We start from the raw sequence: 57,196 nt of genomic DNA, 5'->3' as shown, positions 1-57,196 counted from the left end.
CGGTTACCGGCGCTATGACGAGAGCACCGCGACACAGCTCGGGGACGGCGCCGAGCTGCTGAGGGACGAGTACAAGGGGGACCTGCGCCGGATGCGGGACGCCGCGGACGGAGACCTCGCCGAGCTGCGCCGACTGCTGCGCAAAGTGCCGGGGCTCGGCCCCGTGGGCGCGGACATCTTTCTGCGCGAGGCCCAGGGCGTCTGGCCCGAGGCCGCGCCCTATCTGGACGCCAAGGCCCTCCAGGGCGCGCGCCGCCTCGGGCTCCCGGACAGCTCGAAGGCCCTCGCCCGGCTGGTGGGCGAGGGCGACCCGGCGGTCTTCGCCGCCGCGCTGGTGCGCGTGGCCCTGGAGAAGTGACCTCGCGCGGGAGCCGCCCGGCACGAGGCAAGACGATGGTGCGCGTCCGCGCTGAATCTGGGTGCGTGACCGCGAGTTTCGTCCACGGCAGCGCTCTCTGCGCGGTGCGCTGCCGCTTCACGCGCAAAACTGAATAGGGGTCAGCCAGCTTGAATCTAGGGCTAGTTGATCGCTCCTGTGTAATCCACGGGCAGGAGATCCGAGTTGCCGGATCAGACTTGAGGCGTACGAGGAGACCGAGCGCCAGAGCGATGTCACGGGCTCGCGGGAGCCCGAGCATGAACAAGGTCAACGTGTGCCGAGCCCGTATCTCCCGTCAGCTCGGCTCGGACCGACAGGAGTACCGAGTGATGACCACTGCCACCGTGCCCAGCGCCCAGGGCGTGGGCGCTGTCGCTGTCTCCGCCACAGAGCTGACCAAGGTCTATGGCGAAGGTGAGACCCGCGTCACGGCCTTGGACAGGGTCTCTGTGGACTTCCGCCGAGGTGGGTTCACCGCGGTCATGGGGCCGTCAGGATCCGGCAAATCGACCCTCATGCATTGCATGGCAGGGCTGGACACCATCTCCGGCGGCTCGGGGCGTATCGGCGACACGGAGTTGAGCCGGTTCAAGGACACGGAGTGAGCTGGCTCAAGGACGAAGACCTCACGCGATTACGCCGCGATCAGATCGGCTTTGTCTTCCAGGCGTTCAACCTGTTGCCGACGCTCACTGCCCTGGAGAGCATCACCCTGACCATGGACATCGCCGGGCAGAAGCCCGCCCCGGCCTGGGTGAGTCAGGTGATCGAGATCGTCGGTCTCGGCAAGCGGCTCTCCCACCGGCCGGCCCGGCTCTCCGGCGGCCAACAGCAGCGGGTGGCCGGCGTCCGCGCCCTGGCCGGCCGACCCGAGATCATCTTTTGCCGACGAGCCGACGAGTCGCCGAGCCGCCGCGTACGCCGGCCGGCTGGTCTTCCTCGCTGACGGCAGGGTGGCTGACGAGACGGTTCCGGCCAGCCCTGATGCCGTGCTGGAGCGGATGAAGCTCTTTGACCCCAAGGTCCACACCGGCTGAGGGCGCGCGTCCAGGCCGCCCACTCCTCCTTGGGAACCCGCTCACCTCTTGGGAAATGGAATCGATGTTCCGCATTGCCTTACGCAACATGGTGGCGCACAAAGTCCGTCTGCTCATGACGATGCTGGCGGTGGTCCTCGGCGTCGCCTTCGTCGCGGGCACCCTGTTGTTCACGGAAACGCTCAGCAAAGGTCTGAAGGATTCATCGTCCAAGAGCTTCAAGGACGTGTCCGTCGCCGTGCGGCCCGCCGACCGCGATACCAGCGCCACCACCGTCTCCGGTCAGAGACGCACCGGGGTTCCCCAGAAGGTCTACGAACGGCTCGCCGGCCTGCCGACCGTCGATGCCGCCCGCGGCACGGTCACCGGATTCACCGGAGTGGCCGACCAGCACAATGATCTGATCGGCAACGGCTTCATCAATCAAGGGGGCAACTTCGCCCCGGGACGTAACGGCGCGGACAGCCGCCTGCACTTCACCACGGGGCGCGGGCCAGGCGGGCCGGACGAGGTCGCACTGGACGCCAAGACCGCGGAGAAGGGCGGCTACTCCCTCGGCGACATGGTGCGCGTGTCCGTCGACGGTCCCGTACTGACCAAGAAGCTCACCGGCGTCTTCACCACCGAAGACGGCATGGTCGCCGCGGGCGGAAGCCTCACCCTCTTCGACACCGCCACCGCGCAACAGCTCTTCCTGGGACGCGACCTCTACCAGCAGGTGGAACTCAAGGCCCGGCCAGGAACCACACAGGACCAGCTCCGCGCCCAGGTCGACAAGGCCCTCCCGACCGGGAGCGGCTTGCAGGCGGTCACTGGGAAGAAGCTGGTCGACGACCAGGCTGCGGCCGTCTCTTCCCAGACCAGCGAGATGAACAAGGTCCTGCTGGCCTTCGCCGGGATCTCGCTCTTCGTCGGCATCTTCCTGATCGCCAACACCTTCTCCATGCTCGTGGCACAGCGCACCCGCGAACTGGCCCTGCTCCGCGCCGTCGGCGCCACCCGCCGCCAGGTCACCCGCTCGGTGCTGATCGAGGCCGGTGCGGTGGGGGCGGTATCGGCGGTGGTAGGCATCGTGTTGGGGTTGGGCGTCGCCGCGGGGCTACGGCCGCTGCTCAACGGGGCAGGCGCCAGGCTGCCGGACAACCCGCTGGTCATCACCCCTGGTGCGATCGTCATCTCGCTGTTGGTCGGCCTCGGCATCACGGTGCTCGCCGCCTTCCTGCCCGCCCGCCGGGCGGCGAAGATTCCGCCGGTGGCCGCGATGAGAAGCGCGGACGCCCCGCAGACACCGCGTCGCCTGGTCGTCCGCAACATCATCGGCTCGGCATTCGCCGCGCTCGGTCTGCTGCTGATCGTCGTGACGGTAGCCGGCGGACCGGACAACAAAGGCGCTTTGCTCGTCGGCGTCGGTGCGGTGCTGACGGTGTGCGGTGTCATCGTTCTGACCCCGCTGCTCTCACGGCCGTTGATCGCCGCGATGGAGCCCGTACTCCGCACGTTCGGCGTCGCCGGGAAGCTGGCCCGGAAGAATTCGGTGCGCAATCCGCGGCGCACCGCCGCCACCGCGACCGCCCTGATGATCGGCCTCGCACTGACCAGCGCCCTCACCGTGGTCACCACCTCGCTGGAAGACAGCATGAAGAAGGCCGCGACCGACGGGCTGCAGGCGGACTACGCCATCCAGATGGCGAACTTCGAGCCGCTCGCACCCTCGGTGGTCAGCGAGGTCGGGCAAGTACCCGGAGTAAGCGCGGTCGGCGGGGACAGCAAGGTCAGTCTGCGTATCGATGGGACGGCCCGTACGGTCGAAGCGACGGATGGGGCGGCTTTCCGCGAACTGTTCGCCGTGAAGACCGTGCGGGGCGATCTCGGCAGCCTGGAGAAGGGCGAGATCGCGGTTTCCGAGGAATTCGCCGCGGACGAGAACCTGAAGCCCGGAGGCGTACTGAAGGTCGGCTACCCGGACGGGAAACAGGACCGCGTGCGGGTCGGCGCCGTCTATGCCAAGAACGGCCTGCTACCAAAGTTGATCATCAGTCAGGAGCTGGTGGGCCCGCATCTGTTCCGGGCCGGCTATCAGACGGTCTACGTCAAGGCCGGGCAGGGCGGAGCCGGCGACGCGGTACAGGACGGGATCAAAAAGGCCCTCGGAAACAGTCCGATGATCCGGGTGAACACTCAGGACCAGTTGTTCCGCGATGTGAACAAGCAGGTGAACCAACTGCTGTATATGGTCTACGGGCTCCTCGGCATGTCCGTGGTGATCGCGGTGATCGGCGTGGTGAACACCATGGCACTGTCGGTCTTCGAGCGTTCGAGGGAATTCGGAATGCTCCGCGCGATCGGTTTGGACCGTGCCGGAGTGAAGCGGATGATCCAGCTGGAAACGCTGGTGATCTCACTGCTCGGCGCGCTCCTCGGCCTGGCCATGGGGACGTTCCTGGCCTGGGCCGGTGGCAAGGTGGCTCAGGCCGCTTTCGAAAAGTACTCGATGCACATGCCGTGGGGCAGCTATGGGATCTTCCTCGTCCTGGCCCTGGCGACCGGTGTGCTGGCGGCTCTCTGGCCGGCCCGTCAGGTGGCCCGGCTGAACCCCTTGGAGGCCATCAAGGCCGAGTGATGCGGCGGAGCGGAGCGTGCAGGCCGTCGAGGGAGGGCCAGGAGGAACGGCGCAGGGCAGGCCCAGTGCCGCGCTGAAACGAGAAGCGCGTTCACGAAGATCGCCCCCGTCTTTCGGGCGGCAGGCGCCGCGAAGAGGCAGCGACGGTCGCGCCCCGACGATCTTGGGGAAGGGCCAGGGTGCATAGCCGGGCTGAAGGCGGGTACGCGGGGGGCTTGCCGTGCTGTGCGGCGGTCGCTCAGGGCCGCTGCCCGACCCCCTACGCGATGACAGGACTTTCCCATGAACACGCCCATGGACCTCCCCTCCGACAATGGCCTCTCCCCCGCCCAGCAGGCGCTCAACGCCCTCTCCGAGAACGCTCAGGACGTGGCGGCGCTGGACACGTTGGCCGGGAGCGACGTGCTGATTCCCGTTCCCGATGAGCTGAGCGACGCGCAGGAGCCCGATTCCGGGGACGTGGTGCTGCCGATCATGGAGCAGCCGGGCGGGGCGCAGTTGGTGCCCGTATTCACCTCGGAGTTGCGCATGGCCGAGTTGCTGCCGTCCATCTCCCGCTACCGGATGGTGCCGCTCGGCACCCTCGCCTCGCAGTGGCCCGCCGAGGAGCTGTCGCTGGCCATCGACGCGAGTTCGCCCGGGGGTCTGACCCTCGACGCCCAGGGCGTACGGACGTTGCTGGTCCGGCCGCACGGCTGAATCCGCGCGACCGCACTCGCACAGCCGCGCCACACAGCCGGGCGCGCACAAGTCCGTGCGGCTACGCACCTCCGCGCGTACGGCTATGCCCGTACGACCGGACGCGCGCGGCCGAGTTCCCGACGGGGCGGGGCCGGGTCTCATCCCGGCTCCGCCCCGTCTCGCGTCCCGTTACTGCTCGGGACCGGCGGCCGGTTCCGGGGCCGGGCGGGTGCGGCGCGAGGTGAGGAGCGCCAGGAGCCGGGCCATGGCGCTCGGGCGGCGCGCGGCCGGAATCGGTGCTTCCTTTACGGGACCGGGCTCGGGCTCCCCAGGCTCCCCCTCCCCCTCCGAAGCGGGGGCAGAGGCCGGAGCCGGGGCGGAAGCAGGCTCAGGAGGGGCAGGGGAAGCGGGGCGGTGGGCCAGATAGGACTGGGCGCGCAGATAGCCGTCCAGTCTGCGCCAAGGGTCGGTGGGCATGGTGCCTCTTCTGCTCTGTCGTACCTGTCGAAGCGAGGGGGCCGGCGGCTTCCCCGCCCGTACGGGCGGGACCGCGGTCCTCTCAGCAGCGCAGGACGACGCAGCGGGCGCGGGCGGCGGCGATGGCGGCCCGGTCGGGGCGGCGCGCCGCTCCGGCCCGCTGGGGAACGGACGCGCGGACGCGTCGGCGCCCCGGGCGCGGTTCGACCCGGCGGCCGGCGCGGCCGGGGCAGGCGGCGCGCCGCTGCCCGTCCGCGCACGTGGCGCTCTCGTCGGTGAACCGCTCGGCCTCCACCACCGCGGCGGCGGACTGCGCCGGGCCGGTGGCGGCGGCGCGCGCCACCAGGGGCTCCGCGCCGCACAGCGCGAGCAGTGCGGCGATCAGCACGGCGGCGGCAGCCCGCGCGGCGGACCGCCACACAGGTCCACCCCACCCAGTCATGCACCAAGAGTAGTCAGCCGACTACCCTAGGCGCGCTCCTTCGAATGGGGGAGAACACCCACGACGAGACCCGCCAGAGCCGCCACGACCCCCACGGCGGCCACGGCGGGCCAGCCGCCGCTTCCCCAGGCCAGCGAGCCCGCGAGCGAGCCGATGGCGATGCCGAGGAAGCGGAGGGTGAAGTAGAGGGTGTTGAGGCGGTTGTGGGCCGACTTGTCCAGCGTGAACAGGGAGGTCTGACAGACGACCTGGCTGCCCCAGACGCCGATGTCGAGGACGACGACTCCGGCGATGAGCCAGGTCAGATGCGTACCGCCGGGCAACAGCAGCAACCAGCCCGCGATCACGGTGACGATGAGGGCGCCCATTCCCAGGCGCGGGCCGAGGCGGTCGGCGAGCCGTCCGGCGGCCGGTGAGGCGAGCGCGCTGGCGGCGGCGACCAGGCCGAAGAGGCCGACCTCTGTGGAGCCGTAGTGGTAGTCCTGTTCGAGCAGGAAGGTCAGGGCGGTCCAGAACGCGCCGAACGCGATCCCCACCAGCCCGCCGGAGATGGTGACCCGCCGGATCAGCTGGTGGGACGCGAACAGCCGGGGCAGCGACGCCAGCATCGTGCGGTAGCGGACGGTGCCGACGGGCGGCGCGGACGGGAGTACGCGCCAGAGCACGCAGGTCATCAGCAGGGTCAGCCCACACGAGCACCAGTAGACGGCGCGCCATCCGGCCAGTTCGGCGAACGATCCGGAGTACGCGCGCGACGCCAGCACGCCGATCAGCAGCCCGCCCTGGATGGTGCCCACGACCCGGCCCCGGCGCTGGTCGCCGGCGAGCGCGACGGCCAGCGGCGCGACCAACTGCGGAATCGGGGAGAGCAGGCCGACCAGGAAGCTCGCGATGATCAGCCACCACGCCGTGGGCGCCACGGCGGACGCGGCCAGGGCGACGGTGGAGGCGGCGCCGAGGCGCAGGATCAGGCGGCGCCGGTCGTGGCTGTCGCCGGCCGGGACCATCAGCAGGATTCCGGCGGCATAGCCGAACTGGGTGGCCGTGGGGACGGCCCCGAGCGCCTCGGGGCTCACGTGCAGGTCCGCGGCGGCCGACCCCAGCAGCGGCTGGTTGAGGTAGACGTTGGCGGCGGTGACCGCGCTGGTGACGGCCAGCAGCACGGTGAGGGGGCGGGTGAGCCGGCCGGGTCCGCCCGCCGGATCGGTCAGGTCGGCCAGGTCGGCGGTGTCCGTCGAGTCAGCCATGCCGGGCCGCCCCTCGCCCGTACGCCGTGCATGCGTATGCCTCGGGTTCGGCTGCGGGGTGTGCGTACGTGGTCCTACGGGCCGGGCTGGTGCGAGCCGGGGCGGCGGCGGGCGCGCGTGGTGGTGCGGGGGGCGCCGAGGCCGGCCGGCTTTGGTTCAAGGTCTCCATCACGTGGGTCCACGCTATGGCGGCCCCCGCCTGACATGCTTTCGCTCCTACGCCATCACCTATCGAGAGTGCGCCAATGTACGGGAAGAGCGAGGACCGCGACGACTACCAGCAGGTCCCACGGCCGCTGGCGGCCATGGCGCGCGATCTCCCCGACGGCCACCACATCCCCGCGCACCGGCACCGGCGCGCGCAGTTGATCTACGGCACGACGGGCGCGATCACCGTCGTCACCGGCCATGGCACCTGGGTGGTGCCCGCCACGCGCGGGGTGTGGGTGCCGCCCGGCGTCACCCACACGATGACCTGTACGGGCGCGGTGCGGATGCGCACCCTCTACATCGAGCCATCCGCAGCCGCCGACCTGCCCACCGAGCCGACCGTCGTCTCCGTCTCGCCGCTGCTGCGCGAGCTCATCGACGAATCCACCCGGCTCCCGGTCGAGTACGCGCCGGACGGGCGCGACGGGCAGGTCATGGCGCTCCTGCTCACCGAACTCGCGCCGCGCCCCGTGCCGGCCCTGCATCTGCCCGCCCCCGACGACCCCGCGCTCGACGGGGTCTGCGCGGCGATCCAGCGCGATCCCGGCGGCCGCTGGACGACCGCCACCGCCGCCGCGTACGCGCATCTGAGCCCGCGCAGCCTCCAGCGCCGGTTCGCCGCCGCTACGGGCATGTCGCTGACCCACTGGGTGCAGCAGGCGCGGCTGATCCACGCCGTCATCCTGCTGGCCCGGGGTGCCCCGGTGACGGCCATCGCCACGGACCTCGGGTACGCCACGCCCAGCGCCTTCACGGCCATGTTCCGGCGGGCGCTCGGGACCTCGCCCAGCGCGTACTTCGCGGACCAGCGGGAGGCCCGGCCGTAAGCACGTACCGTCAGATCGGACTGACAGATCGGACTGACAGATCAGACCATCAGCGCATACCACCGCGTACGCCCCAACTCGTCCCCGTTTGGGGCCGATAGGCCCCCGTAAACGAAACTTGCACGATACACGCTGTGCGTAAGATGCACAGCGCCCGTGCCGTGACCGTGACCGCCTTGTGCGCTTGAACCTGTAGCCGGCACCCGAACCTTTTGGAGGCCGCGCCAGCATGCCCCGAATATCCCCGGCCCACGCCAGGGCCACCCACGCCAGGGCCGCCCACGCCCAGGACGCCGCCGGTGCCGCGCCGACCGGCGCGCCGCACAGCGAGCAGCCCGAGGTGGGCGGCGGCTTCGTGACGGTGCTCGCGTTCTGCGGCATCGTCGTCTCGGTCATGCAGACGCTCGTCGTCCCGCTCGTCGCCGACCTGCCGAAGCTGCTGCACACCACGACGTCCAACGCGTCCTGGGTCATCACCGCCACCCTCCTCGCCGGCGCCGTCGCCACCCCCGTGATGGGGCGGCTCGGCGACATGTTCGGCAAGCGCCGCATGCTCATCGTCGCCCTGGGCCTGCTCGTCGTCGGCTCGCTGATCTGCGCGCTCACCTCGGAACTGGTCCTCATGGTGATCGGCCGGGCCATCCAGGGCGGCGCGATGGGCGCGATCCCGCTGGGCATCAGCATCATGCGCGACGAACTGCCGCCGAAGCGGCTCGGCTCCGCGATGGCGCTGATGAGTTCCTCGCTCGGCATCGGCGGCGCGCTGGGGATGCCGGCCGCCGCGTTCGTCGCCCAGCACAGCGACTGGCACGTCCTGTTCTTCGGCTCGGCCGGGCTCGGGCTCATCGCGATCGTCCTGGTCCTGCTGGCCGTGCCCGAATCGGCGCTGCGCGCGCCCGGCCGCTTCGACGTCATCGGCGCCGTCGGCCTGTCGGTCGGGCTGGTCGCCCTGCTGCTGCCCATCACCAAGGGCAGTGACTGGGGCTGGGGAAGCCCCACCACGCTCGGGCTGCTCGGCGCGGCCGTCGTGATCCTGGTCGGCTGGGGCTTCCTCGAACTGCGCACGGCCAATCCGCTGGTGGACCTGCGCACCACCGCGCGCCGCCAGGTGCTGCTGACCAACCTCGCCTCGATCCTGGTCGGTTTCTCCTACTACGCGATGTCGCTGGTCCTCCCCCAGCTCCTCGAACTGCCCAAGGCCACCGGTTACGGCCTCGGCCAGTCGATGGTCGTCGCGGGGCTGTGCGTCGCCCCGATGGGCGCGGCGATGATGCTCGTGTCGCCGTTGTCCGCCCGTATCAACACGACCCGGGGGCCGAAGGTCTCGCTGATGGCGGGGCTCGTCGTGATCGGTGCGGGGTACGGCGGCGGCATGGCGATGCTGACCTCCGTCTGGCAGATCGCCATCATCTCGGCCGTCATCGGTACGGGCGTGGGGATCGCGTACTCGGCGATGCCGACGCTCATCATCAGCGCCGTGCCGGCCGGGGAGACCGGCGCGGCCAACGGGCTCAACACCCTGATGCGGTCGATCGGAACGTCCACGTCCAGTGCGGTGGTGGGCGTGATCCTGGCGCGTCAGACGACGCGGCTGGGTGCGGTCGAGCTGCCGAACATGACGGCGTTCCGGACGGCTTTCGCGGTCGCCTGCGCCGCCGCGATCCTGGGGCTGCTGATCGCCTTCTTCCTTCCGGCACGGCGGGCGGCGGCGGTGGCGGCCGCGACCGACCCCATCGAGGCGGCGGTCCCGGCGGAGGCGACGGTCCCGGCAGAGGCGGCGGAAGACGCGGGGGCCGTCGCGGAGACTGTGGCCGTCGCGAAGCCGGTGACCACTGTGGAGCCGGTGACCGCTGTGGACTCCGCGGCGGCTTTGGGCGCGAGGGCTGCTGTGGACACTGGGGCCGCTGTGGACGCTGGGGCCGACGCGGCTCCCCCGGCCGGCCGCGTGATCCACGGCAAGGTCCTCGGCCCCGACGCCGCCCCGGTGCCGGGCGCGGCGGTCACACTGATCGACACGGCGGGCCGCCAGCTCGGCCGTACGCTCAGCGACAGCGGCGGCCGGTACTCCGTACGGGCGCCCGAGGCCGGCTCCTTCGTGGTCATCGGCTCGGCCGCGGGCCACCGGCCGCGGGCCACGACCGTGCCGGTGGCCGACGCGCCCGTGGCCTGCGAGCTACTGCTGGACGGCGGGGACGGCGTGACCGGGACCGTACGGAGCGAGGGCGGGCCGGCGCTGGCCGGAGCGGTGGTCACCGCGACCGACGCCCGCGGCGAGGTGGCGGCCTCGGCGATGACGGGCGCCGACGGCGCCTTCAGCCTGCCGCAACTGTCCCCCGGCCCGTACGCGCTGACGGTCTCCGCCGCCGACCACCGCCCGTACGCCGTCCAGACCGAGATCACCGGCGGCCCGGCGCAGCGCGTCGACGTCGAGCTGCGCTCCGCGGTCACGGTGCGCGGCACCGTACGGGACCGGGGCGGGCGCCCCCTGGAGGACGCCCGGGTGTCCCTGCTCGACTCGGCGGGCGACGTCGTCGCGCGGTGCGTGACGGACGAGGGCGGCGGCTTCGCGTTCACCGACCTCGCCGACGGCCAGTACACGGTGCTGACCGCCGGCTACGCCCCCGCCACCACCCCGATCACCCTCGCCACCGATCCGGCCCCGGCCGCCGTCCGCCAGGTGGACTTCCTGCTGACCCACGGCTGAACGGGCGGGCGCGGAGCGCCCCTGTCTCCCCCGCCTCCCCCGTCCCGCCCCGACCAGCCCCATTCCCGGCGTCGCGGCGGGGCAGTAGCGTCAGGGCATGGCTGACGTACACCGGTCCGTTGCGGACACGCCCCCCGAGGAGCCCGACGCGGGTCGGGGAGCCGCGCCCCGCGCCTGGGGGTGGGTGTTCGGGGCGCGGGAGGTGGACGAACCGGAGCACGGGCCGGCTCTGTACACCGACTTCGAGAAGGACTGGGACGCGCAGCTCGCGCTGATCCACCGGTGGGCGGAGCGGAACGGATACGCCCGGCCGGGGTACGACATGTGGTCCGTGCTGCGCCCGTCCGGGCGGATCGCGACGTTCCTGCGGAGCGAGGGCATCCGTGTGCTGGTCATTCCGGGCGCGGGCATCCGCGACCGGATGCGCGACACGTGGGAGGACTGGCCGCACACCATGGCCGAGTTGGAGTCGGCGGGGGTCGTCGTGGAGATCGCCGACTAGTCGGATCGGCGTCGGATCGGCGTCGGATCGGCGCGTGAGGCCGGGAGCGCGACGGGGAACGCAGAGCCCGCCGGGAAGGGCGCCGGCTGCCCACGGCCGGCCCCGCCCTGCCCCCTCCCTCACCCCGGCGTCGGCAGGATCTGCCGCGCCACCTTCCCCGGATGGCGCGGGTTGTTCCGCCACTCGCGCGGGTAGCCGATCGAGACCTCCACGAAGCGGACCCCGTTGTAGTACGTGGTGCGCGGGATGTGCAGATGCCCGTATACGACGGCCGCGGCCCGGAAGCGGGTGTGCCAGTCGGCGGTGCGCTCCGTGCCGCACCACTGCGCGAACTCGGGGTAGCGCAGGACGTCGGTGGGCTGCCGTACCAGCGGGAAGTGGTTGACCAGGACGGTCGGCAGCTCCGGGTTCACGGCGGCGAGCCGCCGCTCGGTCTCGGCGACGCGGGCGCGGCACCAGGCGTCGCGGGTGGGGTACGGGTCCGGGTGCAGCAGCATCTCGTCGGTGCACACGACCCCGGCGTCGTACGCCTGCGCCAGGGACTGCTCCTTGGTGGCCGCCGTGGGGGTGCGGAACGTGTAGTCGTACAGCACGAAGAGCGGGGCGACGACGACCGGGCCGCCGGGGCCGGACCACACCGGGTAGGGGTCCTCCGGAGTGTGCACCCCGAGGCCGCGGCAGATCTCCACGAGACGGCGGTAACGGGCCTCGCCGCGCAGTTGGACCGGGTCCTTGGGCACGGTCCACAGTTCGTGGTTGCCGGGGGCCCAGACGACCTGGGCGTACCGCTCGCTCAGCGTCTTCAGCGACCATTCCACGTCCGCGAGCTGCTCGCCGACGTCGCCTGCGACGATCAGCCAGTCGGCGGGGTCGTCGGGGCGCAACTCCTCGACGATGCGCCGGTTGTCCTGGTGCGCGATGTGCAGATCGCTGATGCCCATGAGCTTTCCTTGACGCATCAGCCGAGGGTACGTCGGCGGCGCGCGCAGCAGTAGTCCCGATCTCTCCCCCTCTCGGCCTCTCTCGACCTCTCCAACGTCTCGGCCACACCCGTTCTCCGCACCACGCCCTGTCCCCTGGCCCCGCCCGTTCTCCGCACCACGCCCTGTACAGGTCCTGCGCCCGCCGCTACAACGGGTGAGGGCCCGGCAGCACCGACGACCCAACCCGCCAACGACCTCCGGGCCCGCGGAGGCAGCGATGCGCAGGATCGCGATCGTCGGCGCCGGGCAGGCCGGGCTGCAACTGGCCCTGGGGCTGCGGGCCGAGGGCTATGAGGTGACGGTGGTGTCGGCCCGTACGGCCGAGGAGATCCGCGCCGGCCGGGTCCTGTCCACCCAGGTGATGTTCGGGCCCGCGCTCGCCCTGGAGCGGGCGGCCGGGCTGCGACTGTGGGATGAACAGGCGCCCCGCATCGACGGGTTGGACCTCCGTTTCGCCGCCGGGCCCGGCACGCCGCCCCTCTCCTTCTCGGCGTCGTTCGACGGGGCCGCCCAGTCGGTGGACCAGCGGCTGAAGATGGCGGGCTGGTTGGAGCTCTTCGAGGAGCGCGGCGGGCGCGTCGAGCATCGCGCGGTCGCGGCCGACGGCCTCGGCCCCCTCGCGGCCGAGTACGACCTCACGCTCGTCGCCGCCGGCCGGGGCGCTCTCGCGGAGGTCTTCACGCGGGACGACCGGCACAGCCCGTTCGAGGCGCCGCAGCGCACGCTGGCCTGCGTCTATCTGCACGGTGTGACGGCCGCCGACGAGCAACCGGACGGCATGGGTCCGCGGATGCGGGTGCTCGCGACGCCGGAGGCGGGCGAGTGCATAGTGATGCCCGCGCTCACCCTGAGCGGCCCGTGCGACATCCTGCTCTGGGAGGCGGCCCCGGGCGGGCCGTACGACTGCTGGCAGGACCGCCCCGGCGCCGAGGCGGTCATGGAGCGGTCCCTGGAGCTCATGCGCACGTACGCGCCTTGGGAGTACGAGCGATTCGCGGCCGCGAAGCCGACCGACGCGCAGGCCACCCTGTTCGGCTCCGTCGTCCCGACCGTCCGCCACCCGGTCGCCGAGGTCGGGCCCGGTTCGTACGTGCTCGGCATGGCCGACACGGTCGTCGTCAACGACCCGGTCGCGGGGCAGGGCGCCAACAACGCGGCACACTGCGCGGCGAGTTATCTGCGGTCGGTCCTCGACCACGGGGAGCAGCCCTTCGACCGGCCCTGGATGCAGCACGCCTTCGCGGCGTTCTGGGAGCGGGCGCGGCACGCGTCGGCGTTCAGCAACCTGCTGCTCGCACCGCCCGAGCACGTGGGGCGGGCCCTGGACGCCGCGTCCCGGCATCCCGAGGTCGCCCACCGCCTCGCCAATGTCTACGTCGACCCTTCCGACGCCCCCGAGTGGATCATGGACGCGGACCGCACCGCGGCCTACCTGGCGGCGGTCGGGCAGCCCTGAGCGGCCACCGGACAACTCCAGGGACAGCCCCAGGTACAGCCCCACGAGGCCGGACAGCGCCGGGAGGAGCGGCTGCCCTGAGCGGCCGGGCGGCCCCGAGGGGTGCGGGGTAGGCTGGAGAACGGCAGCGATCACCGCCGTCCGCGTACGCGCGGCGACCGCCGCCACGGCGGTGGGGCCCGCCGTACCGAACCGCGGCACGGACGCCGCCAACGGTCCCTACTTGCGATGGAGCGCGTCCGGAGCCGGAGCCACGGCCCGGCCGGACGCCCGGCGAGTAGGAGGCATGCCCATGGGCCAGTCACGGCCCCCGGCGGTGGAAGAGCCCGTCGACCCCGATATCCCCCCGCCCGCGCGGCGCGCTCCGGCCGCGCGCGGGCAGCTCCCGGTCCTCTGCGCCGTGTCCGCGGGCGGCGGTTTGGGGGCGGCGGCCCGGTACGGGGCGTCCCTGCTGTGGCCCACGGCGGCGGGCACGTTCCCCTGGACCACCCTCTTCGTCAACGTCGCGGGCTGCGCGGTGATCGGCGTCTTTCTGGTGCTGGTCACCGAGGCGTGGTCGGCCCACCGGCTCGTACGGCCCTTCTTCGGGACCGGCGTGCTCGGCGGCTTCACCACCTTCTCCACCTACGCCGTGGACATCCAGCACCTGGTGGACGGCGACCGCGCCGCGACCGGCCTCGCCTATCTGGCGGCCACCCTGCTCGCCGCCCTCGCGGCGGTCTGGGCCGCGGCGCGGCTGACCCGCCGCGCGATCGCCTGGAGAACACGATGAGCTCGGAGGTGAGCTCGGAGGTGAGCTCGCAGGACACGACAAGCCGGGAAACCACGATGAACACCACCCAGCTCGACAACGAATCGCTCCACCCGACCGTCGTCATCGACGAGAACGACACCCGGCACCGCAGGCCGCCGCCGTTCACCGAGACCGTGCGCCGCGCCCACCGCGCGGGCCCGGCGGCGGGCCGTACGGAGGAGGGGCGGGCGTGAACTGGCTGCTGGTCGTCGTCGGGGCCATGGCCGGGGCCCCGCTGCGCTATCTCACCGACCGGAGCGTGCAGGGCCGGCACGACTCGCTCTTCCCGTGGGGGACCTTCACGGTCAACGTGGCGGGGTGCCTGGTGCTGGGGCTGGTGACGGGCGCGGTGGCGGCCGGGGCCGCTTCGTCCGATGCGCAGTTGCTGCTCGGCACGGGGCTGTGCGGGGCGTTGACGACGTACTCGACGTTCTCGTACGAGACGCTGCGGCTGGCCGAGAGCGGGGCGCGGTTCTTCGCGGTCGCGAACGCTGTCGCGAGCGTGGTCGCCGGGCTCGGGGCCGCCTTCACGGGGGCCGCGATCGCGCGGGCGCTGTGGGGGTGAGCGGAGCGCCGCCCTTCGCCCAACACCCCGCGCGAAACGTCTCGTTAACAGGAATTTACCGGTGAGAAACGCCACAGATCCGGTTCCTTGCGGTGGGTAGTGGGACCGCCACCGACAGGTAGATGGTAGCTACAGGCAACCTCCACTACCCCCGTGGCGAAAGAAGTTGATCGCTGTGTGCGGCATCACTGGCTGGATCTCCTACCGACGTGATCTGACGGCTCACCAGGAGTCCGTGGACGCCATGACCGAGACGATGTCCTGCCGAGGGCCCGACGCCCAGGGCTCCTGGGTCACCCCGCGCGCCGCTCTCGGCCACCGCCGGCTCGCCGTCATCGACCTCCCGGGCGGCGCGCAGCCCATGGAGGCGCGTACCGAGAACGGCACCGTCGCGATGGTGTACTCCGGCGAGGCGTACAACTACGTCGAGCTGCGCGACGAGTTGCGCCGGCGCGGCCACCGGTTCGAGACCGACTCCGACACCGAGGTCGTGCTCCGCGGCTACCTGGAGTGGGGCGAAGAGCTGCCCGCCAAGCTCAACGGCATGTACGCCTTCGCCATCTGGGACCCGCGGACCGAGAAGCTCGTCATGATCCGCGACCGGATGGGCATCAAGCCCTTCTACTACTACGAGACCGACGACGGCGTCCTGTTCGGCTCCGAGCCCAAGGCGATCCTCGCCAACCCGCTGGCCGCCCCCGTGGTCGGCGCGGACGGGCTGCGGGAGATCTTCTCCTTCACCAAGACCCCCGGCTTCGCCATCTGGGACGGGATGCGCGAACTGCGCCCCGGCCACCTGGCCGTACTCGACCGCAACGGCCTGCGGGAACGCGCCTACTGGAAGCTGGAGGCCACCGAGCACACCGACAGCCAGGAGGCCACCGTCGCGCACGTGCGCGAGCTGCTGGAGGACATCATCGCCCGGCAGCTGGTGGCCGACGTGCCGCGCTGCTCCCTGCTCTCCGGCGGGCTCGACTCGTCCGCGATGACCGCGCTGGCCGCCCAGCAGCTCGGCGCGCAGGGCGAGACCGTGCGCAGCTTCGCCGTCGACTTCCCCGACCAGGCCGAGAACTTCCGCGCCGAGGACATCGCCCCGACGCAGGACACCCCGTTCGTGCACGCCGTCAAGGAGCACGTGGACTGCGACCACAGCGACATCGTGCTGGACGGCACGGCGCTGTCCGACCCCGCCGTGCGGCGCGCCGCCGTCGGCGCCCGCGACCTGCCGGTCGGGCTCGGCGACCGCGACAACTCCCTCTACCTGCTGTTCGCGGCGATCCGCGAGCAGTCCACGGTGGCGCTGTCGGGCGAGTCGGCGGACGAGGTGTTCGGCGGCTACCCGTGGTTCCACGACGAGCGCGCCAAGGCGGACGTCTTCCCGTGGATGGCCAAGGGCTCGATACTCGACCTCTCGGGCGCCCTCTCCGGCGAACTCACCGACAGCCTCGGCCTACAGACCTACCTGAACGACAGCTACTCCTCGGCGGTCGCCGAGGCCCCGCTCAAGGACGGCGAGAGCGGCCACGAGAAGCGGATGCGCCAGGTCTGCTACCTGCACCTGACGCGCATGGTGCAGACGCTGCTCGACCGCAAGGACCGGATGAGTATGGCGGTCGGGCTGGAGGTCCGGGTGCCGTTCTGCGACCACCGCCTCGTCCAGTACGTCTTCAACACCCCGTGGTCGCTGAAGACGTTCGACGGCCGCGAGAAGAGCATCCTGCGCGAGGCCACCCGCGACCTGCTCCCGGACTCCGTCGTCCAGCGCAAGAAGAGCGGCTACCCCGGCAGCTTCGACCCCCGCTACGTCGCCGCCATCCAGTCCCAGACCATGGACCTCCTCTCCTCCGGCCACTCCGCCCTGGACCTGTTCGACCAGAGCCAGGTCCGCGCGGCGGCGACCGCCGACAAGGCGACGATCACCTCCCAGGAGCGCACCCGCATGGAGCGCGCGCTCGACGTGGCCACCTGGTTCGACCTGCACAAGCCGGAGATCAAGCTGAACTGACCTACGGCTGACAGCGGTTGACGGTCCGGCTCCTGGGCGTACGCGCCGGGGGCCGGGCCGCCCGCGCTTCCGGCGCGGGAAGCGGACGCCGATGCACGTAAGGTAAAAGCGTGCAAACGATCGAATACCGCCCCATCTCCCGCTGGTGGCAGTGGTGCGCCGCCGTCGCGTCCATCGCGGGCGTGTTCTCCTTCTGCTGGGTCACATTCGTGCTCGGCTGGGACGCACTCGGCGAACACGTCGCCGAGCGGCCGCGCGGCAGCGGGCAGAACCAGGTCGCCGTACTGCTCCTCATCGGGCTGATCATCACGGTCCCCGCACTCGTGGGCTACAACTTCACCGCCGGCCGCACCCGCCTCCGACCCGACGGCATCCGGACGCGCACCCCGCTGCGGCGCCGTTTCGTTCCCTGGCACGACATCCAGAGCATCTCCGCCGACGTGCAGCAGGACGGGGTCCCCTGGCGCCGCGGCATCCCCCTCTACCGCATCCGGCTGACGCTGAAGGACGGCGAGACCTTCTGCCTGCCCGCGCCCGCGGGCGGCGAGTTCGACTCCGCCCTGGAGGCGGCGAAGGGCGAGATCATCGGCCACTGGAAGGCGGCGACGGCTTCCAGCCGGTAGGGGGCGCGCCCCGTCACAGTCCCATCCCCTCCCCCTCCGTAGCGTGCAAGTGCTCCAGCAGTACATGTTTCAGCTCGCGGGCCGAGCGGGGCGGGGCGACGTCTTTGCGGTGGGCGACCGCGATGGTGCGGCGCATGTCTTCGGCGGGGGCGAAGGGGGTGACGCGCAGGCCGGAGCGGGCGGCCACCATGCCGGGGACGACGGCTAGGCCGAGCCCGGCGCGTACGAAGCCGAGGACCGGGTCCATTTCGCCGCCCTCCACGGTGAACGACGGCTCGAAACCGGCGGCGCGGCACGCCGCGATGGTGTATTCGCGCAGGTCATAGCCGCGGCGGAACATGACCATGGGGTGGCCTTGGAGGTCCGCCACGCGCAGTGGGGCGGGGGCGGGAGCCGGGGACACGTAGGAGGAGACGGCGACCAGGTCCTCGCGGAGCAGTTCGGTGGCGGCGAGGGCGGGGGCGCCGCCCGCGAGCGGCGTGATGATGAGGGCGAGATCGAGTTCGCCGGCGGCCAGGGTCCGTACGAGGTCCTGCGAGCCGTCCTCGTCGACGAGGAGTTCGATGCCGGGGTAGCGGGCGTGGTACGCGCGCAGCACGTCCGGCACCAGGCTCGCGCAGAGGCTCGGCGGGGCGCCGAGGCGTACCCGGCCGCGCCGCAGCTGGGCGACCTCCTGGACCTCGCGGTGGGCGGTCTCGGTGTCGGCGAGGATCTGGCGGGCCAGCGGCAGCAGCGCCTCGCCCGCGTCGGTGAGGGTGATGTTGCCGCGGGCGCGGTGGAAGAGGTCCGCGCCCAGTTCCCGCTCCAGTGCGCGGATCTGCTGGGACAGCGACGGCTGGGCCACGTGCAGCCGCTCCGCGGCGTGGGTGAAGTGGCGTGTCTCGGCCACGGCGGCGAAGTAGCGGAGCTGGTGGAGCTGCATGTGTTCAGCATAGAAGCCGCATAGGCAATGGCTATGGAAACGAGCTTTAGCATGTCTTGGACGGATCGCGGGCCGCTCCGTAGCGTCGAATTCCATGGCACTGGCGACTCGGCCGGATCGAAGCGATCGACGGCCGCCCCGAAAGAAGCGGGAGCCCCTGGGGAAGCAGGGGCCCCCGAAGGCGTCCCTCGTCCGCTCCGTATGGCGCTCGACCATCGGCAAGAAGGCCGTGATGGCCGTCTCGGGCCTGGTCATGCTGGCGTTCCTGGTCGCCCACATGCTGGGCAACCTCAAGATCTTCTTCGGCTCCGGGGACTTCAACGGTTACGCGCACTGGCTGCGCACCATCGGCGAGCCGGTCCTGCACTACGAGTGGTTCCTGTGGATCGCCCGCGTCGGCCTGGCGGCCGCCGTCGTGCTGCACGCCGTGGCCGCGTACCAGCTCAGCCGCCGCGACCTCGCCGCCCGCCCCGCGAAGTACGAGCGCAAGCGGCGGCGCGCGAGCTACGCGACCCGCACGATGCGCTGGGGCGGCGTCATCCTCGGCCTGTTCATCGTCTGGCACCTGCTCGACCTGACGACGCTGACCGTCAATCCGCGCGCCGAGGCCGGTCATCCGTACGAGAACGTCGTGGCGTCCTTCCGCACCTGGTACAGCGGCGCCGTCTACATCGTCGCGATGCTCGCCCTCGGCCTGCACATCCGGCACGGCTTCTGGAGTGCCGCCCAGACGCTCGGCGCGGGCAGCGCCCGCCGCGACCGGCTGTTCAAGGTTCTGGCCAACGGCCTGGCCCTACTCCTCACCTGCGGGTTCATCGCCGTTCCCGTGGCCGTCATGACGGGAGCCGTGAGCTGACATGACCGACAGCAACGGAATCAAGAACCAGAGCGATACCGCCGGCTTCGCGCCCTACACCGACTACTCCCTCGGTGCGCCCGTCGCCGACAGCGCGGCCCCTGACGGGCCGATCGCCGACCGCTGGGACCGCCGCCGCTTCGAGGCCAAGCTCGTCAACCCCGCCAACCGCCGCAAGCACACCGTCATCGTCGTGGGCACCGGCCTCGCGGGCGGCGCCGCCGGCGCGACACTGGCCGAACAGGGCTACCACGTCGTGCAGTTCTGCTACCAGGACTCGCCGCGCCGCGCCCACTCCATCGCCGCCCAGGGCGGCATCAACGCCGCCAAGAACTACCGCAACGACGGCGACTCCATCCACCGCCTCTTCTACGACACCGTCAAGGGCGGCGACTTCCGGGCCCGCGAGTCCAACGTCCACCGCCTCGCCCAGGTCTCGGTCGAGATCATCGACCAGTGCGTGGCGCAGGGCGTGCCGTTCGCCCGCGAGTACGGCGGGCTGCTCGACACCCGCTCGTTCGGCGGCGTCCAGGTCTCGCGGACGTTCTACGCGCGCGGCCAGACCGGGCAGCAGCTCCTGCTCGGCGCGTACCAGGCGCTCAGCCGGCAGATCGGCGCGGGCAACGTGGAACTGCACCCGCGCACCGAGATGCTGGACCTGATCGTGGTGGCCGGCCGGGCGCGCGGCATCGTCGCCCGGGACCTGGTCACGGGCCGTATCGACACCTACTTCGCGGACGCCGTGGTGCTCGCGTCCGGCGGCTACGGCAACGTCTTCTACCTGTCGACCAACGCCATGAACTCCAACGCCACCGCCGTCTGGCGGGCCCACCGGCGCGGCGCGTACTTCGCCAACCCCTGCTTCACCCAGATCCACCCCACCTGCATCCCGCGCACCGGCGACCACCAGTCCAAGCTGACGCTGATGAGCGAGTCGCTGCGCAACGACGGCCGCATCTGGGTACCGAAGGCCAAGGGCGACACCCGCCCGGCCGCCGAGATCCCCGAGGACGAGCGCGACTACTACCTGGAGCGGATCTACCCCGCCTTCGGCAACCTCGTGCCGCGCGACATCGCCTCCCGCGCCGCCAAGAACGTCTGCGACGAGGGGCGCGGCGTCGGCCCCGGCGGGCAGGGCGTCTACCTCGACTTCGCGGACGCCATCGCGCGAATGGGCCGGGCCGCGGTCGAGGAGAAGTACGGCAACCTCTTCGACATGTACGAGCGGATCACCGCCGAGAACCCGTACGAGACGCCGATGCGAATCTACCCCGCCGTGCACTACACGATGGGCGGACTCTGGGTCGACTACGACCTCCAGACCACCGTGCCCGGCCTCTTCGCGATCGGCGAGGCCAACTTCTCCGACCACGGCGCCAACCGGCTCGGCGCCTCGGCCCTGATGCAGGGCCTGGCCGACGGCTACTTCGTGCTGCCGTCCACCATCAACGACTACCTCGCCCGCAATCCGCACCGCGCCGGCGAGGACGCCCTGGACGCCGAGCACCCCGCCGTACAGGAGGCGGTCGCCGACACCGAGGACCGGCTCAACCTCCTGCTGGCCGTCGACGGCGACCGCACCCCCGACTCCTTCCACCGCGAACTCGGCGAGATCATGTGGGAGTTCTGCGGCATGGCCCGTACGGACGAGGGCCTGCGCAAGGCGCTCGACCGCATCCCGCAGCTCCGCGACGAGTTCTGGCGGCGCATCAAGGTGCCCGGCACCGGCGAGGAGTTCAACCAGTCGCTGGAGAAGGCCAACCGGATCGTCGACTACTTCGAACTCGCCGAGCTGATGTGCCTGGACGCGCTGCACCGCGCCGAGTCCTGCGGCGGCCACTTCCGAGAGGAGTCCCAGACCCCGGACGGCGAGGCCGCGCGGCAGGACGAGGAGTTCTCGTACGCGGCGGCCTGGGAGTTCAGCGGCACCGGCACGCCGCCCGTCCTGCACAAGGAAGACCTCGTCTTCGCATACGTACACCCCACCCAGCGGAGCTACGCATGAAGCTCACCCTGCGCGTCTGGCGCCAGCGCACCCCCGAGGCCGCCGGCTCCATGGCCACCTACGAGGTCGACGGAATCTCCGCCGACATGTCGTTCCTGGAGATGCTCGACACCCTCAACGAGGAACTGATCCTGGGCGGCGAGGACCCCGTGGCCTTCGACCACGACTGCCGCGAAGGCATCTGCGGCGCGTGCAGCCTGGTCATCAACGGCGAGGCGCACGGCCCGGAACGGACCACCACCTGCCAGCTGCACATGCGGTCCTTCCAGGACGGCGACACCATCGACATCGAACCGTGGCGGGCCGCCGCCTTCCCCGTCGTACGGGACCTGGTCGTGGACCGCTCCGCCTTCGACCGGGTCATCCAGGCCGGAGGCTACGTCTCCGTGCCGACGGGCGCCGCCCCGGAAGCCCACGCCACGCCCGTTCCCAAGGCCGACGCCGACTTCGCCTTCGAGCATGCCGAGTGCATCGGGTGCGGGGCTTGCGTGGCGGCGTGCCCCAATGGGTCGGCGATGCTCTTCACCTCCGCGAAGGTCAACCACCTGAATGTGCTGCCGCAGGGCGCGCCGGAGCGCGAGGCGCGGGTTTTGGACATGGTGGAGGCGATGGACGCGGAAGGGTTCGGCGGCTGCACCAATACCGGTGAGTGCGCCACCGCTTGCCCCAAGGGGATTCCGCTGCCGTCCATCGCGGCGATGAACCGGGAGTATCTGCGGGCGACGATCCGGGGCCGGTGAAGGGGCCCTGACGGGCCGGTTGATGGCCGGGGGCGGGGCCCGTGCCGGGTGCGGGTCTGTTACCGGGGCTGCGCCCCGGGCCGCGGTCCTCAAACTCCCCCAGCTACCGCTGGGAGGTGCTCCCTGACGGGCTGAATTCGGTCGAGCCCTGTCCGTACGAACCGGCTGGACGTGACCCATAACGCTGTTCTCCGCGCCCCCTACCGAGCCCGGTGCGACACCGTCCCCGCTACCAAAAACTCCCCGACGATCCCCGGCGTCGCCTCGTCCGCGAACTCCGCCGCCTCCCCGGCGGACATGTCGCGGATGCGGTAGCCGTCCTCGCCCGCCGCCACCGCGGCCGTCGTGGTGACGAGGGCGGCGCGGCGGGAAAAGGGGGTGTCGGTGAATGTCCAGGCCAGGACGGCGTTCCGGTCCAGGGTGACGGTGTCGCGGGTGAAGGTGCCGGAGCGGATGAGCAGCCATCGGCCGGTGATCGCGTGTCCCAGCGCGCGGTAGGCGTCACGCGCCAGCCACCGGACGACCGGGACGGCCACCAGCGCGAAACCCGCCGCGCAGTACAGGAGTACGGGCGTGAGGAGCGCGCCCAGTACGGTCAGCGCGAGAGTTACGGGGAGTACGACGCCGACCGCGCCCCGGACCGTACGGCGGCGCAGGGCCGGGCGGGGGTGCGGGGTGAGCTCGTGTCCCTCCAGCGACGCGTCGGGGGCGAGCCCGGTCAGCATTCCGCCGCACACGCGCAGGGCCTCCGCGCGGGTCGCCGGGGGGAGGACGGCGCTGCGTCTGCGGTTCTCGTCGCGGTCGCCGAGGCCGGCGGCCACGGCTCGTACGGTCGCCCCGCCGCCCGCGCGCAGGAGGAGCGGTTCGCGGAGGACGACGCCGCGCAGGCGGGCGCGTTCGATGGAGACGGCGCGGGTGGTCAGCAGGCCGCGGCGGACGCCGAGGGTGGCGGAGTCGGTCCATTCCAGGCGGTAGTTCCACCAGTTCTCGACGTAGAGCACGACGGCGCCGACGCTGCCCACCGCGGCGACCGCGAGCAGGGCGAGCGGGATGGTGAGCCATAGGGCGCTGTTGCCGAAGTCTTCGAAGACGCGGCGCACGAAGCCGAACTGCCAGGGTTCCAGGCCGACTTCGTGCAGTACCCGGTAGGCGGCTCCGGCCGCGGCGAAGACTCCGCCGAACACCCAGAAGGTCAGCGGTGCGAAGCGCAGGCGGCGCGGGTCGAAGGCGGCCAGTACGGGGTCGGCGTGGCGGTCCGTGCCGGCGCGGGCCAGCAGTTGGGCGCGCAGCCGCTCGGCGGCGGGGCGGGAGAGCGCCTCCAGTCGCAGTTCGCCGCTGCCGCCGTCGGAGCCGGCCGTTCCGGCGCGCAGCACGGTCACGCCGAAGAACCGCTGCACGGGGTTGGCCGTGAGGTCGACGTTGCGGACGCGGTGCAGGGGGACGGTGCGGGAGCGCCGGGTGAACAGGCCGGTGCGCAGTTCGAAAGCGTCGGCGGTGACGCGGTAGCGGGTGCGGCGGTAGGTGATGAGTCCGGCGGCGGTGACACAGGCGAAGGCGGCCGCGATGGCGCCGAGCGTGATCCAGGCGCGGGTGTCGAGGCGACCGCCGGTGGCCAGGGCGGTGAGGGCGAGGGAACCGAGCGGTGCGCCGAGCCAGGCGCAGTGCACGGCGAGGGTGCGGGGGTCGAGGCTGCGCCAGGGGGTGCGGTCGGCGGTCATGCGGCGTCTCCGGGTACCGGGTGGGCGGCGGCGGTCATTCGACGTCTCCAGATACCGGGTTGAGCGGCGGCGATCATTCAGCATCTCCAGGTACGAGCTGCGCGGCGGCGGTCACGCTGCGTCTCCCGGTACGAGCTGCGCGGCGGCGCTGATGCGGTCCGCCAGCGCTTCGGCGTCGGCGGCCCGTAGCCCGGCTATCTTCACGTCGCCTGCCGTGGAGGCGGTGGTGACGGTGACGGTGGCGAGCCCGAACAACTGCTGGAGGGGGCCGCGTACGGTGTCGACGGTCTGTACGCGCGAGAGCGGGGCGATGCGCCGCTTGCGCCAGTACCAGCCGGCGGCCGCGTATACCGCCAGCTCCCCCACCTCCCAGGCGTGCACGCGGTAGCGCCACCGCGGCATGGCCCACAGGTAGCCGAGGGCGGGTGCGGCGAGGGCGGCGAGCAGGAGCGGGCCGAGCCAGGGCAGTGCGCCGGGGAAGAAGAGCAGCGACGAGGCGAGCAGGGCGGCGGCCGCGAGGAGCGCCGGACCGCTGAAGGTGAGCAGGGCCTGGAGGGTCCACCAGCGGCGGGCGCGGGGGTCGACGCGGTGGCGCGGCGGCCGGAGCACGGCCGGTGGGCGGGGTGGCGGTGTCGGGCGGGGTGGTGGTGTCGTCGCTGCCGTCATCGTCCTCGTCCCCGTAACCTTTCCAAGTCGCTCGTATTGCGTTGCCGACAAGCTATAGCAATACGAATGACTTGCAAAACGACGGAGCGGCGAGAGGACGGCAGGCGCGTGCCCAAGCGGGTGGACCACGACGAACGGCGGCGGCAGATCTCCGAGGCCCTGTGGCGCATCGCCGCCACGCGCGGCCTCGACGGCGCGAGCCTGCGCGACGTCGCCGCCGAGGCCGGCATCTCGCTGGGCCGGCTCCAGCACTACTTCACGAGCAAGGACGAGATGTTCGTCTTCGCCCTCGACTACATCAGCGGCCTCGGCGAGCAGCGCATCCGCGAGCGCGTCGAGGCGCTTCCCGGCACCCCCGCGCCGCGCGACATCCTGCGCCACTGCCTGGTGGAGATGCTGCCCCTGGACGACGAGAGCCGCGCCGGCAACCTCGTACAGGTCGCCTATTTCGCGCGCGCCGTGCACGACGAGCGGATGCGCCGCCACGCGCAGGAGGGCGTTCCGGCGCTACGGGCCTTCTTCGCCGCCCAAGTGCGGCAGGCCGTCGAGCGCGGCGAGGTCTCCCCCGAACGCGACCCGGACGACGAGGCCATGCTGCTGATCGCGCTGGCCGACGGGCTCACGAGCTTCGCCCTGCTGGAGGTGTACGCCCCCGCCGAGGCGCTGCGGCTGATCGACCGGCACCTGGCGGGCCTCTTCTCCTACAACTCCTCGCCGCGCAGCAGCGGTTCGAAGCGCTCGTAGGCATCGAGGTCGCGGAAGTGCCGGGCGTAGAGGTCGGCGTCGTGGCTCAGGTCCTCGTCCAGGACCGCGGCGACGTCGACGACGGCCCGCAGCCGCCAGCAGATCATCTCGCCGCGTTCGTTGAGGAAGGCGGCCTCGGCGCCGCGGCCGCGCTCCTCGGCGCGGAGCCGCGCCGTCGCCTCGTCCGGGGCGTGTATGAGCGCCACGTCCTCCCGGTACAGGGGCCGGCGGCCAGGGCTGTCGGCGGCCGACTCCATCAAAATGATCGCCACGTACATGGCGTGAGCGTCTCACGGGCGCGGCGCGGGAGCGCCTCTCACGTTCGCCGGGCCGCTCGATTGCGGCCGCCCGGCCCGCGGGTCAGGGCGCGGGCCAGTTCGTCCAGCGCGTCCGTCAACAGCTCGGCGCCGCGCACCGCTACGCCCTCGTCGCCCACCCGGGCCCGCCACTTGGCGAGCACCTCGTGCGGCTGCGACCAGTCCAGTTCCCGGCGCTCCCGTACGGCCGCGACGGCGTCCGGCAGCGCGGCGCGCAGCGCCTCGACGAACTGGGCGGCGTCGTCGTTCGGCTCGGCGTCCTTGTCCGGCAGGTGCGCCTCCATCAGCATCGTCACGCGGCCCATGGTGGTCAGCGCGGTCTCCGCCGAGCGCTCGGCGGAGCGCGAGAGCCCCCGGTGCCGTACGGGCTCCTTCTGGGCCCGGCCCGCGGCCTGCTCCCAGGCGACGCGCGCCGCCCGGGTGTCGAGCAGCGCCTCCCGCACGCGGCGTGGCGGGCGGGCGGCGGGCTCGGCGAAGAGGCTGATGACGGCGAGGCTGTAACTGCCGCCCGCCTCCAGCCACTCGGCGAGCCGGTCGCGCAGTTTCGGCGTCTCCCAGGCCGGGAAGAGCGCGTACGCGATCAGCGCGAGCACGCCGCCGAGCAGGGTCAGCGCCACGCGCGAGAGCACGGTCTGCGACCACTCGGTGCCCGCGATGCCGAGCAGGAAGACGACGTAGGCGCTGATGCACGCCGACAGCACGATGTAGCCGGTGCGCAGCAGCAGGTACTGGAGGGTCACGCACAGCACGGCGAACACCGCGCACACGTACATGCCGGGGTGCACGAGCGCCATCACGGCGCCGCCGAGCAGCACGCCCACGAGCGTGCCCATGAAGCGCGCGACGCCGCGCGAGTAGGTCTGGGCGAAGTCCGGGCGCATCACCATGACGGAGGCCATCGGCGCCCAGTAGCCGTGCCCGAGCGGCAGGCTGTGGCCCACGACGTAGCCGACGGAGGCGACGGCCGAGACCCGTACCGCGTGCCGGGCAACGGGCGAGGTCCAGCGGGCCTCGCGGCGCAGCGCCCGCAGCGCGACCGGCACGAACCCGGTCATGGTCGTCCGTCGCAGATGCCGCCGGCCCCCGCCTTCCTCGCCCGCGGGGGCGGCGACCTCGACCGGGCCGTCGGTGGAGTCCACCACGTCGCCGAGGAGGGCGATGAGCCGCAGCGCGCTGCGGCGGGCCGCGCCGTGCAGCACCGGCCCGGACTCGGGCACCTCCAGGACCGCCATCGCCTCGGCCGGCAGCCGCAGCGGCTTGCCCCAGCGGATGGCGTGCGCGACCGCGTCGAGTACGGTGCCGGCGGCGCCCAGCAGGTCGCGGGCCCGGTCGCGTTCGGGCCCCTCGGCGGGCGCGCCCACCACCGGGTCGGCGAGCGAGGCCAGCACGGGCCGGACGCGTTCGGCCAGCCCCCGGTAGCCGCTCAACTGGTTCGGCCGCCGCTTGGCCTGACGTGGCGTCACGGCGGCGGCGCTGCGGGCGTCCATCAGCGGCTGCGGGTCGAAGGGGGCGACCGGGTCGTGGCGGAGCCGGCGCGCGTAGTCGGCCTCGGCGGCCAGCGCGTCGGCGAGCGCGTCGCGCTGGATGCCCCAGGGTCTTATCGGGAACAGCACGATGAGCGCCGCCTGGACCAGGCCGCCGCAGGCGATCAGGGCCGCGTGCTGGAGCGCGCCGAGGATCGAGGTCGGCAGCGTGACGGTGACCAGCATGACCGCGACCATCTGCGAGGCGACCAGCCCGGAGACCGGTCCGACGGCCCACGCCATGCCGGCCAGCAGCGTCCAGACGGCGAGCAGCACGGCGAACGCCACGGGGTGCGCGGCGACCAGATAGCCGAGGAACGTGCTGATCGCGAGCCCCGCCGCGACCGCGAGGGCGAGCACGGGGCGCGGTCGCCAACTGCGCTGGAAGGTGGCGATGCCGGCCGAGAACGCGCCGAAGGCGGAGGAGACGGCGAGCGTCGGGGAGGCGAACCACAAGGCCCCGCCGATGACGATCGCGACGCCGCACGCGCCGCGGATGGCGACGAGGGGCTCCAGTCTGGTCCGTTCGATCGTGAGCCCGCTACGGGCCGTCTCCTTCAGCGCGCTGGACCAGGTCATGATCCGAGAATACGGCCCCGGTCCAGGGCAAACGGAATTATCACGTCCGTCTCACGGGTCACTCACGTCATGCATACGCGGGTCGCTCGCGCCACGCCTGCGCGGGCGCCTCACGGCCTCGGCCGCGAGGGCCCCGCTCACGCGGGCCCCACTCACGTGGGCGCCTCACGGTCCCGGTCGCGCGGGCCGCTCCGTGACTTGGGCAAGCACACCACCCGCCCTGGGGTGCTGGGGCGCGCGTCACACGTCACGCCGCGCGCCGGTCGTGGTCGCCGCTCTTCCGATCTTTTACGGACGTCACTCACGCCTCATTCCCCCGGAGGCCGCGCCGTCCGCTCACCTCGCCTCCGGCCCTTGCTCCCGCACACCCGCCTCCCCTACCTCTCCCATCTCACCCACCTCACCCGCCGTGGCCGCCGACTCCCACACCGTCTGGAATGCGAGGCGCAGGCAGCCGGCCAGCGCCGGGTGCTCGATGTAGAGCGTGGTGGAGGAGGCGGCGCCCGCCACCGGGTCGGGCATGTCGCAGAGCACCAGCGAGCCGTCGGCGATGATCAGCTTCAGCGGCAGCTCGGCGGCGAACCGCGCCTCCTCCCCCGCCTCGGCGAAGCTCCGCACGTTCGCCAGCACCACGGCGTCGGCCAGCGCGCCGGTGGTGTAGACGGCGCGCACGGTGCCGCCCGCCCGGCGCAGCCGCCGGACCGCCTTGATGCCCTCGGCGTTCTCGGCGGAGGCGAGCAGCGGCGGGCGGCAGAAGCTGAGGAGTTCGCGGCGGGCCTGGCGCTGGATGTCGGCGAAGCGCTCGGCGATGGCCTTGGGGTCGCGGAGTACGTCGATGTAGTCGAGCGGGTCGGTGCGCGTGCGCCCGTCGGACCAGATCGGTTGAAGCGCCGCGGCCAGCCCCTCCGAGACCCGCTCCATCCGGTCCAGGGACTCGCGCTGAACCGCCATCAGCCGGGTCAGGGCCAGCTCCGGCGTGACGGCCGAGAACCTCGCCACCCGCCCCGGACTCGTACTGGCGAGCCGCCGCCGGACCAGCGCGTCCAGCACGTCGTAGACCCGCTGGCGCGGCACGTCCGCCTCGCGGGCGACCTCCGCCGCGGTGTACGACTCGCGCGCGACCAGGGCGAGATAGACCCGCGCCTCGTACCGCGCCAGTCCGAGCGCGACCAGGTCGCCGACCGATCCCTCGTCCAACTCCATGACAGGACAAGGTATATGCCGAACGTTGCCTCGGGAGGGAAAGGCTTTGCCATAGTCCGGTAGCCCCTTGGGACAGGTTTTCACTATTTTCGACGGGAGCCACCACTGACCGGGGTGGCACCCCCAGTGAACGTGCGCCAACCAAGGATTCGCCGGGCGGCGAAGGAATTTCTGGTTGTCATGCCCTTGACAATCCGATCCGGAACTGCCCGCCGGACACCCCCACCCCCCACGGAGGGCAGTTCATTGCAAGCGAAGCGAGACAACCGCGTGAGAGCGCTGGTGCGCCGCGGCGCACCGGCACTGCTGTCGGCAGCGGCCCTGATCACCGGCGGCATGGTCGCCGCCACCCCGTCGTCCGCCGCGCCCGCGAGCGCGCCGCAGGACGCGACCCCCGCCGCCGTGCACACGCACCGGCTCTGCGCGGAGCCCGCGCACCCCGGCGACATGGCGTGCAACGCCGTCGCCCGCACCGATGTGAAGCAGCACCGGGCGCTCGGCGCGAACGCCACCCCGTCCGGCTTCGGGCCGAGCGATCTGCGCGGCGCGTACAACCTGCCCAAGTCGGGCGGTTCGAACGCGACGGTGGCGATCATCGACGCCCAGGACGACCCGAAGGCCGAGTCGGACCTGGCCACGTACCGCAAGCAGTACGGGCTGCCCGCCTGCACCACCGCCAACGGCTGCTTCAAGAAGGTCGACCAGAACGGCGGCAAGAACTACCCGACGCCCGACGCCGGCTGGGCCGGCGAGATATCCCTCGACGTCGACATGGTCAGCGCCACCTGCCCCTCGTGCCACATCCTGCTGGTCGAGGCCAAGAGCGCGAGCATGGACGACCTGGGCACGGCCGTGAACCAGGCGGTCAAGATGGGCGCCAAGTACGTCTCCAACAGCTACGGCGGCGGCGAGGACTCGACCGACCCGGCCTCCGACACCAAGTACTTCAAGCACCCGGGCGTCGCCATCACCGTCAGCTCCGGTGACAGCGGCTACGGCGTCGAGTACCCGGCGTCCTCGCAGTACGTGACCGCTGTCGGCGGCACCTCGCTCAAGCACAGCGGCGGCGGCTCGCGCGGCTGGTCCGAGTCCGCCTGGGGCTCCTCCTTCGGCGGCCAGGGCGCGGGCTCCGGCTGCTCCAAGTACGGCAAGAAGCCGTCGTGGCAGAAGGACGACGGCTGCGCCAAGCGCTCCGTCTCCGACGTCTCCGCGGTCGCCGACCCGGCCACCGGCGTGGCCGTCTACAACAGCTACCAGGCCAGCGGCTGGAACGTCTTCGGCGGCACCAGCGCCTCCGCCCCGATCATCGCCTCGGTCTACGCCCTCGCGGGCGCCCCGGCCTCCGGCGACACCCCGGCCTCGTACGCCTACGCCCACGCCACGTCGCTCAACGACGTGACCAGCGGCTCCAACGGCAGCTGCACCCCCGACTACCTGTGCAAGGCCGGCAAGGGCTACGACGGCCCGACCGGCCTCGGCACCCCGAACGGCACGGCGGCCTTCAAGAAGTGACTCCCTGAGCGCCGTCACGGGCCCGGACCGATGCCGATCGGTCCGGGCCCGCTGGCGTGCCTCCGCTCTACGGGCGCGTACGGCGGTCAATCCGCCGTGAACTCGTACTGAAGCTCGTGGAGGTGGCCGGCCATCACCATGACCGTGGCTTCGATGGGCCGCTCGTCGTCGCTGTAGACGACGCGCAGCGCACGCAGCACGGGCAGGCCGCCGGGAAGCTTGAGGGCGCGGTACTGCTCCTGGGTGGGAATCCTCGCGGAGACCCGGTCCACGCTCAGACGCGGCGGGAATCCGAGTTCGGCGAGGAGTACGGGCGTGCCGCCCTTGATCCGGCGCTTTTCCATAATGGCCGTTCCCCGGGCCAAGGCCATCGGATAGTACGACCTGACCAGCTCGACCGGCTCGTCATCGATGGAGAGGAGCTGATGCCGCAGCAGAGCTGTCTCGCCATCTGCGAGGTTCAAGACGTCCGCGACATCGGCGGGAGGCTGGATCTCCGTCACGTCCAGCAGCATGCTGCGCGCCGTCCGCGCACCGTGCTTCGTGGCCTCGGTGAGCCAGCGGTAGGCCGCCCCCGCACCCGCCGGAGCCATGTAGGAGGCGGGACGCATGGTCCGTTGCCGGTGTTCGCGTACGGTGACGGCCGCTCCGGCACGCCCGATGACGAGCTGTTCGTCCTTCAGCAGCTGCAGCGCCTTCTGGATGGTGGCGTTGGAGGCGTCGAACCTCGCCTTGAGCTGGACCGTGGAGGGCAGCTTGGCTCCGGGAGGCAGGTCGCCGCACATGATCTCGTCCCGGAGATCGGAAGCGATCCGCTCGTGCAGCGAGCGCCGGTCGGGGAAGCCGGAGTCGGTGTCGGTCACTGTCATCCAATCCTGGTCTCGTAGCGCAGCCGTTGCCGGTGGGCCGGCATCACCATCAAGTCGGCCTGGATCGGCCGGTCGTCCCCGTCCAGCGTGACCCGGCTCAGCCGGAGGACAGGCTCGTCCCGGCCCAGGCGGAGGGCTTCGCGCTCGTCGGCGGTGGGCATGCGCGCGGTGACGTCTTCCCGGACTCGTACGCCGACGTGCCCGAGCTCGGCGAGGTGGGTCACGGCCCCGCCGGGGATCTTCCCCTTCTCGGCGAGCCGCGTACCGCGAGCGATGCCCGCCGGGTAGTGGGTGTCAGTCAGCTCGCAGGGGTCTCCGTCGAGTTGGATGACGCGGCGGCGCACGACCACCGCGTCTCCGACGGCCACGCCGAGGAGGTCGGCCACTTCCTCCGACGCCGGCACTTCGCCGGCGTGCGTGATGCGCTGATCGCCTTTGCCCCCTCGGGCGGCGGCCTCCGCACCCCAGGCATCGGACTGCCCCTCCCGCCGTGGCGTCAGGTACGGCATCGAGGTGCTGACCCACGTGCTGTCGCTCACGGCATCCTCCTGCGCTGCTGGGCGGCTTCGGCCTTGCGGCTTTCCACGTTAGGCGACTCGCACAGGGCGGCCCCGTGTCCGCGCGGGAGGCCGGCGCCCCGGGGTGGGGTCACCGGCCTCCTGCGGACCGTTCACGGAGCCCGGGTCAGAATCCGTCGGTGGTGAACGGCAGGTACTCCGTGTGGAGCGCGTCGTCCAGGACGCGGGCGGCGCCCGGAGTGTGTTCGGTGATGAGGCCGGCCCGCAGGTAGTGGACGAGGCGGGTGCCGCCCAGGTAGCAGGCGGACAGTTCTCGGATGTCGACCGAGAGGTCGGCGGGGTCGGTGACCGGCTCGCAGGTGCAGGTCTTGGCGTCGGTCGTGAGGCGGAAGCGGCCCTCGTTGGCGGGGATCGCCGCGTCCCGTATGTCGAGTACGAGGTCTACGGGGGCCGCCCAGGAGCGGGCGGTGAGGGCGGCGCGTACGTCGGCGAGGCGGATCCAGAGGGCGGGGGACTCGCCGACGACGCGGACCTGGTCGCGGTCGCCGGAGATCAGGGGCAGCACGTCGTCGGCGGGGCGTCCGTAGGTCCGTACCCGCCCGGTCAGATCGATGTCGGCTAGGTACTTCCACAGGGCTGCCGCGACGGCGGCCGTCTCGGCTTCCAGCTCGATGAGTTGCACGGTGTCGGGTGTGTCGCCGCCGCTGTCGCGGACCCGGTAGACGGCGTAACCGGCGGGCGGGTCCGCGCCGAGGACGACGACGCGCGGCGGGCCGAGTTCGTCGTCGTCCTCGGCCTTCTCGGGCAGGACGATCTCCCGCCACCAGTACGCGTCGCGGGCGAGGCGGCCCGCGCGCTCGGCCCGGTTCGCCTCGTAGAGGGGGCCGACGAGGGCGGGCGCGTCGGCGGCGGGTATGAGCCGCAGCGGGCGCGGGTCGGGGGTGACGCGGAGGTCGAGCGGGCGGACCGAGTCGATCTCCACGGTCTGGAGCTGCGTGCCGGGGCCGAAGCCGAAGCGGCCGTATATCGCGGCCTCGGAGGCCCACAGTGCGGCGAGCGGCCGGCCGGCCGCGGCGCACAGCCGCCACAGTTCGCCGAGCATGCCGGTGAGCACGCCGCGCCGGCGGTGGGTCGGCGCGACGGACACGAACGTCACGCCGGCGCACGGCAGTTGACCGCCGGGCACGGAGAGCTGGAGAGGTACGGCCGCGAGCAGTCCGACGAGCTGTTCGCCGTCGTACGCGCCGACGCGTTCGCAGCGCTTCAGGAAGGTGCGGTGGCCGACGCGCGCGTCCTCGTCGTAGGACTCGTGGAAGACCAGGGCCGCGTGGTCGAGCGCGCGGTCGAGGTGGGCTTCGGGGATCTCGCCGAACCGCAGGGCTGCGGGGGCGACGGGCGAATTGGCGTTCACAGGGCGCACAAGGCCGATCGTGCTCGGCGGCGGCCGGTGCGGCAAGGCATTTTGTCGGCGCGCGGACGCCAGGCGGGGGCGGGCGCCGGGCCCGGCGAGCGCCGAACACCGGGTGAGCGCCGCGCGGGGGCGGGCGCCGGGCCCGGCGAGCGCCGGGACACGCGCAGGACGGAGGGCGGGCCGGGCGAACCCCAGCGGCCGAACGAGCCGCAGGGGCACGGCACCGGACGGAACGAGGCCCCCGTCGGCGACGTCCGACGGGGGCCTCGGGCCGGGCGCGGGTGGTCGCCCGGGTCAGTGGGGCAGTGAGGCAGTGAGTCTGTGCGTCAGTGCGTCAGTGCGTCAGTGCGTCAGTGCGTCAGTGGGGCACCGGATCAGTGGTTGCTGGGGAAGCCCAGGTTGATGCCGCCGTCGGCGGGGTCCGGCCAGCGGGTGGTGACGACCTTGCCGCGGGTGTAGAAGTGCACGCCGTCGTTGCCGTAGATGTGGTGGTCGCCGAAGAGCGACTCCTTCCATCCGCCGAAGGAGTGGTAGCCCACCGGCACCGGGATCGGCACGTTGACGCCGACCATGCCCGCCTCGACCTCCAGCTGGAAGCGCCGGGCCGCGCCGCCGTCGCGGGTGAAGATGGCGGTGCCGTTGCCCCAGCGGGAGGAGTTGATCAGCTCGATGGCCTCCTCGTACGTGTCCGTGCGGACCACGCACAGCACGGGGCCGAAGATCTCGTCGCGGTAGGCGTCCATCTCCGCGGTGACCTTGTCGAGCAGGGAGACCCCGATCCAGTGGCCGTCCTCGTAGCCCTTGACGGTGAAGCCGGTGCCGTCGAGGACGACCTCGGCGCCTTGGGCGGCGGCGCCCGTGACGTAGGAGGCGACCTTGTCGCGGTGGGCCTTGGTGATCAGCGGGCCCATCTCGGAGGCGGGGTCGTCGCCGGGGCCGATGGTCAGTTCGGCGGCGCGTGCGGTGATCTTCTCGATCAGCGGGTCGCCGGTGTCGCCGACCGCGACGACGACGGAGACGGCCATGCAGCGCTCGCCGGCCGAGCCGTAGGCGGCGTTGATCGCGGCGTCCGCGGCCAGTTCGAGGTCGGCGTCGGGGAGTACCAGCATGTGGTTCTTCGCGCCGCCGAGCGCCTGGACGCGCTTGCCGTTGGCGGTGGCCGTGGTGTGGATGTGGCGGGCGATGGGGGTGGAGCCGACGAAGCTGACGGCGGCGATGTCGGGGTGCTCCAGCAGCCGGTCGACGGCGACCTTGTCGCCGTTGACGATGTTCAGCACGCCGTCCGGGAGCCCGGCCTCGGCGGCCAGTTCGCCGAGCTTGTACGCGGAGGAGGGCACCTTCTCGCTCGGCTTGAGCACGAAGGTGTTGCCGCAGGCGATGGCGATGGGGAACATCCACATCGGCACCATGGACGGGAAGTTGAACGGCGTGATGCCCGCCACGACGCCCAGCGACTGGCGGATGGCCGCGACGTCCACGCGGGTGGAGACCTGCGTGGACAGCTCGCCCTTGAGCTGGAGCGGCAGCGCGCAGGCCAGCTCGATGACCTCCAGGCCGCGGGCGACCTCGCCGAGCGCGTCCGCGTGCACCTTGCCGTGCTCGGCGGTGATCAGCTCGGCGATCTCGTCGCGGTGGGCGGCGACCAACTCGCGGAACTTGAAGAGGACGGCGGTGCGCGCGGCGAGCGAGCTGGTGCCCCAGGTCCGGTACGCCTCCTTGGCGGCCGCGACGGCGGCGTCGACCTCGTCGGCGGAGGCGAGCGCGACCTGCGTGCCCTGCGCGCCGGTCGCCGGGTTGTAGACCGGGCCGTAGTTGCCTGACGCGCCCTCGACGGGCTTGCCGCCGATCCAGTGGTTGACGGTCTTCATGGTGCGGAACCTTTCCTACGGGGGCGGATCACAACGGTCGACGGCGGGCGGCCGCCCGCCGGTCGTACTCCTCACGGGCCTGCACCGCCGCCGGTCGGGTCGCGGTCTCGGCAACGGGCACATCCCACCACGCCTGCGCTTCGGGCGCGCCCGGCACAGTGTCGGCCGTTTCGGTCTCCACATAGACACAAGTGGGGTGTTTCGCGGCGCGCGCGATCGTAAGAGCCTCACGCAGTTCTTCCACGGAACGGGCCCGGATGACGTCCATGCCCAGCGAGGCCGCGTTGGCGGCGAGGTCGACGGGCAGCGGCGCCCCGGTGTACGTGCCGTCGGCGGCCCGGAAGCGGTAGGCGGTGCCGAAGCGCTCGCCGCCGACGCTCTCGGAGAGGCCGCCGATGGAGGCGTAGCCGTGGTTCTGGATCAGCACCACCTTGATCGCGATGCCCTCCTGGACGGCCGTGACGATCTCGGTGGGCATCATCAGGTACGTGCCGTCGCCGACCAGCGCCCACACGGGCCGGTCAGGGGCGGCGAGCCGGACGCCGATGGCGGCCGGGATCTCGTACCCCATGCAGGAGTAGCCGTATTCGAGGTGGTACTGGCGGCGGGAGCGGGCGCGCCACAGCTTGTGGAGGTCGCCGGGGAGCGAGCCCGCCGCGTTGATCACGATGTCCTCGTCGCCGACGACGGCGTCGAGCGCGCCGATGACCTGGCTCTGGGAGGGCCGGACGGCCGGGTCGGGGGCGGCGTAGGCGCGGTCGACCAGCGCCTCCCACCGCGCCTTGCCCGCCGCGTACTCGGCCTCGTACGCACCGGACACCCGGTGCCCGGCCAGCGCCGCCGTCAGCGCCTCAAGGCCGGTCCGCGCATCGGCGACCACCGGGTGGGCGGCGAGCTTGTGGGCGTCGAAGGAGGCGATGTTGAGGTTGGCGAAGCGGACGCCGGGGGCGGCGAAGAGCGTCGCGGAGGCGGTGGTGAAGTCGGTGTAGCGGGTGCCGACGCCGATCACCAGGTCGGCGGTGCGGGCGAGTCCGTCGGCGACGGCCGTGCCGGTGTGGCCGATGCCGCCGACGTCCGCCGGGTGGTCGTGGCGCAGCGAGCCCTTGCCCGCCTGGGTGGAGGCGACGGGGATGCCGGTGGCGTCGGCGAGCGCGCGCAGCGCGTCCTCGGCCTCGCTGTGGTGGACGCCGCCGCCCGCGACGATCAGGGGGCGTTCGGAGGCCCGTACGAGGCGCGCGGCCTCGGCGAGCGCCCCGGCGTCCGGGGCGGGGCGCGGCACGTACCAGGTCCGGTCGGCGAAGAACTCCTCGGGCCAGTCGTACGCCTCGGCCTGTACGTCCTGCGGCAGGGCGAGGGTGACCGCGCCGGTCTCGACGGGGTCGGCGAGCACCCGCATGGCCTGGAGCGCGGCGGGGATCAGCGCCTCGGGCCGGTGCACGCGGTCGAAGTAGCGGGAGACGGGCCGCAGCACGTCGTTGACCGACACGTCGCCCGCGCCGGGGACTTCGAGCTGCTGGAGGACGGGGTCGGCGGGGCGGGTGGCGAAGGCGTCGCCGGGGAGCAGGAGCACCGGGATGCGGTTGACGGTGGCGAGCGCCGCGCCGGTGGTGAGGTTGGTGGCGCCGGGGCCGATGGAGGTGGTGACGGCGTGCGCGGAGAGCCGGTCGCACTGCCGGGCGTAGCCGACGGCGGCGTGCACCATGGCCTGTTCGTTGCGGCCCTGGAGGTAGGGCAGCGCGCCCTGGGACTCCAGGAGCGCCTGGCCGATGCCCGCGACGTTGCCGTGGCCGAAGATGCCCCAGCAGGCGTTGACGAGACGGCGGCGCCGCCCGTCCCGCTCGGTGTACTGGTGGGCGAGGAACTCCACCAGGGCCTGCGCGACGGTGCGGCGGCGCGTCGCGCCAACGGTCGAAGTCGAGGTCGTGGACTCGGTCATCAGGCGGCTCCGGAGGGGGCAGTCGGCACGGATGAGGCGGACGGTGCGTCGTACAGCGGCAGCCGGGGGTCCATGGGCTGCCCGGCCCAGGTCTCGCGGAGCCACGCGTGCTCGGGGTGGTCGCGGATCAGCCAGGCGCGCTCCTCGCCGGGGCCCGCCATGACGTTGAGGTAGTACAGGGTGTGGCCGGGCGCCGCGATGGACGGGCCGTGCCAGCCGTCCGGGATGACGACGGCGTCGCCGCTCCTGACCTCGGCGAGCACGTCGGTGGTGCGGCCCGGCCCCGAGGGGGTCACGCGCTGGTAGCCGACGCCTTGGGCGCCGTGCGCCTCGGCGATCTCGAAGTAGTAGATCTCCTCCAACTGGGACTCCTCGCCGGGGCGGTGCTCGTCGTGCTTGTGCGGCGGGTAGGAGGACCAGTTGCCGCCGGGGGTGAGCACCTCGACGGCGATGAGCCGGTCGCAGTCGAAGACGTCCGCCGCGCCGAAGTTGTTGACCTGGCGCGAACAGTTCCCGGCGCCGCGCAGCTCGACGGGGACTCCGAAGGCGGGCCCGTAGCGGAACGGCAGCCGCCGCTCGCACCGCGCGCCGGTCAGCGCGAAGCGGCCGCCGAGCTCGCTCGTGATCCGCGCCTCGGCGTCGCGCGGCACGTACGCGAAGTCGCTGACGCCGCTGAACACGTCGGCGCGGCCGTGCAGTTCGAAGGCCAGGGACTCGGCGGCGACAGTGCAGGCCCCGGCCAGCGGCAGCACGATCCATTCGCTATCGCCGGCGGCGAGGGTGTGCGAGCCGCCGGGCGGGAGGTCGAGGACGCGGAGGCTGGAGTGGGTCCAGCCGGCCCGCTCCGGGTCGATGTCGAGGGCGTACGGGCCGTCGGCGGCGGTTCCCGCCGGGAGGTGGAAGGTGCGGGTGACGGTCATGCGGTCAAGTCTCCTGCGAGGGGGCGGCGGGATACAGCGGGCGTCGGCCGCGTCGGCCGGGCGTTTCTAGAGCAGTCCGACGGCGGTGTCCACGGCCGCCGCCACGTCCCCGTCCGCGGGGTAGAGCAGCGAACGGCCGACGACCAGCCCCTGGACGGTGGGCAGGCGCAGCGCCTTGCGCCAGTTCTCGTACGCGCCGGCCTGGCTCTCGGGCGTGGGGCCGACCTCGCCGCCGAGCAGCACGACGGGCAGCGTCGAGGTCTCGCAGACCTGGGCCATGTCCTCGGGGTCGCGGGTGACGGGGAGCTTGAGCCAGGTGTACGCGGAGGTGCCGCCGAGCCCGGCAGCGATGGCCACGGACGTGGTGACGGCCTCCGCGCCGAGGTCGTTCCTGACCTTGCCGTCGACGCGGCGGGAGATGAACGGCTCGACGAAGACCGGCAGTCGGAGCGCTGCCATGGCGTCGATGACGCGGGCGGTGGCCTCCATGGTGGAGAGCGAGCCGGGGTCCTCGTAGTCGATGCGCAGCAGCAGCTTGCCCGCGTCGAAGCGGAGCCGGGCGAGGTCCTCGGGGCGGTGGCCGGTGAACCGGTCGTCCATCTCGAAGGCGGCGCCCGCGAGTCCGCCGCGGTTCATGGAGCCCATGGCGACCTTGCCGTCGAGCGCCCCGAGGAGCAGCAGGTCCTCCAGGATGTCGGCGGTGGCGAGGACCCCGTCGACGCCGGGCCGCGACAACGCCAGGCACATGCGTTCCAGCAGGTCGACGCGGTTGGCCATGGCGAGTCTGCGGTCGCCGACGGCGAGTGCTCCGCGGGCCGGATGATCGGCGGCGATGATCATCAACCGGCCGCTGCCGCCGACGAGCGGGCGGCGGGGGCGGTCCGCGGCGGCCTCGGCGATGGCCTCGGGACGGCGCGCCCGCGTCGCCGCGATATCGGAGATGCGAGTGGTCAAGGGGGTTCTCACTTCCTCGTGCGGGGGCGCGTATGGGCTGGGGGTCCCGTACGGGCTCGGGAGGGGCGGGCTCCGGCGTACGGCCGTACGGGCTTGGGGCGGGGACCCGGCGTACCGCGTACGGGCACTGGCCCCCTCTCCCGCGAGCGAGAGCGCGGCGGGGCCCGGTCAGCGCCCGGCATGCCCGGCGTGCCCGGCATTCCTGGCGAGGAACGCTTCGACCTCGGCGGCGGTCGGCATGGCGGAGGAGCAGGCCAGCCGGGAGGCGACGATGGCGCCGGCGGCGTTGGCGTAGCGCATCGCCGGCGTCAACTCCCAGCCGCTGAGCAGGCCGTGGCAGAGGGCGCCGCCGAAGGAGTCGCCCGCGCCGAGGCCGTTGACGACGTCGACGGGGGTGGGCGGCACCTCGGCGGCGCGGCCGTCGCGGTGAACGGCGAGGACGCCCTTGGGGCCCTGCTTGATGACGGCGAGTTCGACGCCGGTCTCCAGCAGGGCGCGGGCGCAGTCCCACGGTTCCCGTACGCCGGTGGCGACTTCGGCCTCGTCGAGGTTGCCGACCGCGACGGTGGCGTGGGCGAGCGCCGCCTCGTAGTAGGGGCGTGCGGCGGGCGCGCCGCCCTCACTTCCCTCGCCGCCCCAGAACATGGGCCGCCAGTCGAGGTCGAAGACGGTGTGCCGGCCGGGGGCGGGACCGGGGCCGGAGCCGGGGCCGGGGCCGGGGGCGGGGGCGTGCGTGGCGGCGGCGCGGGCTTCGAGCGCGGCGAGGGTGGCGGAGCGGCTGGGCTCCTCGCACAGCCCGGTGCCGGTCATCCAGAAGACGCGGGCGGCGTGGATGGCGTCCAGGTCCAGTTCGTCGGGGCGGATCTCCAGGTCGGGGGCCTTGGGGAAGCGGTAGAAGTACAGCGGGAAGTCGTCGGGCGGGAAGATCTCGCAGAAGGTGACGGGGGTGGGGAGGCGGTCGACGGGGGTGACCCACCGGTCGTCCACGCCGAAGTCGCGCAGCGCCTGGTGGACGTAGTCGCCGAAGGGGTCCGCGCCGGTGCGGCTGACGACGGCGGAGCGGCGGCCGAGGCGGGCGGCGGCGACGGCGACGTTGGTGGCGGAGCCGCCGAGGAACTTGCCGAAGGTCTCCACGCGCGACAGCGGCACGCCGGTCTGGAGCGGGTAGATGTCGACCCCGATGCGGCCCATCGTGATCAGGTCGTACGGCTCGGTCATGGATGCCCCTTCGCGTTCCTGTTCCTCGCGGTCCTTGGCGACGTTCGGCGGTTCTTGGCGCCTTTGGGCGGTTCTTGGCGGCCTTCGACGGTCCTTGGCGCTTCTCGGTGGTTCTCGACCTTCCGGCGGTGGCTACGGCGATGGCTGCGGCTACGACTACGACACGGCTACGGCTACGGCCCACACTTCGGCAGGGCTCTCGCCTGGCACAGGTCTAACGGCGGATTCACCCCCTGTCAACGCTTTGTCCTTACATCCTTACCTTCCTTCGGCGACCCTTGGGAACGCTCTTCGGAAGACCCTCCGGCAGACCCTCCGGCAGGCCCTCCACCCCCTCCCCCGAACAACAAAGTCCTTAAGTCCGTATGTCAGGACGAAGTCTTGACAGCCGCCGGACCGCCGTAGAGGCTGACCGGCGACCCGCCTATGCCTTCCCGGTCACCGCCGACCGGTGAAAGGAGAGCCGCACCATGTCCGCACCTCGCCCAGAAGCAGCCGTCCTGGACCGGATTCGGGTCGGTTCGGCCCCCGACTCGTGGGGGGTCTGGTTCCCCGACGACGAGCGGCAAGTCCCCTGGCCGCGCTTCCTGGACGAGGTCGCCGGGGCCGGCTACGAGTGGATCGAGCTGGGCCCGTACGGCTATCTGCCCAACGAGGCGGACCGGCTCCGCGAGGAGACCGGGCGGCGCGGTCTACGGGTCTCGGCCGGCACGGTCTTCACCTCCCTGCACCGCGGCCCGGCCGTCTGGGACGCGACCTGGGAGCACGTCGCGAAGGTCGCCGGACTGACCCGGGCGATGGGCGCGCGGCACCTCGTCGTCATCCCCTCCTTCTGGCGCGACGACAAGACCGCCGAGCTCATCGAGGACCGCGAACTCACCGCCGAGCAGTGGCGGAACCTCGCGAGCGGCATGGAGCGGCTGGGCCGCGAGGTACGCGACCGCTACGGGCTCGGCATCGTCGTCCACCCGCACGCCGACACGCACATCGACTCCGAGGCGCACGTCGAGCGGTTCCTCGACGCCACCGACCCGGACCTGGTGAACCTCTGCCTGGACACCGGCCACTACGCCTACTGCGGCGGCGACAGCGTCAAGCTCATCGAGACCTACGGCGAGCGGATCGGCTACCTCCACCTCAAGCAGGTGGCCCCGGAGATCCTCGCCGACGTCGTCAGGGACGGGACGCCGTTCGGGCCGGCCGTCGCGCGGGGCGTCATGTGCGAACCGCCGCGCGGCGAACCCGCGCTGGAGCCCGTACTCGCGGCGGCGCAGCGCCTCGGCGTCGACCTGTTCGCCATCGTCGAGCAGGACATGTACCCGTGCGCGCCGGACGCGCCGCTGCCGATCGCCGAGCGCACCAGGCGGTTCCTGCGCTCCTGCGGGGCGTGACCGACAGGCCGGGGGCAACCGCCGGTGACCGACAGGCCGGGGGCAGCCGCCGTTCGCACCGCATGACACCGAACCGAAGGAAGACATGACTCTGCTGGGAACGCTCGGCGTGGCCGTCATCGGCGCCGGCCGGATGGGCGCCGACCATGTGCGCCGGATCAACGACGTCATCAGCGGCGCGCGCGTCGCCGCCGTCGTCGACATCGACCGGGCCCGGGCCGAGGCCGCGTCGGACGGCATCGAGGGCTGTACGGCCTTCACCGACCCGGCCGCCGCCATGGCCGCCCCGGACGTGGACGCCGTCCTCATCGCCTCCCCCGGCCCGGCCCACGAGGCGGCGCTGCTGGCCGCGTTCGAGCGCGACCTGCCCGTACTGTGCGAGAAGCCGCTCACCCCCGACCCGGCCTCCGCGCTGCGCGTCCTGGCGGCGGAGGCGCGGCTCGGCCACCGGCGCGTACAGGTCGGGTTCATGCGCCGCTACGACGCCGACTACCTGAAACTCAAGCGGCTCATCGACGAACGCGCCTTCGGCCGCACCCTGATACTGCACAACAAGCACCGCAACGCCGACACCCCGCCCGGCTTCACCGACGCGATGACGATCCACGACTCCGCCGTGCACGAGATCGACGTCACCCGCTGGCTGCTGGACGAGGAGATCACCGCCGTCCGCGTGCTGCGCCCGGCGGCCAGCGGCGAGGCCCCCGAGGGGCTGAACGACCCCCAGCTGATCCTCTTCGAGACCGCGACGGGCCGGTTGGTGGACACCGAACTGTTCGTCAACTGCGGCTTCGGCTACCAGGTGACCTGCGAGGCGGTCGGCGAGCGCGGCGCCGCCCGGATCGGCGACGAGCAGGGCGTGTTCACCAGCGCCGGCGGCCGCTGGGGCACCGGGATCGCCCCCGGCTTCGTCGAGCGCTTCGAGGACGCGTACGACCGGCAGGTGCAGCGCTGGGCGGACGCGACCCGGCGCGGCGAGGTCGAGGGCCCCAGCTGCTGGGACGGCTACGCGGCGGCCGCCGTCTGCGAGGCGGCCGTACGGGCCCAGGCGACGGCGGGCGAGCGGGTGACCGTGGACCTCGTCGAACGCCCGGCGCTGTACCGCTGAGGGCCCTTCGCCGGACGGTGCCGTACCGCTGAGGGCGCTTTACCGGACGGCGCCATACCGCTGAAGGCCCTTCGCCGGCGCACCGTAACCAGGGCGTCAGCACCGACGCTCCGCTGACCGTCCCCGCCCGTCAGACCGACGAACGTCAGGAGCTCCCCTCATGCGCATCGGTTTTCTCGGCGCGGGCCGGATCGGCTCCTTCCACGCCGCGGCCCTCGCCGGTACGGACGGCGTCGACGAGCTGCTGATCGGCGACGCCGACGCGGGCCGCGCCGCCGTTCTCGCGGACCGTATCGCCGCGGAGGCCCATATCGGCGGGCGTGCGCGGGCGCGGGTGCGGGCTGCCGCGTCGGTCGACGCGGTCTTCGCCGCCGGTGTGGACGCCGTGGTGATCGCCACCGCGACCGCCGCGCACGCCGGCCTGATCGTCCGAGCGGCCCGCGCCGGGCTGCCCGCCTACTGCGAGAAGCCCATCGCCCTCGATCTGCCGGACACGCTCCGGGCGCTGCGCGAGGTCGAGGCGGCGGGCACCCTGCTCCAGATGGGCTTTCAGCGCCGCTTCGACGCCGGGTACCGGGCGGCGCGCGAGGCGGTGCGGTCCGGGCGGCTCGGCCGGCTGCACACCATCCGGGCCGTCACCTCGGACGCCGCGCCGCCGCCGGCGGAGTTCCTGCCGCTGTCCGGCGGGCTGATCCGGGACTGCCTGGTGCACGACTTCGACGCCGTGCGCTGGCTGACGGGGCGTGAGGTGGTAGAGGTCTTCGCGCGGGGCTCGGCGAACGGCGCGGAGTTCTTCCGCGCCGCGGACGATGTGGACACGGCCGCCGCGCTGCTCACCCTGGACGACGGCACGCTCGTCACGGCGACCGCCACCCGCTACAACGGCGCGGGCTACGACGTGCGGACGGAACTGGCGGGCGAGCGCGGCCAACTGGTGGTCGGCCTGGACGCCCGTACGCCCTTCGCCTCCGCCGAACCGGGCGGGCCCGCGGCGCCGGAGCGCCCCTGGGGCGGCTTCCTGGAACGGTTCGGGGCCGCGTACCGGGCGGAGCTGGCGGCCTTCGTACGGGCGGCCGCCGGCGAAGCCCCGAACCCGTGCCCCGGCCGGGAGGCGCTGCACGCGCTGCTGATCGCCGAGGCGTGCGAGCGCTCCCGGCGTACGGGGCGCGCGGTGGCGATGGCGGAACTCACGGCGGAGGTGACGGACCAGGGGGGCCTGTGACGGCCGGGGCGCGGGCTCAGGGGGCAGTCGCGGCCCCAGGGGCAGGGGCGGGCTCGGGCTCGGGGGGCGCGGGCTCATGGACGAGCCGGAAGGCATCCCGCACGCCTCGTGCATCAACGTCCGATTCGTCACAGCTGTCTCGCCCCGGTCACAGCCGTCACGCATACGCGGCCCTTCCGTCACAGGCCGTCAACAGGACCCCTTCGCTCATTACTCAGCGTCGCTCATTGGGCACAGGCTGAGTGATCAAGAGCGGCCGCGCCGCAGCTCCCCCGACGGACCCCCATCCGTGGCTGTGGCACCGCGGAGAGGCGCGAAGATGACCGACCGGAGGCTTTGGTCGTACAAGGAGATCGCCGCACACATCGGCGTGCAGACGGACACCGTACGGTCCTACCGGAAGCACGGACTGCTGCCGCCGCCCGACCAAGTGGAGGGCGGCAAGCCGTTCTGGTTCGCCGACACCATCCGCACCTGGGTGGCCCGCCGCCCGGGCAACCGTTCCCGCCGCGACTCGAAGAAGTGACCAGACCCGCCACCGGCCGATCGGCCCGACCAGCCCCCCGCCCGTCCAGTCCGACCAGGTCAGCCAGCCCGACCAGCCCGTAACCCGCCCCCGGCCCCGTACCGCGCCCTTCCGCGCGGCGCGGGGCTTTCGCGATCACCGGGGCAGTCACCGAGCCGGTCGCCGAGGCAGTCACCGCCCCGACCGCCGGGGCGGTCACTCCCGCCGCACCCGCCGCTTCCCTACGTCTCCCCCCGTGCGGAATACCCCTAGGGGGTATAGTGTTGACCTAGTCAGGAAGCGATGGGCGCGCCTGGAGTGACCGCCCGAACGAGCTGAGGAGAGACCATGACCGCCGAGACGAACACCGCCACCACCGTCTACAAGGTGACCGGAATGACCTGCGGCCACTGCGAGGGCGCGGTGCGCGAGGAGCTCTCCGCCCTCGACGGCGTCGCCTCCGTCGAGGCCTCCGCCGCCACCGGCCTGGTCACCGTGGTCTCCGCCGCCCCGCTCGACGAGGCGACCGTCCGCGCCGCCGTCGACGAGGCCGGCTACGAACTCGTGGGCCAGGTCTGACCGTCCGCCCCGAGGCACCCTCCCCCGCCGGGCCGTACCGCTCAGCTGATACTGCCGCCGCACGGCCCGGCCCTCCTCCCAGGAGAACCGTCATGACCAGCACGGCCCCCGAAGCCACGGTGGCGCACAGCAACCGGGTCGAACTCTCGATCGGCGGCATGACCTGCGCGTCCTGCGCCGCGCGCGTCGAAAAGAAGCTCAACCGGATGGACGGCGTCGCCGCCACCGTCAACTTCGCCACCGAGAAGGCGCGCGTCGCCTACGACGACGGCGTCGAGGTCGGCGATCTCGTCGCCACCGTGGAGAAGACGGGCTACACCGCCGAACCCAGGAGCGAAGCCGAGAACCGGCGGCCCGAGAACGAAGCCGAGGCCGAGTCCGCCGAATCCGCGTCGGACCGATCGGCCGCAGGACAGGGCGGGACCGACAGAGACAAGGGGAACAAGAGGGGTAAGGGAGGCGGCAAGGCCGACGACGAAACGGCCGCGCTGCGGCAGCGGCTGCTCGTCTCGCTCACCCTCTCCGTGCCCGTCGTGCTGCTGGCCATGGTCCCGGCCCTCCAGTTCGACAACTGGCAGTGGCTCTCCCTGACGCTGGCGGCCCCCGTCGTGGTCTGGGGCGCGCTCCCCTTCCACCGGGCCGCCTGGACCAACGCCCGGCACGGCGCGGCCACCATGGACACCCTCGTCTCCATCGGCACCCTCGCGGCCCTCGGCTGGTCGCTGTGGGCGCTGTTCTTCGGTGACGCGGGGATGGCGGGGATGCGGCACGGCTTCGACCTCACCGTCTCCCGCACCAGCGGTTCCTCGTCCATCTACCTGGAGGCCGCGGCCGGGGTGACCACGTTCATCCTCATCGGCCGCTATCTGGAGGCGAAGTCCAAGCGGAAGGCGGGCGCGGCACTGCGTGCCCTGCTGGAGCTGGGCGCGCGGGACGTGGCGGTGCTGCGGAACGGGCGCGAGGAGCGCGTACCGGTCTCCCGCCTCGCGGTCGGCGACCGCTTCGTCGTACGGCCCGGGGAGACGGTCGCCACCGACGGCACGGTCGTCGAGGGCGGTTCGGCGGTCGACGCGTCGATGCTGACGGGTGAGTCGGTGCCGGTGGACGTGGGCGTCGGCGACGCCGTGACCGGCGCGACCGTGAACACCTCCGGCCGACTCGTCGTCGAAGCGACGCGCATCGGCTCGGACACCCAGCTGGCGCGGATGGCGCGGCTGGTGGAGGACGCGCAGAACGGCAAGGCCCAGGTGCAGCGCCTCGCGGACCGCATCTCCGGCGTCTTCGTCCCCATCGTCCTGGTGATCGCGCTGGGCACGCTGGCCGGCTGGCTGCTGGCGACGGGCGACGCGACCGCCGCGTTCACGGCCGCCGTGGCGGTACTGATCATCGCCTGCCCGTGCGCCCTGGGGCTCGCGACGCCGACCGCCCTGATGGTCGGTACGGGCCGGGGCGCGCAGCTCGGCATCCTCATCAAGGGCCCCGAGGTGCTGGAGTCCACGCGCCGGGTGGACACCGTGGTGCTGGACAAGACGGGCACCGTGACGACGGGCCGGATGGGGCTGCACGACGTGTTCGCCGCGCCGGGCGTGAGCGAGCGGGAACTGCTGCGGCTGGCCGGCGCCCTGGAGCACGCCTCCGAGCACCCCATCGCGCGGGCCATCGCGGACGGCGCGATCACCCAGGCGGGCCCACTGCCCGTGCCGGAGAACTTCGAGAACGTGGCCGGGCTCGGCGTCCAGGGCGTGGTCGACGGCCACGCGGTACTGGTGGGGCGCGAGAAGCTGCTGAGCGACTGGTCGATCGAGCTGCCCGCCGAGCTGGCCTCGGCCAAGGCCGCGGCGGAGGCCGAGGGGCGCACGGCGGTGGCCGTGGCCTGGGATGGCGCGGCACGGGGAGTCCTCGCGGTGGCCGACACCGTCAAGGAGTCCAGCGCCGAGGCGATCACCCGGCTGCGGGCGCTGGGGCTCTCCCCGGTGCTGCTGACCGGCGACAACAAGGCCGTGGCCGAGTCGGTGGCCCGTGAGATCGGCATGGACTCCCCGGCCGACCAGATCTTCGCGGAGGTGCTGCCGCAGGACAAGGTGGACGTGGTCAAGCGGCTCCAGAGCGAGGGCCGTACGGTCGCGATGGTCGGCGACGGCGTCAACGACGCGGCGGCCCTGGCCACCGCCGACCTCGGGCTCGCCATGGGCACGGGGACGGACGCGGCGATCGAGGCGGGCGACCTGACGCTCGTACGCGGCGATCTGCGGGTGGCGGCCGACGCGATCCGGCTCTCCCGCCGGACCCTGGCCACCATCAAGGGCAACCTCTTCTGGGCCTTCGGCTACAACGTGGCGGCGCTGCCGCTCGCGGCGGCCGGACTGCTCAACCCGATGATCGCGGGGGCCGCGATGGCCTTCTCCTCGGTCTTCGTGGTGACAAACAGCCTGATACTCCGTTCCTTCACCTAATCCACATAAGTGACACAACACCCACACCCGAGAGCCTCGATCTTCAGATCGAGGCTCTTGCCCTCGTACGCCCCTTATGGCAAGAGACGCAGATCACAACGATCGGGGGGTAACCATTGGCGGGGGTCGCTGGTCTAACCGGGCAGTGCTGCATCGTCTTGGGGGACGATGCCGGCCACGCGTGGCCGGGGCGACGTGCCCGGGGAGCTTTGAGCGGCCCTCCCGTATGTACGCGTCCCGGCAGATCGCGTCAAGGCGTACGCCGGTGCGAACCGGCGTCCAGGCTCCCGGCCGGATCCCGTGGGGGGAATCCGAACCGGGAAACGGGAAGCGCCCCGCTCCGACCCGTGGGGGGATCGGCAGCGGGGCGCTTTCCTTATGCTCCTGGTGTTTCTTGCACAACGGCGCCCAGCAACGTCTCTACGTGCGTAGAGCGACGCGCCGCGCGGCTTCCGGCCGCGCGGCTCCGACGCCGCCACCGCGACACCGGGCGGCGACAGGCCCACGCGGCCCGTACGCAGCCGGCAGCGTCCAGTTCAGCCGCCGCGCAGCGCGGCGGTCGAAGCGGCTGGTCGCAACGGTGGTCGAACTCGCGCGCAGCGCGGTCGTCAGCGCTGCTCCACCGGAATGAAGTCGCGCTCGACGATGCCCGTGTAGATCTGGCGCGGGCGGCCGATGCGGGACCCCGGCTCCTTGATCATCTCGTGCCACTGGGCGATCCAGCCGGGAAGCCGGCCGAGCGCGAAGAGCACGGTGAACATCTCGGTCGGGAAGCCCATGGCCCGGTAGATGAGCCCGGTGTAGAAGTCGACGTTCGGGTAGAGCTTGCGCTCCACGAAGTAGTCGTCGGCGAGCGCGTGCTCTTCGAGCTTGAGCGCGATGTCGAGCAGCTCGTCGTCCTTGCCCAGGGCGGAGAGGACGTCGTGCGCCGCGGCCTTGATGATCTTCGCCCGGGGGTCGAAGTTCTTGTAGACGCGGTGCCCGAAGCCCATGAGCTTCACGCCGTCTTCCTTGTTCTTCACCTTGCGGATGAAGGTGTCGACGTCGCCGCCGGACTGCTGGATGCCTTCCAGCATCTCCAGCACCGACTGGTTGGCGCCGCCGTGCAGCGGGCCCCACAGCGCGTTGATGCCCGCCGAGATGGAGGCGAACAGGTTGGCCTGCGAGGAGCCGACGAGCCGCACGGTCGAGGTGGAGCAGTTCTGCTCGTGGTCGGCGTGCAGGATCAGCAGCTTGTCCAGCGCGCTGGCCACGACCGGGTCCAGGTCGTAGTCGGCGGCGGGCACCGAGAAGGTCATGCGCAGGAAGTTCTCGACGTAGCCGAGGTCGTTGCGCGGGTAGACGACGGGCTGGCCCATCGACTTCTTGAACGCGTACGCCGCGATCGTCGGCAGCTTGGCCAGCAGCCGGATCGTGGAGAGGTGGCGCTGCTTCTCGTCGAACGGGTTGTGGCTGTCCTGGTAGAACGTGGACAGCGCGCTGACCACGGACGACAGCATCGCCATCGGGTGCGCGTCACGCGGGAAGCCGTCGTAGAACCGCTTCACGTCCTCGTGCAGCAGCGTGTGCTGGGTGATCTCGCCCTTGAACGTCGACAGCTCGTCGACGGTCGGCAGCTCACCGTTGATCAGCAGGAACGCCGTCTCCAGGAACGTGCTGTGCTCCGCCAGCTGCTCGATCGGGTAGCCGCGGTAGCGCAGGATGCCCTGCTCGCCGTCGAGGTAGGTGATCGCGGATTTGTACGCGGCGGTGTTGCCGTAACCGCTGTCCAGGGTCACCAGACCGGTCTGGGCGCGAAGCTTGCCGATATCGAAGCCCTGATCGCCGACGGTGCTGTCGACCACCGGGTAGGTGTATTCGCCGTCCCCGTACCGCAGTACTACAGAGTTGTCGCTCACGTCATCCCTCACCGACGTTGTGCCTCTTCTTCGAGGTGCCCTGACTCCCTCTACCTTCCCCCATTTGGACCATGCACGTGCACTCGGGGTCGGCCAAAGGGCCTATACGCGGCACTCAGTGCCGCCTAGCCTGCCCATACTGCCCCCTTCGCCCCACTTGGGGAAACCTGGGGGCACCCAGGAGCTTGTTGAATATTTATGCATTGCGTATGCCACCGCTCAACCGGTGATCCAGCGCGGTGCACCGCTTACCCGCGGAGACCGTTCGCACCGCTTGCCCCAGCGCTTTTCTGGATCCCACCAGCACCACGAGCCGCTTCGCCCGGGTAACGGCTGTATAGAGCAGATTGCGCTGGAGCATCATCCACGCCCCAGTGGTGACGGGGATCACCACCGCCGGGTACTCACTGCCCTGTGAGCGGTGGATCGTCACCGCGTACGCGTGCGCCAGCTCGTCCAGCTCATCGAAGTCGTACGGCACCTCCTCGTCCTCGTCCGTGCGCACGGTCAGCCGCTGTTCCTCGACGTTCAGCCCGGTGACGACGCCCACGGTGCCGTTGAAGACGCCGTTCTCCCCCTTCTCGTAGTTGTTGCGGATCTGGGTGACCTTGTCGCCGACCCGGAAGACCCGGCCGCCGAACCGCCGCTCCGGCACATCCGGCCGAGCCGGCGTGATCGCCTGCTGAAGCAGCCCGTTGAGCGTCCCCGCACCGGCCGGGCCCCGGTGCATGGGCGCCAGCACCTGCACATCCCGGCGCGGGTCGAGGCCGAACTTGGCAGGGATGCGCCGCGCCGCCACGTCCACGGTCAGCCGCCCCGCCTCCTCGGTGTCGTCCTCGGCGAAGAGGAAGAAGTCCGCCAGCCCCTGAGTGATGGGCGGCGTACCGGAGTTGATGCGGTGCGCGTTGGTCACCACGCCGGACTGCTGCGCCTGCCGGAAGATCCGCTTCAGCCGGACGGCCGGCACCGGCCCGCCCTCCGCGAGCAGATCCCGCAGCACCTCCCCCGCGCCGACCGACGGAAGCTGGTCCACATCCCCGACGAGCAGCAGATGCGCGCCCGGCGCGACCGCCTTGATCAACTTGTTGGCGAGGAGAAGGTCGAGCATCGACGCCTCGTCGACCACCACCAGGTCGGCATCCAGCGGCCGGTCCTTGTCGTACGCGGCGTCGCCGCCGGGCTTCAGCTCCAGCAGCCGGTGCACCGTGCCGGCCTCTGCCCCCGTCAGCTCCGAGAGCCGCTTGGCGGCCCGGCCGGTCGGCGCGGCCAGCACCACCTTGGCCTTCTTGGCGCGGGCCAGCTCCACCACCGACCGCACGGTGAAGGACTTGCCGCAGCCCGGACCGCCGGTCAGCACCGCGACCTTCTCCGTGAGCGCGAGCCGCACGGCCTCCCGCTGCTCGGGGGCCAGCTCGGCCCCCGTACGGTCCGCGAGCCAGGCCAGCGCCTTGTCCCACTCGACGGCGCGAAAGACGGGCAGCCGGTCCTCCTCCGCCCGCAGCAGCCGCCGCAGTTGAGCAGCCAGGGACAGCTCGGCCCGGTGGAAGGGGACGAGGTAGACCGCGGTGACAGGCTGCCCGTCGGGCCCGGGCACGCTCTCACGGACCACCCCCTCCTCGTCGGCCGCCAGTTCACCGAGGCAGTCGATGACCAGACCGGTGTCGACCTGGAGCAGCTTGACCGCGTCGGCGATCAGCCGCTCCTCCGGGAGATAGCAGTGCCCTTGATCGGTGGACTGCGAAAGGGCGTACTGGAGACCGGCCTTGACCCGCTCGGGGCTGTCGTGCGGGATGCCGACGGACTGGGCGATCCGGTCGGCGGTCAGGAAGCCGATGCCCCACACATCGGCCGCGAGCCGATACGGCTCGTTGCGCACGACAGAGATGGAGGCGTCCCCATATTTCTTGTAGATGCGCACCGCGATGGAGGTGGAGACGCCGACCCCCTGGAGGAAGACCATGACCTCCTTGATGGCCTTCTGCTCCTCCCAGGCCGCCGCGATCATCTTCGTGCGCTTCGGACCGAGTCCGGGCACCTCGACGAGGCGTCCCGGCTCCTGCTCGATGACATCGAGGGTGTCCGTGCCGAAGTGTTCCGTGATCCGGTCGGCGATCCTCGGCCCGATGCCCTTGATCAGACCGGAGCCCAGATAGCGGCGGATGCCCTGAATGGTGGCGGGAAGCACTGTCGTGTAATTCTCGACCGTGAACTGGCGGCCGAACTGCGGGTGGGAGCCCCACCGGCCCTCCATCCGCAGCGACTCCCCCGGCTGCGCGCCGAGCAGCGAGCCGACCACCGTGAGGAGGTCGCCGCCACCGCGGCCGGTGTCCACACGGGCGACCGTGTAACCGTTCTCCTCGTTGGCGTAGGTGATCCGTTCCAATACCGCTTCGAGCACCGCTTGCTGGGACATGGCACGACAGTACCGCCGGGCCCCGACACTCGTGCGGGCCTGTGGATAACTTCTGAGCGGCGTCGTTCCGCTTCTCTGCCGGACCCCTCTGACCAGCCAATCCGCCGAAAACCCTGCCGTCGCAACCCTGCTGCCGAAAAGCCTGCCGTCGGCAGCTCAGCCTCGGCGCTCAACGGCCGGCGGCGGCGCCGCCGCGGTCCTTCGTCCGGTCGCCGGATCCGTGCGGTCGCCGGATCCGTCCGAACCGCCGCATCCGGCCGAGCCGGTGGCCCCGTCCGGGCTGCCGGACCCAGTGGAGCCGTCGCATCCGGCCGAGCCGGGCTCGGGGCTCGGCTCACCCCTGCCCCGCCCCCTGCCCTCACCCCTCGCCCTCGCCCTCGCCCTCGCCCTCGCCCTCGCCCTCGCAGTCACGATCGGATGTCACCCCCGTCCCCCTCTTGACCCACACCCATGTAATCGATTCCAATCTCCCGTGTAATCGATTCCACAACGAGGTGGTGCGCCCATGGCGGGCATCGGCATCAAAGACGTGGCCGGTCGCGCCGGCGTCTCCGCGGCCACGGTTTCCCGCGTCCTCAACGACCACCCCTCCGTACGCCCGGACACCCGCACCCGCGTCCTCGCGGCCGTCGCCGAACTCGGCTACCGTCCCAACGCCGTGGCCCGCTCGCTGCGCACGGACCAGACCCGCACCCTCGGCCTCGTCATCAGCGACGTCCTCAACCCGTTCTTCACCGAGCTGGCCCGCTCCGTCGAGGACGCCGCCCGCGCCCTCGGCTACAGCGTGATCATCGGCAACGCCGACGAGCGGCCCGACCTCCAGGACCACCACGTCCGTACGCTCCTGGACCGCCGCATCGACGGTCTGCTGGTCAGCCCCACCGACGGCGGCTCCCCCCTAATGCTCCAGGCGGCCCGCGCCGGCACCCCCATGGTCTTCGTGGACCGCTGGATCGCGGGCGTCGACCTGCCCGTGGTCCGTACGGACGGCCGCGCCGCCGTAGGCGACCTCGTCGCCCACCTCCACGCGCTCGGCCACCGCCGCCTCGCGATCATCGCCGGGCCCGCGGCGACCACCACGGGCAGCGAGCGCGTGGGCGCGTTCCGGGACGCCTTGCGCGCGTACGGGCTCGCGCTGCCCGCCGAGTACATCGGGCAGGGCGACTTCCAGGCGGACAGCGGGCGGCGCGCCACGGCACGCTTTCTCGACCTGCCCCGGCCGCCCGAAGTCGTCTTCGCCGCCGACAACTTGATGGCGCTCGGCGCGATGGACGAGATCCGCGCGCGGGGCCTGCGGGTGCCCCGCGACCTCGCTCTGGCCGCTTTCGACGACACCCCCTGGTTCGTGCACACCGACCCGCCGGTCACCGCCATCGCCCAGCCCACCGGCGAGCTGGGCCGCGCCGCCGTCCGCGCTCTGATCGACGTCGTCGAGGGCCGCGGCGCCGAGTCCGTCACCCTGTCCGCCCGTCTCGTCAAGCGCCGCTCCTGCGGCGAGTCCGAAGGGAGTGACCGTTGAAGGACCGCCCAGACCCGAAGAAGCCAGACCCGAAGAAGCCAGAGCCGCAGAAGGAAGAACCGCAGAAGGAAGAGAAGAAAGCGCGGCCGGGCCCGTCGAAGGACCGGCCGGACCAGACACACGGCCGCACAGACCCGCCAAAGGACCGCCCAGACCCGACGCAGGACCGCTCAGACCCGCCGAAGGACCGTACAGACCCGCCGATGGACCGCCCCGGCAGCCCGCCGAAGGACCGTACAGGCCCCCCGCCCCCCGACCCCGTCGAACTCCTCCGCATGGAGGGCGTCCGCAAGACCTTCCCCGGCGTGGTCGCACTCGACAGCGTCGACTTCGATCTGCGCGCCGGCGAGGTGCACGTCCTGCTCGGCGAGAACGGCGCGGGCAAGTCCACGCTCATCAAGATGCTCTCCGGCGCCCACCGCCCGGACGCCGGCCGCATCCTCGTCGGCGGCGAGCCCGTACGCATCCACGGGGCGCAGGACGCCGAGCGGCACGGCATCGCCACCATCTACCAGGAGTTCAACCTCGTACCGGATCTGAGCGTCGCCGAGAACATCTTCCTCGGGCGCCAGCCGCGCCGCCTCGGCTTCGTCGACCGCAAGGCGATGGAGAGCGCCGCCGCCGAGCTGCTCGACCGGGTCGGGGTCGATGTCGCGCCGCGCACCCGCGTGCGCGAACTGGGCATCGCCCGGCTCCAGATGGTCGAGATCGCCAAGGCGCTCTCCCTCGACGCCCGCGTCCTGATCATGGACGAACCGACCGCCGTGCTCACCACCGAAGAGGTGGACAAGCTCTTCCGGATCGTCCGTGGGCTGCGCGAGAACGGCGTCGGCATCGTCTTCATCACCCACCACCTGGAGGAGATCGCCGCCCTCGGCGACCGCGTCACCGTCCTGCGCGACGGCCGCAGCATCACCCAGGTCCCGGCCGACACCCCCGAGGACGAGCTGGTGCGGCTGATGGTCGGCCGCTCCATCGAGGCGCAGTACCCGCGCGAGAGCACCGGCGTCGAACAGGCCGCGGCGCCCCTGCTGCGCGTCGAGGGCCTCACCCGGGGCAACAGTTTCCAGGACATCGGCTTCGAGGTGCGGCCCGGTGAGGTCGTGGGCCTGGCCGGGCTGGTCGGCGCGGGCCGTACCGAGGTCGTACGGGCCGTGTTCGGCGCCGATCCGTACGACGCGGGCACCGTCGAAGTGGCAGGCCGGCCGCTGCCGCGGCACGACGTCAACGCCGCGCTGGAGGCCGGGATCGGCCTCGTGCCGGAGGACCGCAAGGGCCAGGGACTGCTCCTGGACGCCTCCGTGCAGGAGAACCTCGGCCTGGTCACCCTCGGCCGCGCCACCCGCGCGGGCCTCGTGGACCGGGCCGGCCAGCGGCGGGCCGCCGCCCGGATCGCCGAACGGCTCGCGGTCCGGATGGCCTCGCTCGACCAGCACGTACGGACCCTCTCCGGCGGCAATCAGCAGAAGGTCGTCATCGGCAAGTGGCTGCTGGCCGACTCGAAGCTGCTGATCCTCGACGAGCCGACGCGCGGCATCGACGTCGGCGCCAAGGTCGAGATCTACCAGCTCATCAACGAACTGACGGCGTCGGGCCACGCGGTCCTGATGGTCTCCAGCGACCTCCCCGAGGTGCTGGGCATGAGCGACCGGGTCCTGGTCATGGCCCAGGGGCGGATAGCGGGCGAACTCTCCGCCGAGGACGCCACGCAGGACGCCGTGATGGCCCTGGCCGTGCAGACCCGTCCTGCCATGCAGCCCCGTCCTGCCGTACAGACCCGGACGACCGCGCAGACCCAGCCAGCCGTACAGACCCGGCCGACCACGACAGCGGAGAAGAACGCCGAGAAGGATGGGGAGGGCTCCCGTGGCCACTGACACTCTCAAGGGCGACCGCCCCTCGGGCGCGGCCCCCGTGCTGCGCCGACTGCTGCTCGACAACGGCGCGCTGAGCGCCCTGGTGGTGCTGGTGGTGGCGATGTCGCTGCTGTCCGGCGACTTCCTGACCACCCAGAACCTGCTCAACGTCGGCGTGCAGGCGGCCGTCACCGCGATCCTCGCGTTCGGCGTCACCTTCGTCATCGTCTCGGCGGGCATCGACCTGTCGGTCGGTTCGGTGGCCGCACTGTCCGCCACCGTGCTCGCCTGGACGGCGACCTCCGAGGGGCTGCCCGTATGGCTGGCGGTCGTGGTCGCCGTCGGCACCGGGATCGCCTGCGGCCTGGTCAACGGCGCGCTGATCGCGTTCGGCAAGCTGCCGCCGTTCATCGCGACGCTGGCGATGCTCTCCATAGGGCGCGGACTCGCCCTGGTCGTCTCCCAGGGGAGCCCGATTCCCGTCCCCGACTCCGTCTCCGGGCTCGGCGACACGCTCGGCGGCTGGCTGCCCGTACCGGTCATCGTGATGGTCGCGGTCGGCGTCGTCACGGCCGTCGTGCTGGCCCGTACGTACATCGGCCGCACCATGTACGCGATCGGCGGCAACGAGGAGGCGGCGCGGCTCTCCGGCATCCGCGTCAAGCGCCAGAAGCTCGTCATCTACGCCCTGTCGGGGGCCTTCGCGGCCGTCGCGGGCATCGTCCTCGCCTCCCGGCTCTCCTCCGCGCAGCCGCAGGCGGCGTACGGCTACGAACTGGACGCCATCGCGGCGGTCGTCATCGGCGGGGCCAGCCTCTCGGGCGGCGTCGGCAAGGCGTCCGGCACCTTCGTCGGCGCGCTGATCCTCGCCGTGCTCCGCAACGGCCTCAACCTGCTGTCCGTGTCCGCCTTCTGGCAGCAGGTCGTCATCGGCGTCGTCATCGCGCTGGCCGTGCTCCTCGACACGCTGCGCCGCCGCGCCGGGGCCTCCCCGGCCCCCGCGGGCGCGTCCGGGCCGGGCGGCGGTTCGCCGGGCGGGCGGCCGGTGAAGATCGCGATCGGCGCGGTGGCCGTGGCGGCGGTGGCGCTGGCCGCGGTGTTCCTGCGGCCCGGCGACTCGGGCGGCACCACCAAGGTCGGGCTGTCGGTGTCGACCCTCAACAACCCCTTCTTCGTGCAGCTGAAGGCGGGCGCGCAGGCCGAGGCCAAGGCGTCCGGGGTCGAACTGACCGTCACCGACGCCCAGAACGACGCCTCCCAGCAGGCCAACCAGATCCAGAACTTCACCAGCCAGGGCGTCAAGGCCATGATCGTGAACCCGGTGGACTCGGACGCCGCGGGCCCGTCCGTCAAGGCCGCGGGCCAGGCCGACATCCCCGTCGTCGCCGCCGACCGGGGCGTCAACAAGGCGTCCGTGGACACCCTCGTGGCCTCCGACAACGTCGCGGGCGGCAGGCTCGCCGCCAAGACGCTCGCGGAGCGGCTGAACGGCAAGGGCACCATCCTGGTCCTCCAGGGAACGGCCGGCACCTCGGCCTCCCGCGAGCGCGGCCAGGGCTTCCGGGAGGGGCTGAAGGCGTACCCCGGCATCAAGATCGCCGCCCAGCAGCCCGCGGACTTCGACCGCACCAAGGGACTGGACGTGACGACCAACCTCCTTCAGGCGCACCCGGACGTGAACGGCGTCTTCGCCGAGAACGACGAGATGGGGCTGGGCGCGGTCAAGGCCCTGGGGTCCAAGGCGGGCAAGTCCGTCAAGGTCGTCTCCTTCGACGGCACTCCGGACGGGCTCAAGGCGGTCGAGGACGGTTCGCTGGCGGCGACCGTCGCGCAGCAGCCGAAGGAGCTGGGCAGGCTGGCCGTGCGGAACGCCGTCAAACTGACCAAGGGAGAGAAGGTCGGCGAGACGGTGAAGGTGCCGGTGAAGGTCGTCACCGCGAAGAACGTCGCGGACTTCTCCTGAAGCCGCCGTAGTGCCGTAGTCCCCCGCAGTCTTCGCCGCCTCTCGTCTGCCTCTCGTCTGTCTTCGAAAGGAACACATCACCATGCACGGCGCGCACCGCTACGACCTCCTGGTCGTCGGCTCGGCCAACGCCGATCTGGTGGTCGGCGTCGAACGCCGCCCCCAGGCCGGTGAGACCGTACTCGGCTCGGACCTGGTCACCCATCCGGGTGGCAAGGGCGCGAACCAGGCCGTGGCCGCCGCCCGGCTCGGCGCCCGT

46 protein-coding genes and 2 pseudogenes (2 of these 48 running past the window's edge) are annotated in these 57,196 nt (G+C 72.1%); 28 read left to right on the top strand and 20 right to left on the bottom strand.

The window, feature by feature from the left end:
* The 4 genes and pseudogenes from AB0I22_RS13485 to AB0I22_RS13470 all read left to right on the top strand — a co-directional run.
* Positions 1–358, top strand: the 3' portion of a protein-coding gene (locus AB0I22_RS13485; RefSeq protein ID WP_363130878.1) for an endonuclease. It extends 263 nt beyond the left edge of the window; the window shows 358 of its 621 coding nt (coding positions 264–621); its start codon lies off the left edge, out of view; the stop codon is at positions 356–358.
* A gap of 350 nt (positions 359–708) precedes the next feature.
* Positions 709–1,416: pseudogene (locus AB0I22_RS13480) on the top strand (ATP-binding cassette domain-containing protein).
* Positions 1,417–1,504: 88 nt separating this feature from the next.
* The gene (locus tag AB0I22_RS13475) at positions 1,505–4,036 is read left to right on the top strand and encodes an FtsX-like permease family protein (protein WP_363130877.1); all 2,532 of its coding nucleotides are present in this window, start codon (positions 1,505–1,507) and stop codon (positions 4,034–4,036) included.
* Positions 4,037–4,318: 282 nt separating this feature from the next.
* Positions 4,319–4,735 carry an SseB family protein gene (locus AB0I22_RS13470; RefSeq protein WP_363130876.1) on the top strand — a complete coding sequence of 139 codons (417 nt, stop codon included), beginning with the start codon at positions 4,319–4,321 and terminating at the stop codon, positions 4,733–4,735.
* Between the two features lie 171 nt (positions 4,736–4,906).
* On the opposite strand, the gene AB0I22_RS13465 is transcribed toward AB0I22_RS13470, so the two are convergent.
* The 3 genes from AB0I22_RS13465 to AB0I22_RS13455 form a co-directional block, all read right to left on the bottom strand.
* On the bottom strand, positions 4,907–5,194 hold the full coding sequence (locus AB0I22_RS13465) for a hypothetical protein (protein ID WP_363130875.1): 288 nt from the start codon (positions 5,192–5,194) through the stop codon (positions 4,907–4,909).
* Positions 5,195–5,276: 82 nt separating this feature from the next.
* The gene (locus AB0I22_RS13460; protein WP_363130874.1) at positions 5,277–5,636 is read right to left on the bottom strand and encodes a hypothetical protein; all 360 of its coding nucleotides are present in this window, start codon (positions 5,634–5,636) and stop codon (positions 5,277–5,279) included.
* 26 nt (positions 5,637–5,662) lie between these two features.
* Positions 5,663–6,883 (bottom strand): MFS transporter, encoded by a 1,221-nt coding sequence (locus tag AB0I22_RS13455; RefSeq protein WP_363130873.1) that lies wholly within the window; start codon positions 6,881–6,883, stop codon positions 5,663–5,665.
* A 245-nt stretch (positions 6,884–7,128) separates the two neighbouring features.
* On the opposite strand from AB0I22_RS13455, the gene AB0I22_RS13450 reads away from it, so the two are divergent.
* The 3 genes from AB0I22_RS13450 (at position 7,129) to AB0I22_RS13440 (ending at position 11,126) form a co-directional block, all read left to right on the top strand.
* On the top strand, positions 7,129–7,920 hold the full coding sequence (locus AB0I22_RS13450; RefSeq protein ID WP_363130872.1) for a helix-turn-helix transcriptional regulator: 792 nt from the start codon (positions 7,129–7,131) through the stop codon (positions 7,918–7,920).
* 229 nt (positions 7,921–8,149) lie between these two features.
* The gene (locus tag AB0I22_RS13445; protein ID WP_363130871.1) at positions 8,150–10,624 is read left to right on the top strand and encodes an MFS transporter; all 2,475 of its coding nucleotides are present in this window, start codon (positions 8,150–8,152) and stop codon (positions 10,622–10,624) included.
* 97 nt (positions 10,625–10,721) lie between these two features.
* On the top strand, positions 10,722–11,126 hold the full coding sequence (locus AB0I22_RS13440) for a hypothetical protein (protein WP_363130870.1): 405 nt from the start codon (positions 10,722–10,724) through the stop codon (positions 11,124–11,126).
* 119 nt (positions 11,127–11,245) lie between these two features.
* On the opposite strand, the gene AB0I22_RS13435 is transcribed toward AB0I22_RS13440, so the two are convergent.
* A complete protein-coding gene (locus tag AB0I22_RS13435; protein ID WP_363130869.1) occupies positions 11,246–12,085 on the bottom strand; it encodes a metallophosphoesterase in 840 nt (279 codons plus the stop codon).
* A gap of 241 nt (positions 12,086–12,326) precedes the next feature.
* Here AB0I22_RS13435 and AB0I22_RS13430 point away from each other — a divergent pair, with 241 nt between their 5' ends.
* The 6 genes from AB0I22_RS13430 to AB0I22_RS13405 all read left to right on the top strand — a co-directional run bounded on the left by AB0I22_RS13430 (position 12,327) and on the right by AB0I22_RS13405 (position 17,551).
* Positions 12,327–13,565: a styrene monooxygenase/indole monooxygenase family protein gene (locus AB0I22_RS13430; RefSeq protein ID WP_363130868.1), complete on the top strand. Its 1,239-nt coding sequence runs from the start codon at positions 12,327–12,329 to the stop codon at positions 13,563–13,565.
* A gap of 292 nt (positions 13,566–13,857) precedes the next feature.
* The gene (locus tag AB0I22_RS13425) at positions 13,858–14,337 is read left to right on the top strand and encodes a CrcB family protein (protein WP_363130867.1); all 480 of its coding nucleotides are present in this window, start codon (positions 13,858–13,860) and stop codon (positions 14,335–14,337) included.
* A 56-nt stretch (positions 14,338–14,393) separates the two neighbouring features.
* Positions 14,394–14,552: a hypothetical protein gene (locus AB0I22_RS13420; RefSeq protein WP_363130866.1), complete on the top strand. Its 159-nt coding sequence runs from the start codon at positions 14,394–14,396 to the stop codon at positions 14,550–14,552.
* Positions 14,549–14,923 (top strand): fluoride efflux transporter CrcB, encoded by a 375-nt coding sequence (crcB, locus tag AB0I22_RS13415; RefSeq protein ID WP_363130865.1) that lies wholly within the window; start codon positions 14,549–14,551, stop codon positions 14,921–14,923. The genes AB0I22_RS13420 and crcB overlap by 4 nt, the downstream gene beginning before the upstream one ends.
* Positions 14,924–15,098: 175 nt before the next feature.
* Positions 15,099–16,928: an asparagine synthase (glutamine-hydrolyzing) gene (gene asnB / locus AB0I22_RS13410; RefSeq protein ID WP_363130864.1), complete on the top strand. Its 1,830-nt coding sequence runs from the start codon at positions 15,099–15,101 to the stop codon at positions 16,926–16,928.
* A gap of 110 nt (positions 16,929–17,038) precedes the next feature.
* Complete coding sequence (locus AB0I22_RS13405; RefSeq protein ID WP_363130863.1) at positions 17,039–17,551, top strand: PH domain-containing protein; 513 nt, start codon at positions 17,039–17,041, stop codon at positions 17,549–17,551.
* A gap of 13 nt (positions 17,552–17,564) precedes the next feature.
* On the opposite strand, the gene AB0I22_RS13400 is transcribed toward AB0I22_RS13405, so the two are convergent.
* Complete coding sequence (locus AB0I22_RS13400) at positions 17,565–18,473, bottom strand: LysR substrate-binding domain-containing protein (RefSeq protein WP_363130862.1); 909 nt, start codon at positions 18,471–18,473, stop codon at positions 17,565–17,567.
* A gap of 94 nt (positions 18,474–18,567) precedes the next feature.
* Between AB0I22_RS13400 and AB0I22_RS13395 the strand changes: the two genes are divergently transcribed.
* The 3 genes from AB0I22_RS13395 to AB0I22_RS13385 are packed head-to-tail and all read left to right on the top strand — an operon-like array spanning position 18,568 to position 22,074.
* Entirely contained in the window at positions 18,568–19,329 is a 762-nt protein-coding gene (locus tag AB0I22_RS13395) for a succinate dehydrogenase cytochrome b subunit (RefSeq protein ID WP_363130861.1), read from the top strand.
* A gap of 1 nt (position 19,330) precedes the next feature.
* Positions 19,331–21,334: a fumarate reductase/succinate dehydrogenase flavoprotein subunit gene (locus AB0I22_RS13390; RefSeq protein ID WP_363130860.1), complete on the top strand. Its 2,004-nt coding sequence runs from the start codon at positions 19,331–19,333 to the stop codon at positions 21,332–21,334.
* Positions 21,331–22,074 (top strand): succinate dehydrogenase/fumarate reductase iron-sulfur subunit, encoded by a 744-nt coding sequence (locus tag AB0I22_RS13385; protein ID WP_363130859.1) that lies wholly within the window; start codon positions 21,331–21,333, stop codon positions 22,072–22,074. Before AB0I22_RS13390 ends, AB0I22_RS13385 begins: the two co-directional genes overlap by 4 nt.
* A gap of 200 nt (positions 22,075–22,274) precedes the next feature.
* Here AB0I22_RS13385 and AB0I22_RS13380 read toward each other — a convergent pair whose 3' ends face one another.
* Positions 22,275–23,792 carry a PH domain-containing protein gene (locus AB0I22_RS13380; RefSeq protein ID WP_363130858.1) on the bottom strand — a complete coding sequence of 506 codons (1,518 nt, stop codon included), beginning with the start codon at positions 23,790–23,792 and terminating at the stop codon, positions 22,275–22,277.
* 111 nt (positions 23,793–23,903) lie between these two features.
* Complete coding sequence (locus tag AB0I22_RS13375) at positions 23,904–24,458, bottom strand: PH domain-containing protein (RefSeq protein ID WP_363130857.1); 555 nt, start codon at positions 24,456–24,458, stop codon at positions 23,904–23,906.
* A 66-nt stretch (positions 24,459–24,524) separates the two neighbouring features.
* On the opposite strand from AB0I22_RS13375, the gene AB0I22_RS13370 reads away from it, so the two are divergent.
* Positions 24,525–25,202 (top strand): TetR/AcrR family transcriptional regulator, encoded by a 678-nt coding sequence (locus tag AB0I22_RS13370; RefSeq protein ID WP_363130856.1) that lies wholly within the window; start codon positions 24,525–24,527, stop codon positions 25,200–25,202.
* Here the strand turns inward: AB0I22_RS13370 and AB0I22_RS13365 are convergent.
* The 3 genes from AB0I22_RS13365 to AB0I22_RS13355 all read right to left on the bottom strand — a co-directional run bounded on the left by AB0I22_RS13365 (position 25,160) and on the right by AB0I22_RS13355 (position 28,824).
* The gene (locus AB0I22_RS13365; RefSeq protein ID WP_362157340.1) at positions 25,160–25,480 is read right to left on the bottom strand and encodes a DUF4288 domain-containing protein; all 321 of its coding nucleotides are present in this window, start codon (positions 25,478–25,480) and stop codon (positions 25,160–25,162) included. The genes AB0I22_RS13370 and AB0I22_RS13365 overlap by 43 nt on opposite strands.
* A gap of 38 nt (positions 25,481–25,518) precedes the next feature.
* Entirely contained in the window at positions 25,519–27,621 is a 2,103-nt protein-coding gene (locus tag AB0I22_RS13360; RefSeq protein WP_363130855.1) for an FUSC family protein, read from the bottom strand.
* Between the two features lie 336 nt (positions 27,622–27,957).
* Positions 27,958–28,824 (bottom strand): helix-turn-helix domain-containing protein, encoded by an 867-nt coding sequence (locus tag AB0I22_RS13355; protein WP_363130854.1) that lies wholly within the window; start codon positions 28,822–28,824, stop codon positions 27,958–27,960.
* A gap of 279 nt (positions 28,825–29,103) precedes the next feature.
* On the opposite strand from AB0I22_RS13355, the gene AB0I22_RS13350 reads away from it, so the two are divergent.
* Positions 29,104–30,336 carry a S53 family peptidase gene (locus AB0I22_RS13350; protein WP_363130909.1) on the top strand — a complete coding sequence of 411 codons (1,233 nt, stop codon included), beginning with the start codon at positions 29,104–29,106 and terminating at the stop codon, positions 30,334–30,336.
* 86 nt (positions 30,337–30,422) lie between these two features.
* Here AB0I22_RS13350 and AB0I22_RS13345 read toward each other — a convergent pair whose 3' ends face one another.
* From AB0I22_RS13345 to AB0I22_RS13310, 8 genes are all read right to left on the bottom strand, one after another.
* Positions 30,423–31,205, bottom strand: coding sequence for a GntR family transcriptional regulator (locus AB0I22_RS13345; RefSeq protein WP_363130853.1), 783 nt, complete (start codon positions 31,203–31,205; stop codon positions 30,423–30,425).
* Positions 31,202–31,744: a UTRA domain-containing protein gene (locus AB0I22_RS13340; protein ID WP_363130852.1), complete on the bottom strand. Its 543-nt coding sequence runs from the start codon at positions 31,742–31,744 to the stop codon at positions 31,202–31,204. The genes AB0I22_RS13345 and AB0I22_RS13340 overlap by 4 nt, the downstream gene beginning before the upstream one ends.
* A 145-nt stretch (positions 31,745–31,889) precedes the next feature.
* Positions 31,890–33,143 carry a GNAT family N-acetyltransferase gene (locus AB0I22_RS13335; RefSeq protein WP_363130851.1) on the bottom strand — a complete coding sequence of 418 codons (1,254 nt, stop codon included), beginning with the start codon at positions 33,141–33,143 and terminating at the stop codon, positions 31,890–31,892.
* A 365-nt stretch (positions 33,144–33,508) separates the two neighbouring features.
* Positions 33,509–35,002, bottom strand: a complete 1,494-nt coding sequence (locus AB0I22_RS13330; protein WP_363130850.1) for a CoA-acylating methylmalonate-semialdehyde dehydrogenase — start codon at positions 35,000–35,002, stop codon at positions 33,509–33,511.
* Between the two features lie 28 nt (positions 35,003–35,030).
* Complete coding sequence (iolD, locus tag AB0I22_RS13325; protein ID WP_363130849.1) at positions 35,031–36,938, bottom strand: 3D-(3,5/4)-trihydroxycyclohexane-1,2-dione acylhydrolase (decyclizing); 1,908 nt, start codon at positions 36,936–36,938, stop codon at positions 35,031–35,033.
* On the bottom strand, positions 36,938–37,858 hold the full coding sequence (gene iolB, locus AB0I22_RS13320; RefSeq protein ID WP_363130848.1) for a 5-deoxy-glucuronate isomerase: 921 nt from the start codon (positions 37,856–37,858) through the stop codon (positions 36,938–36,940). Before iolB ends, iolD begins: the two co-directional genes overlap by 1 nt.
* A gap of 66 nt (positions 37,859–37,924) precedes the next feature.
* Positions 37,925–38,812 carry a deoxyribose-phosphate aldolase gene (locus AB0I22_RS13315; RefSeq protein ID WP_363130847.1) on the bottom strand — a complete coding sequence of 296 codons (888 nt, stop codon included), beginning with the start codon at positions 38,810–38,812 and terminating at the stop codon, positions 37,925–37,927.
* Between the two features lie 168 nt (positions 38,813–38,980).
* Complete coding sequence (locus tag AB0I22_RS13310) at positions 38,981–40,030, bottom strand: 5-dehydro-2-deoxygluconokinase (protein ID WP_363130846.1); 1,050 nt, start codon at positions 40,028–40,030, stop codon at positions 38,981–38,983.
* 470 nt (positions 40,031–40,500) lie between these two features.
* Between AB0I22_RS13310 and AB0I22_RS13305 the strand changes: the two genes are divergently transcribed.
* From AB0I22_RS13305 to AB0I22_RS13280, 6 genes are all read left to right on the top strand, one after another.
* Positions 40,501–41,421 (top strand): sugar phosphate isomerase/epimerase, encoded by a 921-nt coding sequence (locus AB0I22_RS13305; protein WP_363130845.1) that lies wholly within the window; start codon positions 40,501–40,503, stop codon positions 41,419–41,421.
* Positions 41,422–41,506: 85 nt separating this feature from the next.
* Positions 41,507–42,529: a Gfo/Idh/MocA family oxidoreductase gene (locus tag AB0I22_RS13300; protein WP_363130844.1), complete on the top strand. Its 1,023-nt coding sequence runs from the start codon at positions 41,507–41,509 to the stop codon at positions 42,527–42,529.
* A 160-nt stretch (positions 42,530–42,689) separates the two neighbouring features.
* Positions 42,690–43,751, top strand: a complete 1,062-nt coding sequence (locus AB0I22_RS13295) for a Gfo/Idh/MocA family oxidoreductase (RefSeq protein ID WP_363130843.1) — start codon at positions 42,690–42,692, stop codon at positions 43,749–43,751.
* Positions 43,752–44,070: 319 nt separating this feature from the next.
* Entirely contained in the window at positions 44,071–44,277 is a 207-nt protein-coding gene (locus AB0I22_RS13290) for a MerR family transcriptional regulator (protein WP_363130842.1), read from the top strand.
* 327 nt (positions 44,278–44,604) lie between these two features.
* Positions 44,605–44,835, top strand: coding sequence for a heavy-metal-associated domain-containing protein (locus AB0I22_RS13285; protein ID WP_363130841.1), 231 nt, complete (start codon positions 44,605–44,607; stop codon positions 44,833–44,835).
* Between the two features lie 92 nt (positions 44,836–44,927).
* Positions 44,928–47,288, top strand: coding sequence for a heavy metal translocating P-type ATPase (locus tag AB0I22_RS13280; RefSeq protein ID WP_363130840.1), 2,361 nt, complete (start codon positions 44,928–44,930; stop codon positions 47,286–47,288).
* A gap of 608 nt (positions 47,289–47,896) precedes the next feature.
* Here AB0I22_RS13280 and AB0I22_RS13275 read toward each other — a convergent pair.
* Positions 47,897–49,186 (bottom strand): citrate synthase, encoded by a 1,290-nt coding sequence (locus AB0I22_RS13275; RefSeq protein ID WP_363130839.1) that lies wholly within the window; start codon positions 49,184–49,186, stop codon positions 47,897–47,899.
* Between the two features lie 196 nt (positions 49,187–49,382).
* The gene (locus tag AB0I22_RS13270; RefSeq protein WP_363130838.1) at positions 49,383–51,599 is read right to left on the bottom strand and encodes an ATP-dependent RecD-like DNA helicase; all 2,217 of its coding nucleotides are present in this window, start codon (positions 51,597–51,599) and stop codon (positions 49,383–49,385) included.
* Positions 51,600–52,104: 505 nt separating this feature from the next.
* Between AB0I22_RS13270 and AB0I22_RS13265 the strand changes: the two genes are divergently transcribed.
* The 4 genes and pseudogenes from AB0I22_RS13265 to AB0I22_RS13250 form a co-directional block, all read left to right on the top strand.
* A complete protein-coding gene (locus tag AB0I22_RS13265; RefSeq protein WP_363130837.1) occupies positions 52,105–53,118 on the top strand; it encodes a LacI family DNA-binding transcriptional regulator in 1,014 nt (337 codons plus the stop codon).
* A 203-nt stretch (positions 53,119–53,321) separates the two neighbouring features.
* Positions 53,322–54,995 carry a sugar ABC transporter ATP-binding protein gene (locus AB0I22_RS13260; RefSeq protein WP_363130836.1) on the top strand — a complete coding sequence of 558 codons (1,674 nt, stop codon included), beginning with the start codon at positions 53,322–53,324 and terminating at the stop codon, positions 54,993–54,995.
* Entirely contained in the window at positions 54,985–56,937 is a 1,953-nt protein-coding gene (locus AB0I22_RS13255) for a substrate-binding domain-containing protein (RefSeq protein ID WP_363130835.1), read from the top strand. The genes AB0I22_RS13260 and AB0I22_RS13255 overlap by 11 nt, the downstream gene beginning before the upstream one ends.
* Before the next feature lie 82 nt (positions 56,938–57,019).
* Positions 57,020–57,196: pseudogene (locus AB0I22_RS13250) on the top strand (ribokinase) (its annotated part continues 735 nt past the right edge of the window); the annotation flags it as partial.

Source organism: Streptomyces sp. NPDC050610 (genome assembly GCF_040654875.1).
Taxonomy (GTDB): Bacteria; Actinomycetota; Actinomycetes; order Streptomycetales; family Streptomycetaceae; genus Streptomyces.
The sequence above is the reverse complement of the archived record's forward strand: the minus strand, read 5'-3'. Positions and strand labels throughout refer to the sequence as shown.

Bases quoted from the DNA above. Each gene is read 5' to 3' on its own strand.
- AB0I22_RS13475 (WP_363130877.1), top strand. From the start codon at position 1,505: ATGGTGGCGCACAAAGTCCGTCTGCTCATGACGATGCTGGCGGTGGTC.
- AB0I22_RS13470 (WP_363130876.1), top strand. From the start codon at position 4,319: ATGAACACGCCCATGGACCTCCCCTCCGACAATGGCCTCTCCCCCGCC.
- AB0I22_RS13465 (WP_363130875.1), bottom strand. From the start codon at position 5,194: ATGCCCACCGACCCTTGGCGCAGACTGGACGGCTATCTGCGCGCCCAG.
- AB0I22_RS13460 (WP_363130874.1), bottom strand. From the start codon at position 5,636: ATGACTGGGTGGGGTGGACCTGTGTGGCGGTCCGCCGCGCGGGCTGCC.
- AB0I22_RS13455 (WP_363130873.1), bottom strand. From the start codon at position 6,883: ATGGCTGACTCGACGGACACCGCCGACCTGGCCGACCTGACCGATCCG.
- AB0I22_RS13450 (WP_363130872.1), top strand. From the start codon at position 7,129: ATGTACGGGAAGAGCGAGGACCGCGACGACTACCAGCAGGTCCCACGG.
- AB0I22_RS13445 (WP_363130871.1), top strand. From the start codon at position 8,150: ATGCCCCGAATATCCCCGGCCCACGCCAGGGCCACCCACGCCAGGGCC.
- AB0I22_RS13440 (WP_363130870.1), top strand. From the start codon at position 10,722: ATGGCTGACGTACACCGGTCCGTTGCGGACACGCCCCCCGAGGAGCCC.
- AB0I22_RS13435 (WP_363130869.1), bottom strand. From the start codon at position 12,085: ATGCGTCAAGGAAAGCTCATGGGCATCAGCGATCTGCACATCGCGCAC.
- AB0I22_RS13430 (WP_363130868.1), top strand. From the start codon at position 12,327: ATGCGCAGGATCGCGATCGTCGGCGCCGGGCAGGCCGGGCTGCAACTG.
- AB0I22_RS13425 (WP_363130867.1), top strand. From the start codon at position 13,858: ATGGGCCAGTCACGGCCCCCGGCGGTGGAAGAGCCCGTCGACCCCGAT.
- AB0I22_RS13420 (WP_363130866.1), top strand. From the start codon at position 14,394: ATGAACACCACCCAGCTCGACAACGAATCGCTCCACCCGACCGTCGTC.
- AB0I22_RS13400 (WP_363130862.1), bottom strand. From the start codon at position 18,473: ATGCAGCTCCACCAGCTCCGCTACTTCGCCGCCGTGGCCGAGACACGC.
- AB0I22_RS13395 (WP_363130861.1), top strand. From the start codon at position 18,568: ATGGCACTGGCGACTCGGCCGGATCGAAGCGATCGACGGCCGCCCCGA.
- AB0I22_RS13390 (WP_363130860.1), top strand. From the start codon at position 19,331: ATGACCGACAGCAACGGAATCAAGAACCAGAGCGATACCGCCGGCTTC.
- AB0I22_RS13385 (WP_363130859.1), top strand. From the start codon at position 21,331: ATGAAGCTCACCCTGCGCGTCTGGCGCCAGCGCACCCCCGAGGCCGCC.
- AB0I22_RS13380 (WP_363130858.1), bottom strand. From the start codon at position 23,792: ATGACCGCCGACCGCACCCCCTGGCGCAGCCTCGACCCCCGCACCCTC.
- AB0I22_RS13375 (WP_363130857.1), bottom strand. From the start codon at position 24,458: ATGACGGCAGCGACGACACCACCACCCCGCCCGACACCGCCACCCCGC.
- AB0I22_RS13370 (WP_363130856.1), top strand. From the start codon at position 24,525: ATGACTTGCAAAACGACGGAGCGGCGAGAGGACGGCAGGCGCGTGCCC.
- AB0I22_RS13365 (WP_362157340.1), bottom strand. From the start codon at position 25,480: ATGTACGTGGCGATCATTTTGATGGAGTCGGCCGCCGACAGCCCTGGC.
- AB0I22_RS13360 (WP_363130855.1), bottom strand. From the start codon at position 27,621: ATGACCTGGTCCAGCGCGCTGAAGGAGACGGCCCGTAGCGGGCTCACG.
- AB0I22_RS13355 (WP_363130854.1), bottom strand. From the start codon at position 28,824: ATGGAGTTGGACGAGGGATCGGTCGGCGACCTGGTCGCGCTCGGACTG.
- AB0I22_RS13345 (WP_363130853.1), bottom strand. From the start codon at position 31,205: ATGACAGTGACCGACACCGACTCCGGCTTCCCCGACCGGCGCTCGCTG.
- AB0I22_RS13330 (WP_363130850.1), bottom strand. From the start codon at position 35,002: ATGAAGACCGTCAACCACTGGATCGGCGGCAAGCCCGTCGAGGGCGCG.
- iolD (WP_363130849.1), bottom strand. From the start codon at position 36,938: ATGACCGAGTCCACGACCTCGACTTCGACCGTTGGCGCGACGCGCCGC.
- iolB (WP_363130848.1), bottom strand. From the start codon at position 37,858: ATGACCGTCACCCGCACCTTCCACCTCCCGGCGGGAACCGCCGCCGAC.
- AB0I22_RS13310 (WP_363130846.1), bottom strand. From the start codon at position 40,030: ATGACCGAGCCGTACGACCTGATCACGATGGGCCGCATCGGGGTCGAC.
- AB0I22_RS13305 (WP_363130845.1), top strand. From the start codon at position 40,501: ATGTCCGCACCTCGCCCAGAAGCAGCCGTCCTGGACCGGATTCGGGTC.
- AB0I22_RS13300 (WP_363130844.1), top strand. From the start codon at position 41,507: ATGACTCTGCTGGGAACGCTCGGCGTGGCCGTCATCGGCGCCGGCCGG.
- AB0I22_RS13295 (WP_363130843.1), top strand. From the start codon at position 42,690: ATGCGCATCGGTTTTCTCGGCGCGGGCCGGATCGGCTCCTTCCACGCC.
- AB0I22_RS13290 (WP_363130842.1), top strand. From the start codon at position 44,071: ATGACCGACCGGAGGCTTTGGTCGTACAAGGAGATCGCCGCACACATC.
- AB0I22_RS13285 (WP_363130841.1), top strand. From the start codon at position 44,605: ATGACCGCCGAGACGAACACCGCCACCACCGTCTACAAGGTGACCGGA.
- AB0I22_RS13280 (WP_363130840.1), top strand. From the start codon at position 44,928: ATGACCAGCACGGCCCCCGAAGCCACGGTGGCGCACAGCAACCGGGTC.
- AB0I22_RS13270 (WP_363130838.1), bottom strand. From the start codon at position 51,599: ATGTCCCAGCAAGCGGTGCTCGAAGCGGTATTGGAACGGATCACCTAC.
- AB0I22_RS13265 (WP_363130837.1), top strand. From the start codon at position 52,105: ATGGCGGGCATCGGCATCAAAGACGTGGCCGGTCGCGCCGGCGTCTCC.
- AB0I22_RS13260 (WP_363130836.1), top strand. From the start codon at position 53,322: ATGGACCGCCCCGGCAGCCCGCCGAAGGACCGTACAGGCCCCCCGCCC.